This window comes from Hymenobacter roseosalivarius DSM 11622 (assembly GCF_900176135.1).
Classification (GTDB): domain Bacteria; phylum Bacteroidota; class Bacteroidia; order Cytophagales; family Hymenobacteraceae; genus Hymenobacter; species Hymenobacter roseosalivarius.
This window is the reverse complement of record NZ_FWWW01000122.1, coordinates 1-47,221: the sequence shown is the minus strand read 5'-3', so window position 1 is coordinate 47,221 and position 47,221 is coordinate 1. Positions and strand designations below refer to the sequence as shown.

The 47,221-nt window shown below is 57.8% G+C and carries 37 protein-coding genes and 2 pseudogenes; 17 read left to right on the top strand and 22 right to left on the bottom strand.

Annotated elements, in window-relative coordinates; all coding sequences use genetic code 11:
• On the top strand, positions 1-332 hold a 332-nt coding region (locus tag B9A24_RS21330; protein ID WP_234997608.1), incomplete at its 5' end, for a hypothetical protein.
• 323 nt (positions 333-655) lie between these two features.
• Here the strand turns inward: B9A24_RS21330 and B9A24_RS21325 are convergent.
• Positions 656-2,239 carry a DUF4394 domain-containing protein gene (locus tag B9A24_RS21325; RefSeq protein WP_084448176.1) on the bottom strand — a complete coding sequence of 528 codons (1,584 nt, stop codon included), beginning with the start codon at positions 2,237-2,239 and terminating at the stop codon, positions 656-658.
• A 233-nt stretch (positions 2,240-2,472) separates the two neighbouring features.
• Here B9A24_RS21325 and B9A24_RS21320 point away from each other — a divergent pair, with 233 nt between their 5' ends.
• Positions 2,473-2,781, top strand: coding sequence for a transposase (locus tag B9A24_RS21320; RefSeq protein ID WP_084448174.1), 309 nt, complete (start codon positions 2,473-2,475; stop codon positions 2,779-2,781).
• The gene (locus B9A24_RS21315; protein ID WP_084448172.1) at positions 2,778-3,677 is read left to right on the top strand and encodes an IS3 family transposase; all 900 of its coding nucleotides are present in this window, start codon (positions 2,778-2,780) and stop codon (positions 3,675-3,677) included. Before B9A24_RS21320 ends, B9A24_RS21315 begins: the two co-directional genes overlap by 4 nt.
• A gap of 161 nt (positions 3,678-3,838) precedes the next feature.
• Here the strand turns inward: B9A24_RS21315 and B9A24_RS21310 are convergent, their stop codons facing one another.
• Together B9A24_RS21310 and B9A24_RS22870 are read right to left on the bottom strand one after the other, a co-directional pair.
• On the bottom strand, positions 3,839-4,366 hold the full coding sequence (locus B9A24_RS21310) for a GrpB family protein (RefSeq protein WP_084448170.1): 528 nt from the start codon (positions 4,364-4,366) through the stop codon (positions 3,839-3,841).
• Between the two features lie 440 nt (positions 4,367-4,806).
• Positions 4,807-4,953, bottom strand: a complete 147-nt coding sequence (locus B9A24_RS22870) for a hypothetical protein (protein ID WP_234997606.1) — start codon at positions 4,951-4,953, stop codon at positions 4,807-4,809.
• A 42-nt stretch (positions 4,954-4,995) separates the two neighbouring features.
• On the opposite strand from B9A24_RS22870, the gene B9A24_RS22180 reads away from it, so the two are divergent.
• The 3 genes from B9A24_RS22180 (at position 4,996) to B9A24_RS21295 (ending at position 6,460) form a co-directional block, all read left to right on the top strand.
• Entirely contained in the window at positions 4,996-5,499 is a 504-nt protein-coding gene (locus tag B9A24_RS22180) for a LytR/AlgR family response regulator transcription factor (protein WP_159452139.1), read from the top strand.
• A gap of 78 nt (positions 5,500-5,577) precedes the next feature.
• A complete protein-coding gene (locus tag B9A24_RS21300) occupies positions 5,578-6,252 on the top strand; it encodes a dioxygenase family protein (protein WP_159452138.1) in 675 nt (224 codons plus the stop codon).
• Complete coding sequence (locus B9A24_RS21295; RefSeq protein ID WP_084448164.1) at positions 6,245-6,460, top strand: hypothetical protein; 216 nt, start codon at positions 6,245-6,247, stop codon at positions 6,458-6,460. Before B9A24_RS21300 ends, B9A24_RS21295 begins: the two co-directional genes overlap by 8 nt.
• 37 nt (positions 6,461-6,497) lie before the next feature.
• Here B9A24_RS21295 and B9A24_RS21290 read toward each other — a convergent pair whose 3' ends face one another.
• Positions 6,498-6,815, bottom strand: coding sequence for a hypothetical protein (locus tag B9A24_RS21290; protein WP_084448162.1), 318 nt, complete (start codon positions 6,813-6,815; stop codon positions 6,498-6,500).
• A gap of 487 nt (positions 6,816-7,302) precedes the next feature.
• Here B9A24_RS21290 and B9A24_RS21285 point away from each other — a divergent pair, with 487 nt between their 5' ends.
• From B9A24_RS21285 to B9A24_RS21275, 3 genes are read left to right on the top strand one after another with little or no spacing between them, the layout of a single operon-like run.
• Positions 7,303-8,406, top strand: coding sequence for a DUF4932 domain-containing protein (locus B9A24_RS21285; protein ID WP_159452137.1), 1,104 nt, complete (start codon positions 7,303-7,305; stop codon positions 8,404-8,406).
• A complete protein-coding gene (locus B9A24_RS21280; RefSeq protein ID WP_084448158.1) occupies positions 8,403-9,467 on the top strand; it encodes a sensor histidine kinase in 1,065 nt (354 codons plus the stop codon). The genes B9A24_RS21285 and B9A24_RS21280 overlap by 4 nt, the downstream gene beginning before the upstream one ends.
• Positions 9,464-10,165, top strand: a complete 702-nt coding sequence (locus B9A24_RS21275) for a LytR/AlgR family response regulator transcription factor (protein ID WP_084448156.1) — start codon at positions 9,464-9,466, stop codon at positions 10,163-10,165. Before B9A24_RS21280 ends, B9A24_RS21275 begins: the two co-directional genes overlap by 4 nt.
• Before the next feature lie 242 nt (positions 10,166-10,407).
• On the opposite strand, the gene B9A24_RS21270 is transcribed toward B9A24_RS21275, so the two are convergent.
• Together B9A24_RS21270 and B9A24_RS21265 are read right to left on the bottom strand one after the other, a co-directional pair.
• Positions 10,408-11,076, bottom strand: coding sequence for a hypothetical protein (locus B9A24_RS21270; protein WP_084448155.1), 669 nt, complete (start codon positions 11,074-11,076; stop codon positions 10,408-10,410).
• A gap of 263 nt (positions 11,077-11,339) precedes the next feature.
• On the bottom strand, positions 11,340-13,628 hold the full coding sequence (locus B9A24_RS21265) for a S41 family peptidase (RefSeq protein WP_159452136.1): 2,289 nt from the start codon (positions 13,626-13,628) through the stop codon (positions 11,340-11,342).
• A gap of 700 nt (positions 13,629-14,328) precedes the next feature.
• Here B9A24_RS21265 and B9A24_RS21260 point away from each other — a divergent pair.
• Positions 14,329-14,544: a hypothetical protein gene (locus tag B9A24_RS21260; protein ID WP_143435171.1), complete on the top strand. Its 216-nt coding sequence runs from the start codon at positions 14,329-14,331 to the stop codon at positions 14,542-14,544.
• Positions 14,545-14,559: 15 nt separating this feature from the next.
• Positions 14,560-14,829, top strand: a pseudogene (locus B9A24_RS21255) (ankyrin repeat domain-containing protein); the annotation flags it as partial.
• A gap of 613 nt (positions 14,830-15,442) precedes the next feature.
• Here the strand turns inward: B9A24_RS21255 and B9A24_RS21250 are convergent.
• From B9A24_RS21250 to B9A24_RS21225, 7 genes are all read right to left on the bottom strand, one after another.
• Positions 15,443-17,962 (bottom strand): TonB-dependent receptor plug domain-containing protein, encoded by a 2,520-nt coding sequence (locus B9A24_RS21250; protein ID WP_084448145.1) that lies wholly within the window; start codon positions 17,960-17,962, stop codon positions 15,443-15,445.
• 138 nt (positions 17,963-18,100) lie between these two features.
• Positions 18,101-18,301 (bottom strand): hypothetical protein, encoded by a 201-nt coding sequence (locus tag B9A24_RS21880; RefSeq protein WP_143435170.1) that lies wholly within the window; start codon positions 18,299-18,301, stop codon positions 18,101-18,103.
• Positions 18,302-18,693: 392 nt separating this feature from the next.
• Positions 18,694-19,365, bottom strand: a complete 672-nt coding sequence (locus tag B9A24_RS21245) for a hypothetical protein (RefSeq protein ID WP_084448143.1) — start codon at positions 19,363-19,365, stop codon at positions 18,694-18,696.
• A gap of 186 nt (positions 19,366-19,551) precedes the next feature.
• Positions 19,552-20,541: an IS110 family RNA-guided transposase gene (locus tag B9A24_RS21240; protein ID WP_084448141.1), complete on the bottom strand. Its 990-nt coding sequence runs from the start codon at positions 20,539-20,541 to the stop codon at positions 19,552-19,554.
• Positions 20,542-20,866: 325 nt separating this feature from the next.
• Positions 20,867-21,334: a DUF6756 family protein gene (locus B9A24_RS21235; RefSeq protein WP_084448139.1), complete on the bottom strand. Its 468-nt coding sequence runs from the start codon at positions 21,332-21,334 to the stop codon at positions 20,867-20,869.
• Positions 21,335-21,729: 395 nt separating this feature from the next.
• On the bottom strand, positions 21,730-22,521 hold the full coding sequence (locus tag B9A24_RS21230) for a Fic family protein (protein ID WP_084448137.1): 792 nt from the start codon (positions 22,519-22,521) through the stop codon (positions 21,730-21,732).
• Positions 22,518-22,820: a hypothetical protein gene (locus tag B9A24_RS21225; protein ID WP_084448135.1), complete on the bottom strand. Its 303-nt coding sequence runs from the start codon at positions 22,818-22,820 to the stop codon at positions 22,518-22,520. Before B9A24_RS21225 ends, B9A24_RS21230 begins: the two co-directional genes overlap by 4 nt.
• Before the next feature lie 163 nt (positions 22,821-22,983).
• Between B9A24_RS21225 and B9A24_RS21220 the strand changes: the two genes are divergently transcribed.
• Entirely contained in the window at positions 22,984-23,727 is a 744-nt protein-coding gene (locus B9A24_RS21220) for a ParA family protein (RefSeq protein WP_084448132.1), read from the top strand.
• Between the two features lie 17 nt (positions 23,728-23,744).
• Complete coding sequence (locus tag B9A24_RS21215; protein WP_084448130.1) at positions 23,745-24,236, top strand: hypothetical protein; 492 nt, start codon at positions 23,745-23,747, stop codon at positions 24,234-24,236.
• 85 nt (positions 24,237-24,321) lie between these two features.
• On the opposite strand, the gene B9A24_RS21210 is transcribed toward B9A24_RS21215, so the two are convergent.
• Positions 24,322-25,266, bottom strand: a complete 945-nt coding sequence (locus B9A24_RS21210; protein ID WP_084448128.1) for a replication initiation protein — start codon at positions 25,264-25,266, stop codon at positions 24,322-24,324.
• A 1,567-nt stretch (positions 25,267-26,833) separates the two neighbouring features.
• On the opposite strand from B9A24_RS21210, the gene B9A24_RS21205 reads away from it, so the two are divergent.
• Both B9A24_RS21205 and B9A24_RS21200 read left to right on the top strand, forming a co-directional pair.
• Positions 26,834-27,232: a MobC family plasmid mobilization relaxosome protein gene (locus tag B9A24_RS21205; RefSeq protein ID WP_084448126.1), complete on the top strand. Its 399-nt coding sequence runs from the start codon at positions 26,834-26,836 to the stop codon at positions 27,230-27,232.
• Entirely contained in the window at positions 27,229-28,989 is a 1,761-nt protein-coding gene (locus B9A24_RS21200; protein ID WP_084448125.1) for a relaxase/mobilization nuclease domain-containing protein, read from the top strand. The genes B9A24_RS21205 and B9A24_RS21200 overlap by 4 nt, the downstream gene beginning before the upstream one ends.
• 82 nt (positions 28,990-29,071) lie before the next feature.
• On the opposite strand, the gene B9A24_RS21195 is transcribed toward B9A24_RS21200, so the two are convergent.
• Positions 29,072-30,748, bottom strand: coding sequence for a MutS-related protein (locus B9A24_RS21195; protein ID WP_084448122.1), 1,677 nt, complete (start codon positions 30,746-30,748; stop codon positions 29,072-29,074).
• Between the two features lie 295 nt (positions 30,749-31,043).
• Here B9A24_RS21195 and B9A24_RS21190 point away from each other — a divergent pair, with 295 nt between their 5' ends.
• Complete coding sequence (locus B9A24_RS21190; RefSeq protein WP_084448120.1) at positions 31,044-31,700, top strand: recombinase family protein; 657 nt, start codon at positions 31,044-31,046, stop codon at positions 31,698-31,700.
• Positions 31,701-32,106: 406 nt separating this feature from the next.
• On the opposite strand, the gene B9A24_RS21185 is transcribed toward B9A24_RS21190, so the two are convergent.
• The 7 genes and pseudogenes from B9A24_RS21185 to B9A24_RS21165 all read right to left on the bottom strand — a co-directional run bounded on the left by B9A24_RS21185 (position 32,107) and on the right by B9A24_RS21165 (position 44,705).
• Complete coding sequence (locus B9A24_RS21185) at positions 32,107-32,739, bottom strand: hypothetical protein (protein ID WP_143435169.1); 633 nt, start codon at positions 32,737-32,739, stop codon at positions 32,107-32,109.
• Complete coding sequence (locus B9A24_RS21180; RefSeq protein ID WP_159452135.1) at positions 32,736-33,911, bottom strand: RHS repeat-associated core domain-containing protein; 1,176 nt, start codon at positions 33,909-33,911, stop codon at positions 32,736-32,738. The genes B9A24_RS21185 and B9A24_RS21180 overlap by 4 nt, the downstream gene beginning before the upstream one ends.
• A gap of 230 nt (positions 33,912-34,141) precedes the next feature.
• The gene (locus tag B9A24_RS21175) at positions 34,142-34,588 is read right to left on the bottom strand and encodes a hypothetical protein (protein WP_084448112.1); all 447 of its coding nucleotides are present in this window, start codon (positions 34,586-34,588) and stop codon (positions 34,142-34,144) included.
• Positions 34,589-34,590: 2 nt separating this feature from the next.
• Positions 34,591-40,257 (bottom strand): DUF6443 domain-containing protein, encoded by a 5,667-nt coding sequence (locus B9A24_RS21170; RefSeq protein ID WP_234997602.1) that lies wholly within the window; start codon positions 40,255-40,257, stop codon positions 34,591-34,593.
• Positions 40,258-40,395: 138 nt separating this feature from the next.
• Positions 40,396-40,518: pseudogene (locus tag B9A24_RS23335) on the bottom strand (hypothetical protein); the annotation flags it as partial.
• On the bottom strand, positions 40,508-41,119 hold the full coding sequence (locus B9A24_RS21875) for a hypothetical protein (protein WP_143435168.1): 612 nt from the start codon (positions 41,117-41,119) through the stop codon (positions 40,508-40,510). The gene B9A24_RS21875 and the pseudogene B9A24_RS23335, both read right to left, overlap by 11 nt.
• A gap of 58 nt (positions 41,120-41,177) precedes the next feature.
• Positions 41,178-44,705: an RHS repeat protein gene (locus B9A24_RS21165; RefSeq protein ID WP_084448107.1), complete on the bottom strand. Its 3,528-nt coding sequence runs from the start codon at positions 44,703-44,705 to the stop codon at positions 41,178-41,180.
• Between the two features lie 1,029 nt (positions 44,706-45,734).
• Between B9A24_RS21165 and B9A24_RS21160 the strand changes: the two genes are divergently transcribed.
• A complete protein-coding gene (locus B9A24_RS21160) occupies positions 45,735-46,157 on the top strand; it encodes a lipocalin family protein (RefSeq protein ID WP_084448105.1) in 423 nt (140 codons plus the stop codon).
• The last annotated feature ends 1,064 nt before the right edge of the window (positions 46,158-47,221 follow it).

Here is a 47,221-nt window from a genome sequence, read left to right as displayed (position 1 = left end):
ATGAGCGGGGGCAATACCTGCGCTCCGTGAATAAACACAACCACCTCATTCAAACTCTCCTGATTCGCCCCTATGGCGAGGTCCTTGCGCTCTACAATCTGGATTCGGTCCATGCTGTGCACATGCGCCTAATCATGCAGGATTTATACTACGATGACCGCTATAAGCTCGAGCACAACCACTTTCTTTTTATGGCAGATACGTTTGCCATCGACTACGCCGCGCGGGGGTATTTCTTGCTCACCAGCCGACGGCAATCAAAAGTGAAACATGTGTTGGTCCGCAGTCCTCGGCAACACCGCATTATTGGTACGAAAAGTCCCTTTCTGTAAGGCGGCAACAACTCGTCGAGCTACCCCTAAAATGGTCGTATAAGTCCAATTATGTCAAGCAACAGATGGCCGCAGGGGCTCCCGCGATGTTCCAGCGGGTGTTATGGACTGCGCTAAGCCTGTTGATATTTTCAAGCGTTACCAGGACAAATGACTCTTTTCGGGATCAAGTGCACCAGCCTCGTTGTAAGCTATCTCTGCCTACATGCTATTTCCGAGTTCCTTTGCCCGGGATGAGCCGCAGAGCCGGCATCAAAAAAGCCCTAGCTGATGAGCTAGGGCTTTTTGGTAGGACCGCATGAACTTAGGTTGCCAGCATAAACTTAGAAGCCTAAGCCAACCGTAAAGCCAAGACTGCTTGATTGGGGTAAAGACCCAATAGCTGTTAGTTTACCTGTTTGCAAATCGACAGAATATAAGGTGTTGACAGGATTAAATAGGAGACTCACCAAGGCATAGCCTATATTACTGGTGCCGCCAATGTCGAAACTGCCTGAACCTATATTATCTGGTGCTAACCGAGCAATCTCTACTAAATTCCCATCGTTGGGGGGAGTTTGTTGATACAGGGTACTAGCAGTCGTTTGCCTACCTATGAGTACCCGACCAAGGTTATATAAAGTTGTAGTAGTCGCGCCTGCGTAATTATTGGAGTATGCAGACCCAAAGATAATGCGTTCGCTGGGGTTGAGAGGGGTATCCTGGACGACTGAGCCATCCACAGGATTTACTCGCAGGTTCTGGTCACTACTCGTCACAATGCGTATGCGGTCAGCTACTGGGTTGAAGTCAAAGCCGACGCTGGCACCAATTACGGGGATGCTTAGGGGAGCGATAAGAGTAGCGGCCCCTGACGAGGCATTGATGGTATATAGACCATTATCGCTACTTAGGGCGTAGAGCTGGCCATTGGCAGGTCGAAAATCCAGGCCTTTTATAAACGCATCTGATGCCAACCCGGTAATAGGTTTAGATACCAGCGTAGAGGGATTGGTAAGGTCAAAAATTAGTAAGGTGCTATTGCTTAAGGCGTTGACGGCGTAGGCCACGGGTCGGGTCGGGATGGCGATACCAGTATAGCCGGCGTTGGCCGCATACTGGGCTAAGGGGCGAGCGGCGCCAGTGGCTAAGTCTAGGGTAAACAGCGTAGGATTGCCATTAACCGTGTACAGACCTAAGGCCGTGCCCGTCCGGGCATCAATATCGAAGCCCCCATCGCCACTAACATTTAAGTTTAGAGCACCCACGGCCACGAGCGTACCGTTGTTGGGCGGATCCTGGCGGTAGAGTTGATCGGTGGCCGGGTCCAGGTCATAGAGCACCGTGGTTTCTGCCCCGGCGACGTTGTTGGTATAAGCGGCCCCAGTGATCGTCGCCCCAGCGGCCCCAGTGATAGCGCCATCCGTGTTAGCGACGGTGCCCGTTTCGGGATTCAGGCGCAGGTTCTGGCCGGTGGAAGTAACGAGGCGGATGCGGTCGACCGTGGGGTTGAAATCAAAGCCCACCAAATTGCCCGCCACGGCGGGGGTGAAAGCCGCGCTGCCAATAGCTCGCGCCACGCCCGTGTTCTGGTTGATCACGTAGAGGCGACTGCCACTGCTCACCCCATAGAGCTGGCCTGTGGCGGGCCGGAAGTCAATGGCTAACAAGGTTTCGCCATTGCCAAGGCCCGTAATGCTGACCGAACTGGTGCGCGTACTGGGGTCCTTGGTAGAATAGGCATCCAGCTTGGTACCGCCCGATAAGGCGTAGAAGGGGATGTCTAACCCTAGATTGGGGAAGGTAGGAATAACAGGGGGCGGAGTGGGTTTGGGGAAGTACTGCTCCAGAATGTCTTCGCAGCTACTCAGCGAGGACACTAACAGCACGGCCACGCCCCATTTGGCGAGGGAAGAGGATTTTAGCATAGAAGCAAGATGATAGGACGAAAGGAAGAATGAATAGTACAGATCTAGTTCCCCCTACGACTACCGCCCCTATTTGGATTTAATAAGGCTGTTAAATTTATAAGTAAGTCCCTGCGGGCATCCCCACCCACTAGGTAAGTGGCCCATAGTCCTTGCCCCCGGCCTACAGCTAAGTCCTAGAATGAGGTGGTCGGGTGAAGCGGGACAGAATAGGGCCTTACCTTTCTTGTCTGATGGCTACTCCTCCCAAACCGACCAAGCGGCGCACCTATGATGCGGCCTTTCGCGCCGAAGCCCTGCGCTTGGCCAGCGAAAGCCGTTCTACCCAGGCGGCCGCTCGGGCCCTGAATATCAATGTCAAGCTGCTCTACAAGTGGCAGAAAGCCGTGCAAACGCCCGTAGCCGCCGCTCTTGGCGCCAGTCTAGACCCGACTACGGCGGCTGAACTGCGCCAGCTGCGGGCCACTAATCGGCGGCAGGCTCAGGAGTTAGAGATTTTAAAAAAAGCCATCGCTATCTTCTCCAAGACCGACGAGCAATGAGCCGCTACCGTTTCATCGACCAGCACCGCGGGAGCTATCCGGTCCGTCGCCTTTGTCAGGTGCTGGCGGTACCGCCTAGCCGCTATTATGCGTGGCAGCAGCGCGCGCAGCAAGGCCTCGGGCCACCAGAGCCGGCATGGGAAGTGGCGTTGGACCAGACGTTTGCCGCGCATAAGAAGCGCTATGGCACCCGTCGATTACGCGTGGCCTTGTGCCAGCAGGGCCACCACGTAGGCCGCCAAGCCCTACGCACGGCGATGCGCCGCCGGAGCTTACGCGCCTTGCAGCCCAAGGCCTACACCCCCCGCACGACGGATTCCACCCACGGGCTGCGCTGTGCCCCGAATCGCTTGCTCGACCAACCGCCGGTCGCACAAGCTAACCGCGTGTGGGTGAGCGACATCACCTACTTGCCGCTGGCCAGCGGCGACTGGGCCTATCTATGTGCGTTCCAGGATATGGCCAGAAAGCACGTCGTGGGCTGGCACGTGATGGCCACCATGCCGGAAGAGTTGATTACGACGGCCTTGCAGCGTGCCCTGTTGGCCCAGCAGCCAACAGCTGGCTTACTGGTGCACTCTGACCGAGGTGGCCAGTACTGTGGTAAGGCCTACCGCGCCCTGCTGCACCGGCACGAGTGCCTGCGCTCGCAGAGCCGCCGCGGCGAGTGCTACGATAATGCCCAGGCGGAAAGCCTATGGTCGCGGCTCAAAACGGAAGAACTCGAAGCCCGCGAATGGCCCGTATTTACCGACTTAGCTGATGCCCAGGCCAGTGTCGCCGACTATTTTGACTATTATAATTACCAGCGCCTGCACTCCAGCATTGGGTATCAATTGCCGTATCTCACTCACCAACAACTACTTTCATCAACGACCCTAAACTGTCCTGCCTAACCGGACCACCTCAGAAAACCCATTATGTTCACTAGTATTTTTTGGGCTGTAAGTGGCAAGCGGTCGCCAGCCCCCGTAACTCCCGGACAGCGATTAGCCCGGCGTTATCGGGCGCGGCCAACAGCGACATCTACAGGCACTCCCCTTCCTCGTCGTGCTAATTAGTGGCCCCGCTGGAGGCGATACCAACGAATAGCTTCCGGCAGGAGGGCAAAGATAAAGGGCTTTTTGCTCTCTTGGTAGGCTTGCCGCGTAAGCAGGTGATTGGCTAGCGCCAACGCTTTCATTTCTGCATACTGGGCGGCTTTGGTGGGGTGCGCCAGCAGGAAATCCCGAAACGCGAGATGGCCCTCGATGTGGTCTGCCCCCAAGCAGAAGACGTGGACATGATGGCTGCGCACGCCCCGGGAATCCTTCTTTTGAAAATACCGTCGACCCGCGATCCCGTGCTCGCCCTTGGCCGTGTAGCCGAGTACCTGCATCCGGGGGGCAGCCGCGTCCACCGCCGCGAGCGAGGTGACCACGCATAAAACATCGATGACCGGTTTGGCGAGAATCCCGGGAATGGCGGTGCTCCCAATATGATGGATGGCCACTATCGTGTCGCCGAGTGCCTTGCGTAAGGCACTAGCCTCCAGGGCGAATTCACTGCACCAGCGGGGAGTATAGGGAACCAGTTCCACGGCCATACCACTCCGAGTAAGGTTGTTGTTAAACGAATAAGCAAACTTCTGGCTGCAGCGTACCGTCGGGCCGTTAGAGGAAGCTGCGTAGGGTAACAGGTGGGGGGCAGAGAATAGTTGAGGAAGAAATGAACTAAAGGAAGGACTGCAGCAAGCGGACCCAGTGGAGCATGCGAAGCTACGGGATTGCGCAATCAATAACTTGCGGCTGCTTCGTACTCATTACCTGTTGCTTGTATATGACTCCCTACCGCGCAGCTCTTCCATCGATGACAGTATCCCGCCGGCTTGGCTGGGTAGGGACCGCTGGGCACAAAGCAGCCGTTCTACTTGGCTTTTTGGGGTTAATCATAGGAGCAAATGTACTCCAGGACTACTGGCACGCAGCAGCTCATCAGTACCCATTCTATTTCTCAGAATCTATCTTGTTTAAAGTTAACTGGGTTCTATTTGGCCCCATCGCTGGGGTCCAGCTTTTTTTTCTTAAAAGACAACACAGTCCCCTGAGCCCAGCTGGGGCAGTAGTCGCCACCCTGGGTATTGCCGGGTTGCTGTCCGCCCTGCACAGCCTGTTGTTTGCGCAAGCGGTGCATATGTTATCGGCCTTGTTTTTTGACCACACTTACTCGGTCGGCATGCTCCTGCGCTACTCCCTTTCCGACGAACTGGCCAAGTATGCGCTAGTCTACCTGCCCACGGGCCTGCTGTGTCTGCGCCGACCCGCCCCGCTAGTCGAGGCGCCCAGGCGTACGGAAACGCCCCCACCACCAAGCGAAGCCCGCCAAACCCTTGTGGTCGGGTCGGGGCGGCACACGACGGTCGTGCCGGCGGAAGCTATCGTGTCCATTAGCGCCGCCAACCCCTACGTTACGATTCACACCCACGACAAAAAATACCTCTATTCCGCTTCCCTCAAGTCCATTCACCAGCAGTTAGACCCCGCGCAATTTGTCCGCATACACAAGTCCGCCATTGTTAACCTAGCCCACGTGACGTCTTATACCTCCCGGTTAAACGGGGACTACGACGTGCGGTTAAAGAATGGGCAATTGATCCGACTCAGCCGCACTTACGCCGCTTCGTTCAACCAGCACCTGGCCCAGTTCTCTGCTAGTAGGGCGGCTAAATCCTCGGGTTAGGGTAGAAAGTCCTCGGGTGAGCGGATTGCGTTTTGATACGTAAGGTTTTGCGGCATGATTTGCCGCAAAACCTTACGTATGCACTACCTCCCTTATGCCCTCCTGTCGGGGCCCGCTTTGGCCTTGGCGATGCTGTTCGCTGCTTGCGGCGGGCCAGCTCCACCCCCTGCGCAAGAGCAGCCCCCGGTCCGTGCTGTCACCCAACAGCTGGTCGGCGGTCCGTGCGAAGGCTGCGAAGCGCTGTATGAGTATGGGACTAAACAGTTGGCGCCCACGGATACATTACCCGGCTATCACGCCAGCGAGCCCAAGCTCCTGCTCACGGGCGTGGTGCGGGCCCGCGACGGCCACACACCGGTGGAAAACGTAATCATCTATATTTATCATACCAGTCGCCGCGGCCTCTACGAAGCCCGCGCCGATGCCACCGGCTGGGCGAAACGGCACGGCCACGTGCGAGGCTGGGTAACAACCGGCAAAGACGGCCGCTTTACGTTTTACACGTTTCGGCCCGGCCCTTACCCCGATCGATTGGACCCGGAGCATATTCACGTAACCCTAAAAGAGCCTGGCAAGAACGCATGCTACCTGGATTCCTACGTCTTCGACGATGACCCCCGGTTGACGACGGCCGAAAGGAAGAAGGTAGAAAACCGAGGGGGCTCGGGCATCACCCATCCGCGATGGGAAAACGGCCTGCTGGTCGTGCAACGGGACCTGGTCGTAGGGCTAAATATTCCCAACTATGATTAAAGCCGAACTCCTGGCAAGCATCACCTACCTGACGACCGTTTGGATGGCAGGCACGATGGCTGATGCGCGGCAAGCGGCAGGTAACGAACTACCAGTTTCCTCCTTGGCGGCCCGCCGCGACACGGTTCGCATCCGTTTAGCCCGCTCTACGGTTCAGTGGAAGGGTACCAAAATGCGCGGCACGGGTAAGCTCGTGGATTTATCATAATGCGATTTCTCGGACAAAAGCCAGCGGCTGTCTTCCCCTAGGGGGCGGTCGCTTTGACGAAGAGTAGCGTGGTCGAGCCTTCGCCGTCCGCTAACCGCTGCTGCACCACATATCCTTCCTGTCCCAGCTTCTTGATGAGGCTATAATAGGCTTCATTTAAATGCACTGCCGTTTTTTCGGGGAAACCTCGGACATCAATCTTCATCAACTCACTTTGGTTCTCCCCCCGGGTAATGATTATACGCCGGAGCCCTAGATCAACGCGCACCACCACGATATCGGTTTCGGCCCACGCCCACGCGGGCGAGCTGCCCAGCACCAGCAGGCAACTCACTAAAAAGAATAGTTTTTTCATCGGCTTGTAAGGTACGCGCCCCGGCCTTGCTGCACAAGGGAGCGCGGGCGCCCCAGAAGGGCCAATCGGCGTACGGGGGCCCCTAGTGCCGCCTGTTCGTTACGCCCGCACGAAGGCCACAAAAAGTAGGCCTTGGGTAAAAGTTTGGTACAAAGGTTAAACAACAGGCTAGAAATCGGCTTCCACTTGACCATAAATTATGCTCTAGCATCCTTATAGTGGGCTTTTACATAGTTTTTCGGAGAAGTTCGAACTCGCCCTGAAGATTACGCGATAGAGGGTGGCGCAAGAGTAAGAACAGAAATTTCCGTTAGGGCAGCCTGGCCGGATGTCGGCGCGGATGCAGTGTTGCAGGAAACGGGCGTTGGTCAACGAAAAAAGGGGGTTGGTCAATTGGAATGTAGCGAAGGGAGAACGGCGGCTTCTTTTGAGCCATCAAATCATTGGAAGACCTACTGAAAACCACTCAACGACAAACGCCTCCTCGATGAAAACGCTACTCACTTTTTTGTTGCTATTTCTGACTATCAATGCCCTTGTTGCCCAATCCCGCGCCGCGACTGCCCTACCTCCGACGGACCGGATTACGGTAACCGTTCACCCCGGCATTGAGCTATTCACGATTGTGCAGTTACTGGCGGGCAAGTATCCGATGCCCAACAAGTCGGTGTACGCCAAAGAAACCGAGGCCTATTTTGTCCCCTTCGCCAACCACCCCGCCGTGCAGCAGGCCCGGCGACTGCAACAGGTATACAGCGACCTGCCCGAACTAGGCTACTGCCTCGATAACTTTCCCGACGTGCGCCTCCATTACCCGGCGCAGTCGAACTGGTACACGTTGAATGACAGAGACACGATACAGACCTACATGCGGCTCTGCAAGCAGTTTGCTGAGGACAGCCATTTCTGGGCTTTTTACCAGAAGCACCAAGCCGATTACGCTGCCTGGGCGAAACCCATGCAAGCCCGACTCGCCGGTGAAGGCCTCGTGGACAAGCTCGATTCGTTTTACCGGCTCCGCACCAAAGCGGCCCGCTGGACCGTTTTCCTGGACCCGCTCAACAGCTGGGGGGCTCACGCAATTACGGCCAAAACCCTCAACCCGCGCTACGCCGACCAGGTCGTCTATAACGTGGGCTTTCTCAACAACGAGTCGACCGACACCAGCGTACCCGCCTTCAACCTGGGCTCCGAATCGGTGATGATGGTCTGGCACGAAGGGAGTCATATTTACACGAATGCGCTTCAGCAGAAGTATAAGACCGATATTGCGAAGCTGGCGTACTTGTTTAATAAGGCTGACGCGGGCATGAAGCACAACAACATCCACGACTGGGCGCACTGTTTCGATGAGAACCTGGTGCGCGGCATTACCATTGCCTTGTTCCGGCAGCACCAGTCGCCGAAAGAAGCCCGCAAACAGGCCGCGCAGGACATAGTCGGTGATTTCCAGTACGCCGGCGATATTGCCGACGTGATTTCGGCGAAGTATACGGGCCGGCGGACCGACCAGAATTTCGAGCAGTTCTTCCCCGAAATTTTTGCGTACCTGGCCCAGAAATATCCCACCGCCGAATCGACGAACCAATGAGTGCTGCCCGACCGCGCTTCTTTCCCGAATGGCCCGTTCACCTGCTCATCTGGACGTTGCTGCTCGTCAAAGATGCGGCGGCGATGTACGGGGCGCCCACCTACCCGGTCCCCAAGACGGAGGTGGCAACGTACGGGCTCCTGGGGCTGGGCTACCTACTCATCAACGCGGCCGCGTTTTACTTGCCGGTGGGGCTGGTAGCCCGGCCGTTGCGGACGAGTGCGCTGGGGTGGCGGCCTTTTGGTCGGGCGGCCATGGGGTTGCTGCTGACCCTGCTCCTGCTCACGGGGATGCGTTACGGGCTGGAATTTCACGTATTCAAACCCCTGCTCGGCTTCGACAACTACCAACTGAACAACGCCTTTACGGCGCATTGGTTTGTCGAGAACAGCGTCCGGTATTATTTCGATTACGTGCTGTACGGACTGCTCTACGCCATTATCCGGCATAACTTGCTGGCGGAACGGCGGCGGCGCGAAACCCAGCAAGCCAACACCACGGCCGAACTCACCTTTCTGCGCTCGCAGCTGAATCCGCACTTTCTGTTCAACACCATCAACGACATCTACGCGCTGGTGTATCAGAAGTCGGACGCCGCGCCGGGAGCGTTGCTGAAACTCTCCGAGTTGCTGCGCTATATGCTGCACGAAGCCCACCACGACCGGGTGCTGCTGGCCCGCGAGCTGGACTACCTGGACGGGTTGATCGAGCTGCAACGTCTCGGCACAAAAGGCAACCTCCACCTCGACTACCAGCTTCGGGGTGTGCTGAATGGGCAGACCATCGCGCCACTGCTGCTGGTGTCGTTCGTGGAAAACGCGTTTAAACACGGGGTGCTGAACAACCCCGCGCAGCCGGTGACACTCCACCTCACCCTGACGGCGACGACCCTGGATTTTTGCCTGCACAACGCCAAGAACGAGCAGCAGAAGGACCAGCTAGGGGGCATTGGGCTGACCAACGTGCGGCGGCGGCTGGCGCTGCTTTACCCTACTCGGCACACGCTGACCGTGGCCGACACGGTCAGCGATTTCCAGGTTACGCTCCACCTTGACTTATGATGGGCCCCATTCATTGCTTAATTGTGGATGATAAACCGCTGGCCATCGACATCCTGACCGACTATGTGGCCAAGGTGCCTTGCCTGCAGCTGGCCGGCAGCAGCGAAAATCCAGTGGAGGCCCTGAATTGGGTGGGAGAGCGGCGCGTTGACCTGGTTTTTCTGGATATTCAGATGCCCCAGCTGACGGGGCTGCAGTTCATGCATGCCTTGGACCGGCGCGCGCAGGTGATTCTGACTACCGCCTACGCCGATTATGCGCTAACGGGGTTCGAGCACGATGTCATTGATTACCTCCTCAAACCCATCCCCTTCGAACGGTTCCATCAGGCCGTCCAGAAGGCGCAGCGGCGGCTGCGCCCGGCACCGGCCGAAACGTCCCGCCCCTACCTGTTTGTCAAAACTGAACACCGGATGCAGCGGGTCGATTTGGCCGATGTGCTCTACCTGGAGGGCTTACAGAACTACGTTATTATCCATACAACGACGGAGAAAATCATCACCCGGCAAACGCTCAACAGCCTGGAAGCAAGCCTGCCCGCGGCGGCGTTTGTGCGCGTGCATAAGTCGTTCATCGTTTCGCTGGCCCACATCCACACCGTGGAGCGCAGCCGGATTTTTATCCAGGTAGAAGCAGGCGTTCCTCAGATAATTCCCGTCGGTGATGCGTATCGGACCACCTTCTACAGTAAGCTGTAGCATGGTTCTGCCCTCCATGCACCCGCCTTTTTCTACCAGGTCTATTCACTCGATAAAGATACCGCTTTCCACTCCCCGGGTATGGTAAAAGTAAAGGTGAGGTAATTTAGCTAAGACGAATAGAAGCATTGATGCCAATAGTTTCTGCCAACTATCGTGCTACCCCCTTTAACCTTTGTACTAAACTTTTAACCAAAGCCAAAGTAGTAGCGGCAGCGAATAGAGCCGGTTCAGCGGGCCACTTAGCGCACCAGACTCAGCTTGAGCCCCAATTCGGGCGTGAATTGGGGAGGGAAGCGGTAGGTCGTATAGCGGCCGGTGGCGGGCTCATAGCGCCCGCGCCCCAGATTGGCTACGCCAGCCCCCACGTAGGCATCCACCAGGCCATGCCCGCCCAGCCGCCGCTGCAGACCCCAGACGGCTGTCAGGGTGGAGTGGTCATAGCCCAACTGGCCCCCCGCCGGGTTGCGGTAATAGTACCACGTGCTGGTGGATTGCAGGCCCACGTAGTTGCCCGTGAAGGGCCCGCTGGTCCGCCCCTTGGCTTGGCGCTTCTGCTGGTGATAATACCGTCGCAGGCCTACCTCCGCGCCTAGTTGCCGCAGGCGCAGGGCCAGCCCGTCGCGGTAGTAGCCTCCCCCGAGGTTGAAGCCGCTGAACCCATTCGCGTACAGGTTCCAGCCAGGCCGCAGTACCACCTCCGCCCCCAACACTACGGGCACGGTTAAGCCCGGATAGCCGCCCCACTCAAAGCCCCGCGTCAGCCCCGTGCCCAGCTTGAGCAGCCACGGGCGGGTGGTGGCCGTGGAAGATAGTGTGCTGGCCGAGTCGCGGGCAGGGACTTGGGCAGCGGCCGGCCCAGCCAGCAATACCACTACGAAGAGGGGGCAGAAGAGGAAGCGTAGGGTCATGAATCACGTCGGATATAGATAAAGAACTATACAACTACGATGGTGCTCAAATATTGCCCGGCGTGCGCGGCCTGTGGGTCCAGAGTGGCCACAGCTCCCCTTAACTTAAAGGTTATGCCAGTAGCTGCTGATATGATGGTAGTTAGCATAATGCGATTTCTAAGACAGGCTATGAAACGTAGCCCTCATCTGCGGTGGTCTAGGCGTGGCGGACAGCAGATATACTGGTCCTTCTTCCGGCCGTCATGCCTCGAGCACCTGACTTAGGGCGCGTTGGCCAGCTCAATTGCCTTCTCCAAAAATTCGTCCCGTCCCGCCCGAACGCCCTGAATCGTCTTCTCTAGGTAGATCGTGGGATGGATGCCCACGCCGTGGTGCTGCCGCCCATCGTGCTTGCGCACGTCCATGCCGGTCCAGGCAATGCGGTAGTTGCCGGGCAGCGTAAAGGGATTGACATTGCCGTTGGTGCCGGCCGTGGGCTGGCCGATGATGGTGGCCAGCTGATACCCCTCCACAAAGCCCATAAAGCTTTCGGCGTAGCTGATGGCGCTGCCATCGGTGATAAAGATCAGGCGCGCCGTCAGCTGCGGGGTCTTGGGTTGCAGCTTCCAGCTCAAGAACTTATAGCCGGCGATCTGCTTCTGATCGGGATAGATGTACTGGGGCACCCGCATCCAGTGGCCTGCCGTATCGGGGTGGGCCAGCAGGTGCCGCAGCAGCTCGTGGTTGCTCTTCGGGTAGCCGCGCAAATCGCAGATAATGGCTTTGGCCTGGGTGAGCTCGGGCAGCAGCCGAGTGATAGAATCCATCGGAATCTGGTCCAGGTTCAGGTAGTAGATGGACGGCGAGAGGCGCCGCGATGCTGACCCCTGCCGGGTGGTGGCGTACGAGCTGATAGGTTGCGTGAAGTGCAACGTCACGCGGCTAATGGCCGCACCCGGCCCCTGCACCTGTAGCTGCAGCGGTGCCCCCGCGGGCCCACTGGCCGTCTCGCGAGCGGCTACATAGCGCAGCCAGCCCGGAGTAGCCGCCGAGATATACTGCTCGGCTTCCCGGAAATAGGCTTCCGCGGGTTGCCCATTGATGCTCGTCACGATGTCGCCGCGGCGGATGCCTAACGAGTCGCCGGCGACCTGCGTAATCACTAGTTGCTGTTGGATCCATTCCCAGGCCAGCGGCAGATACTTGACCTGCGTGGCCCGCCCCACCGGCAGCACGCTGACGTGGCCGTCGTGCAGCCGGGCCGTGAGGCGACGCAGGGTGTTGAGGTACTCGGCCTCCGTTTGGTCGGGGTAGGCGGCGCGCAGGGCCGCGGGCAGCGCCGTCGGCCACTCGGAGTTGGTCACGGCGAAGTAGGGGTAGAAGTGTTGAAACACATTCCAGGTGATGGCCACATTCGCCAGGCGCACCGCGCGGTTTTGACTGGTCAGCTCGGCCGCCGACAGCTGCTGGAGGGCCGCTTGCAACGTAGCTAGTTCCTTTTTATCGGCGGCGGGGAACGTGGCGTCCTTCGTGCCATACAGGGCCAGGGGCAGCACACAGCGCAACCCACTGCCAATGTCTTCCTGCACCAGTTCGCCCAGCGCCACCTGGCGGGCAAACAGGGGCTGCTCCGACCCGCTCACTGCTTCTGGCTCCCGTTGGGTCGAGCGGATCACGACGCTCTGCCGGCCTTCCACCGCGCTGGTATTGCTCACGGCAAAGGCGTAATCCGGGGTGTAGCTTTTCGCGTCGGGCTTGCCCGAAATGCTCTGCGGGTACGTATCCACGGCGTCAGCCTCGAAACCGGTCGCGAAGATCGTTTGCCAGCCCTCCTTTTCCCGGACCGCTACCTGCATGTTATCGACCTGCACCTGCCCGCGGCCGCTAAGCATGGCGCCAAACACCAACCTGACCGCCTGCGGGTCAATCGTGCCCGTTATCTCGTACTCGCTCCAGTCGTCCCGCGTGATGGGCCGGTCGCTCATGTTGTCGAAGAACCCCGCTTTTTTGTTGGCTACGTCCACCCGGGCCCACAAGGCACCGGGTCCCTGGCCGGGCGCGACGTTCCGTACGGAGGCCGAATAGCGGAACTGCTTGCCCCGATGGGCCGCGACGTCCACGGATTTAGTAAGCGTGCCGAAGGTGGGTTCAGCCGCTTTCACGGCCTCGGGCCGGTGTAAGCGGCGACTATGGTAGGGGCTGCGCGCGCTGCCCTGGCCCATGCCTAAGTGCTGCCAACTAATCACCTGGTAACCCTGCCGGTCGGGGGGCGTGATGTCCTGGACGGAAAAGCGGGCCTTCTTCCCCACCCCGACCAGTTGCAGGGTCGGGGCGACGGGCCGGAACAGGGCGAGGAGCGTCGTACGCAGCTCCGCGTTGGTCCTGACCCCTTCCACGCGCGCCGCGCCCAGGACGGCCAGCTTGTCCCAATCCACGGTCGCGGCTTCGTCGGCGGGGTGAAAGTAGCGCACATAGCCGTAGAGCCGGGTAAAGGTTGCCAGGTTTTGGATGGTGCGGGGCGGGGGTGTTGGCGCAGCGGTGCTCAGCGTGCCCAGTAGTAGGGAAGCCATAACGAAGAAGTAGCGCATAGCGTAGCGATAAAGGCGAAAGAATAGGATAGATAGCCGCCAAGTTACAAGCTCAACGAGATAGAAGAGCAGATATTTTAAACCGCTACACGGTTCAAAAAAAGAGGGCGAACAGACCAACCGTTGGGGTTCCTATACCCCAACGGTTGGTCTGCCCCGTGAAGCAACGTCTCGCACTTATCAGACCCTATGGACCTCGGTTAAAAGATTGCTACCGAAGCCAAACGAGGCGTTTCCACAGGGGGCAGCGCGGGTGGAGGCGAAATCAAACGCTGGAAATGAAGAAATGGTCTTAGTGAACATAATGGCCGTAGCTGTTGCCAAACGCTGGTCGTAGGTTGAGAACAGGGTATTTGAGCCCCCTCCGCTACCAACGAGGGGCTCACTTCCAGCCTTTTTAGCCTCTGCTAGTTGCCCATACCACCCCCGGGATGCGCTGCCGGGAATGTTGCAACCGCCACATAGATTCTCGGACCGTTCCTGGCAAATCCCTATGCCGTTCGCCCACCATGAATAGAATAAATTCAAGATTCTTATAACCTACATTACGTTAAGCAACAATTTAAAGAAAGCAGCCACCTTGACAGACGCGACTTTTCTGCCTTTTGTCTAACTAGCGGCCTCTGTACAAAAGCAAGCTACCTTTCCTCTTTTACGCTTCTAAATGTGGTACTTTACGGCCATGACTAAAGTGCGAAAAGCGGCTACTCTCCGTTTATCCGAGGAAGTTCTTCGGGCCGTTCATCGAAAAGAGTATGACGTGCTGGAGCAGCTGGTGAATAGTAGCACCGTGCATCTAACCGACAGCATGGGCAGAAGCTTACTCTCGATGGTCATCAACCACGGGGACGTGCCCATGCTGCAGTGGTTGCTCACCCAGTCCCCGGCTCTAGACTAGCAAGACCGCAACGGCTGGAGCGCGCTGCACTATGCGGCGCAGACCTATGCGGTGGCGATGGCAGAGTTGCTGCTACAGGCCGGGGCAACGGTTGACCTGCCGGACGCCTATGGCAATACCCCACTATGGCGAGCAACGTTTGAGTCGCACGGTCGGGGCGCCATGCTAAAATTGTTGCTGGCCCATGGGGCGGATCCTGCGCAGCAAAACCACAGCGGTGTAAGTCCCTTACAGCTAGCCGAGAGCATTGCCAATTACAACGTGAAGCAGTTCTATGCACTCTAGGAATCCTGGTCAGTATTAAGTAGTTATGCCCCTGTAACACTGAAACTAGCAGGGAAATGAATGTTAGCTGCCGCCCGCTGGAACATAGCCGGAGCCCCTGCAGCCGTTTGTCAGTTATCATAATGGCGATTCTCGGACAACAGCACGCCCAACGGGACGAAAGCCAGCGGCTTTCTTAACGTCGGGCGTGGGCGCTTTGACGAAGAGCAGCGTGCAGAAGGTATCGCCCCCATCCAAGCGTTACTGCACCACATACCCTTCCTGTATTAACTTGCGGACGAGCCGATACTAGGCTTCATTCAGGTCCACCGCCCCTGTATCAATGCTAAAAGCATTATTACCAAAGCCGAAAAGGGAAAGTGCTGGTTAACTATAGTTAAGCTGGCGCAAGTCAGTTGAAATGCGTTGTTTAAGGTATAGTTCCAAGCTGTATTCTGCCCTCACCGATAGTAACGCCGCGCTCTAGGGGGCGTTTGGCCCACGAATAGTCCTTCTGCCAATAGTACTTCTGCCGCAAGTACCTGCCCGCCCCCACCGTAGCCTCACCCTTTCTCCCCGTCGCGGCGAGGTCATAGGTCCGTCACCCTTCGGGAAAGCACGCTGGAGACTTTTTTTACTTTGCTACGCTAAACTCGCCTACGCCCATGCCGGGCGTACCACCGTCAGATAAGCCCTCCACGGCCACCCGAAATGTGCTTACGTCGTCGGAGCAGTAGAACGACACCTGGGTTTGGCCCGTGGCGTCAGTGCGCAGGGCGGGCGCCCAGTAGAGCGTGGTGCTGCGGTAGTCGGGGCGGGGCGGGGCCGGTTTGGCGGCACCCTCGTAGCGCGGAGCATAAAACGCGCGGGCCCGGTAGTAAGCCGGCAGCACCGCCGTCACGATGCCGGGCGCGGGGGCTTTGGAGTAGTCATAGTTGCTGCTGCCGCGCTTGGTAAAAATAGCAATGACGCCCCCACCAGCACGGCTGCCGTAAATGGCTGCCGAAGGACCCTTTAATACTTCTATGGTCTCAACATCAAAAATCGGAATTGTATTGATGGCAGTTATATCAATCGGAATACCATCTAGAATAAATAACGGCCCATTGGAGTCCCTAACAATACCCACAGAGTTACCCCGAATCCCCACCCGATAATCGGGGCCAGGGCCCACCGTTACGCCGGCCACTCGCCCTTGCAAGAGCTGCAATACGCTTTGGAAGGAACTGCTGCCCGGAATATCATCCGGCTTGATCACCGCATCAGCCCGTGAGTACAGCCGCCGGGCATCAACGGGCGGCTTTGGTATTTTGCGGCCCTCCACCGTTACGCCTTTCAGCAAAATAGTTTTCGTGGTATCGGCCCGGTACTGGCGCTGGGCAGTTAGCTGCTTTTTGCTTTGCTCCAGATAGGCTGCCACAACCGGCTGGGGCTGCGACGGCAGCGGCCAGGTGAGAGCCGTAACGGTGGGCCAGCGCGGATGGAGCTTTATAAGCAGGTTGCTGCCGCCCTTTTCCTTGCGGGCCTGTACCACCACGCGGGCCGTGTCTTTGCCTTCGAAGCCGCCCACCACAAAACTGCCATCGGCGTCGGTATTGGCTACGGCCATTCCCTGGCTGGGTCCCGCCTGAAAGATAGTGAGCTGACTTACACCGGCCGGTTTTTCATTGGGGCGCACCACTTGCCCGCCCACGCTCAGGGTTTGCTCCAGGGCGAAGGGTCTGGGGGGCATTTTATCGTCGATCAGCTCTTGCCATACGAAGCGCCGCCAGCCTTGGGTGAGCAGCAGGTTGTCGAGGTGTTGGGCCGCTTCGAGGGTTTTATTCTGAAAGTAGTAGCCTGGATTCTCCACGTAGCCCCGTAGATCGGAGCTTAGCAGCAGATGGGTCAGAATGGTGGTTTCGGGGTTCTCAGCCGCGCCGGTCGCCTGGCTATTGGTGACCGCCAGGGAAAGCTGCGCGGCCACGGGCTGGCCGGCGCCATCGGTTACGGCCACTGTCAGATTAACTTTTTCGCGGGGCGCGTAGGAGGGTTTATCGGGCGTAATGCGCACTTGCAAACCTGGCTGGGAATCAACAAAAGCCAACCGCTCGCACTGCGGCGCCCCTTGCCCATCAAACAGGGTGAAGTGCGCAACACCAGCCGGAAACTTGCTTTTTGCAATCCGAGCGGCGTAGCCTTCATTGCCCGAGAGCTGACCCTTGGCAACATAAGCCACCGTGCCGCGCACGTGCACCATCAGCGTTACGTTTTCGGTGGCAGCCGGCGCGGCGCCCGCTTGGCGCTGCACCCCCACATATACAAAGTCCTTGGCCTGGGTTACTTTCATTACAAAGCCAGCGGGGGCCACGGCGGGCAGCGCGTACTCAGCGCGCGTGCCATCGGGCAGCACGGCGGCGGCCTTGTATTGGCGCCCCGGCTGGGGCGTCAGCAGCACGGTGCCCATGCCCGCGTGCGCGGTTTTGAAGGTGCTCACCGCCTGCCCCAGATCGTCGGTGAGTTGCCCACTTACATCTATGCCGCGGCCGTAGCCATCGGTCGCTTTGAAGGCAACCACGGCGGGCAGCCCAGCCACCAGATTGCCACCTTCCGGGAAAAACTGCACATCGGTTTTGGCCGAGATGGGCGCCGCTTTGCGAGTCACTGACCTGGCGCCGCGCTTATTGGCGGCCGTAGCGGAGGCGGCTTCGGGGCTGGCCTGCCACACGGGCAGGCGCTTGGAGAAAAAATAATCGGGGCTGAAGTTGCGCATCCAATTGGTATAGGCACGCACCGTGTAGGCTCCCTGAGCCAAGGTATCGGCCAGCTCGAAATCGGCGGCGGCCGTGCCTTGGTTTAGGCGCAGCACGCGCTGGGCTACCACGCGCTGGTCAGGCCCGACCAGGTCCACGTACAGCACCCGGCTCACTGTATCGGGGCGGTGCTGGGCGCCATCCACCACGTAGGCCTTCAGCCAGATCGTTTCACCGAGGGCGTAAAAGGCCTTATCGGTATGTAGGTAGCTCTTTTCCGGAAAGCTGCGCACGTAAAATCCCTGTAGCCGACTAACCACTTGGCGTAAAAAGTCGTCGGCGGGTGTTCGTTGAAAACTACCTAACAGGAGCAGTGTCAGTAGGCCGACTAATCGCAGCTGCAGGTAACGGGGATATCGCATGTAGGTAGTTTAAACAGGCTTATTAAGGAACAACTAGATACATCATCGTATTATAAATTTCCGGCTCCAACTGTTCCTGGACGGAGAGACAGCAACCAGCAGGGCCTCAACTGTACTGCTATGATTAACATAGTTACACTACAGAATTTTAATACTTATAAACTCAGTACGCGGACTTACCCAACGGGTATCCATCTTCACAAGCTCGCGTCGGCCCTCTGCGCAGGTAAGGAGCAGGCGCCGCAGCCCCAGATCAATGCGCACCACCACCAGATCCATCGCGGCCTGCGCCCACGCTCGTGAGCTACCCAGCACCAGCGGCCGGAGTCGGCCCAGCAACTACGGGCCACGATGGTGGACCAGGTGTTTTTGCCGCCATTTCCCGCACGCTGGCTAGGGTTGGGCTGTCCTTGGTCCGTTACAGTCGTGCCAGGGGGAGGAAAGCGAGCGACTTTTCCACTTTGCTCCTGTAGGGAAAGCCAGGTAACGTAATAGCCGTGCCGGTGGCAAAACTACCAGCCGTGAATCGCTTGGGTCACCTCGGTGCCTAGGAAGATCTAAACCGGCAGGAGGAGCGCTCCCCGTTGGCAGCTGGTTGGGCTCGCATAGGTTGTTGTCAACCTACTGCCTGACTTTTGCCACCGCCACAGACCTTCTCGGACAGAGCGTTAGCCTGCTCGTGGGCCTACGACCTCTCCTGCGCTGTATGGCCCGACCCGAGCCCCTTTCGGTCACGGGCGCGACCCAAAGGAGTAGCGCACCCCCGCGCTCACGCTCGGATTCGCCGCGTGCAGGCGCCGGGGACTCTGCACTTGCCGGTTCAGTACCGCCTCGGCCGTGACCTGTAGGCCGGCCCCCACCTGGTAGCGCACACTCGGGCCCAGCGTCAGGCAGACGCCCGTCGCCCGGCTCGTGCCCAGCTCGTAGGGCTCGCCCGATCCCGCCGTCATCGACTGGCGCGCCACCGCGTGCACCAAGCTCAGGCCCCCGAGCACATCCACCTGGAAGCGCTGGGCGGGGCGGTTGAGCAGGGCGTAGCGGGCCAGCACCGGCACGAGCAGGGCGCGGATGCGGCTCGTCCGGGTCCCGTAGTCGACCACCCACTGGCCCGTGCTCGGATCCAGGGTCTCGTAGCTCGCGCGGGTATGGCGGTAGTCCGTATCATAGGCCGCGCTCACTTCCACGCCCCAGCGGGGGCGCAGCTGCACGCCCAGCGTGGGCACGAAGGACTTCAGGTTGACCGCCCCACCTTTGGGCAGGGGGCAGCCGGCGAATAAGCCCCCCACGCCCACAAATACTTGGGGCGAGTGGGCCCGAGCAGGAGCATCCGGGGTTTGCGCCTGCCCTACCCAGGGAGCCAGGACGAGGAGCAAGCTACCGAACAGGGTACGAGGAAAGAGCATCGAGGGCGACTGAAAGACGGAGGAAGGCCCAGCTGCTCCCGGCTAGGGGAAGAAGCTGAAGCAGCAAAAGCGGTCAAATATAGCCGTACTGGGACCGAAGTCAATAGAACTTTAGCGATAAAATGGGTAAGCAGAGTATGGAGGCCCTATCTTACCATTGGTCATTAACAAGAACTGTGTTAGAAGTCAAGCGGTGGGAGCGAGTTTTGAGCTAAAATCAGCTTGGTAGGGCACGCCCGATTTGATGATGGCAAAGGCCTGCTTGAGCAGCTTGTTGCAGACCGCAATCAGGGCTAGTTTCTTGTTCTTGCCCTTGGCCACGAGCCGGTCAAAGAGGGCCGCACAGGCCGCGTTCGTTTTCTTCGCCGAGAAGCTACACATAAAGAGCTTACCGCGAATCAGCCCCCCGCCCATTTTGGTGATGCGCACCTTGCCCCGGATGCTGGTGCCGGAGGTGTGTTCGCGCGGCGACAAGCCGGCCATGGCAATGAGCTGCCGGTAGTTATCGAGGTGGGTGAAGCCCCCAGCAAAGAGCAGCAGCATACCCGCCGTCTTGCGCCCGATACCGGGAATGGAGCATAGCAGCGTCATCTGGGCCGCAAAGCGCAGTTCTAACAGGGCCAGCAGTTCGGCCTCGACTGCATCCACTTGCTGCGTCAAGCTTTTAAGCGTCTGCTGAAGACGTTTCAACGCGAGCTTGCTGATAATAGGTTGGCGTTGCAAGGCCTCCAAGGCATTACTAACCATGGTTTTTTGCTTGAGCAGCTGCTCGCTCACCTGTTCGAGCTGCCGGCACTCGACCAGTACCGTTTCGTCGGGTTGCCAGACTTTGACCGGTTGCTGCTGGCCATAGCGCAGCAGCCACTGGGCATCTTTGCGGTCGCTTTTGCCTTTGCTTAAGTGCATCTGGATAAAGCGCTTGATGACGAGTGGATTCAGCACCGCTACTTGCCCACCCTGCTCGTGCAGGTAATAGGCCAGGGCCAAATTATAGGTGCCGGTGGCTTCCATCACAAACCGGCATTGTGCCCCACAGGCCTGCACTAGCTGCTGAAAGCCAGCTTTACTATTGCTGACTTCCAGGTGCTTGACGTGGTCATTCACGTGGTAACAGATGGCCAGCGTGGCTTTGCTCACGTCAATGCCAACGATGGGAAAGGGCGATGGGGAATCCATAGTGGGGCAGGTTGAAGGGAAGGGAAGAGCTAAAAAGGAATTCTAGGGAGTCTTTTATTATCCTGATACAGGCTCTGTGGCCTCACGGAACTGTCCAAAGTAGCCCTAGAAAAGAGAGGGGATTGTCATGTTAAACGAGCTCATAATGGCCCCATAATCGATGAATCTTACTCCTCCCTTTTCCTTCTCAGCAGCCCTCATTACGAGGCACATGCGAACATAGGATAACAAGAGTTATAAGCGGGGTCTTGAGAAAATCGTAGATTCTATCCACCTTTTCAGCTGAAGTAATACATAACTTTACTGCGATAGCCTCTGCATTTACCTAGTTAGTTGTAGGCGATAGCAGCGTGCGCATCTTCGTTATCATGTTTCCTGCACCAAGCAGGACGTCATGGTCTGTTTCGCATAAGAGCCACGCATACTTTTTGGATACGAGATAATACTCAAAGGCATAATGTTCGTCAAGAAGGCGTTCGATGGCTTGGACAGTGCCTTCAAAGAGCCAGAACTTCGTGTCACATGCCACAAACCATACCTTCTCCGATTCCTCCACCAGGCTGGGTAAAACCTTATATGCTTGACCATTCGCAAAAGGCAGCTGACAGTAAGGTTTCTTTAGGTTATCCCAGGACCAGGAATAGGGACTAGTAGAATTGTATTGGATAAAAAACGTGGTTTCTATCCGGCGCATAATAGAAGGCCAGGTATGAATACCAACGGCAGCAAACTCCGCCTCGTCTAGACCCAACTGTCGTGCGAGCTGAAGCAAATTGTTTTTGAATTCGGTCATGACAGATACCCCCTAGAAGGGGCGGGAAAGATACCGTCCTTGGGTGAATTATGAGCATAAACTGAAATCCTGCACTATTATAAGGTCCGATAAAGCGGGCGGCGTTATCGGACCTAAACTTAAAGAGTGTCCATTGGCGATTATAAGGTCTGCTAGCTCGGGGGCTGTCTGGCCCCTGCTGCGTGCTTCCCGCTATGGCACTAGTTGACTATACGTCGTAGAAACAGCAAATCTATAGTGCCCGTGCTTTTTACTCGACCGAGAAGGTCTAATCCAAACCTCCTTATTGACCTATAATAACATAGGTAATACTAGTAACATGAATAATATCAGTAACACAGGTAACATAAGTAACACTGTGAGTTGTGTGCTCTAATGTTGGTTACATTATTGAATCACAGGCTATACCCTTCCGGCGGGGTGACTGCCGTGAGTTGATAGGTCAATGATTTTGCGTGCTGGCCACGCATAAAATCAAGGAATACGGTCAAGTCCTCTGCGACGCGGCTTTGTTCCAAAGCAGAGAAATAGGCCTGCCGGTCTTCGCGGAACACGATAGTCAGCGGCTGACGGTAGTACCGCTGCACGTAGTTCATTAGTAACCGAGAGGTGCGCCCATTGCCGTCGTTAAAGGGATGAATACTCACCAGGCGCTGATGCGCCTCAAACGCCAACTCCAACTGCTCGCGCAGGGTGGTGGCTACCGGCATTCGAGCCCGCAGGTCGTCAGTTAGGGTTGCCACCATGGCCGGCACCTTTTGGGCGTTGGGGAAGGAACTGGCTCCGACAATAAAGACGCTGCCCCGGCGCAAGTCCCCTTTCGACGGGTCCACCGTACCCAAGGCTGTATTGGTCAGTCGGCCGGTAGACTGCATCACGGCCGCCGCTAGCTCCCGCAGCAAGGTTGGGTCGGGAAGCTGCCGCGCATCCGCCCGCTGTAAGGCCAGGTCTAGGGCACGGGCGTGGTCGCCCAGCATGTCGTAGCCGGCCAGCGGCTTGCCCGGTCCCAGGGTAGGGGTTGCCCCGAGCAGAAAATCAAACGCTTCCAGTACCGTTACGCGGGAGCCCTCAATCATGGTCGAGTGCGCCGACACCATGACCTGGCTTAGCTGCTGGCTGGTCCGCTGCCGGCCAGGCGGCAGCTGCTGCACCTGATCGGTCAGTTGCTCAATCTCCGCCCACGTCATGCCGCTTGGCGGAGCGTGGCCGCCCGTAGCGCCGCCACGTCCACCGTGGCCAGCGGCAGCGGCGCGGGCAGGCCCGCGCCGTAAATTAGGTCTGCGGCCCACGCCGCTAAGTCGGCCGCGTAAATCATGCGCCGTCCAGCCTCGTCCTGGTACTCAGTTTTGCCCGCCATGAACGCCTCCAGACTGGGACGCAGCGCCGCCGGCACGTCCACCAGGGCCTGGTCGGCCAAGGACGGATGGAGGAGCCCGTTTAGGTACTCCCGAAGAGCCTGATACGCATCTTGGGTGGAGGAAGTCATGGGAAGCGAGTAAGGCGGGCCGCACGCGCAGCCACCAAAAGTAGCGATTCTAGCCTGATTTCACCCTATCCCCGGTTCCGTATCGGACAAGTAACATAAGTAATATAGATAACACAGGTACGATAAGTAACACGGGTAACACATTATTAACTACTTTCGGGCCATGAGCAAGATTCTCGCGTTTACAAACCAAAAGGGAGGGGTAGGCAAAACTACGTCCACGGCGAACGTCGGGGCGGGCCTGGCCCGCGTTGGCCAGCGGGTGCTGCTGGTGGACCTGGACCCGCAGGCCAATCTGACCAAAGGCTTGGGCCTGCTCGAGGCCGAGCAGAACGTGTACGGGGCCCTGCTGGGCGAGTATCGCCTCAAAGCCTACTCGCTGCGCGAGAACCTGGCGCTGGTGGCGGGCTCCCCCGCGCTATCGGGGTTTGAGAAAGTGAAGGGCGACGAGCTGGACCGCGAATTTTTGCTCAAGGAACTGCTCGAACCCGTGCGGGAGCGGTGCGACTACATTCTGCTGGACTGCCCGCCGGCGCTCGGCTTGGTCACGCTCAATGCCTATGCCTGCGCGCAGGCCCTCTATATTCCGCTGGAAGCCCAGCTGTATGCCGCCGACGGCTTGGCAAAAGTATTGGAGTTGGTGGGCCGGGTGCAGCGGCGGCTAAATCCGGAGTTAGCCGTGGGGGGCGTCTTCTTCACCCGGCACGATAAGCGCAAGGTGCTGCGTCGGGATACGGCCGAGCAGTTGCGGGCGCAGCATCCGGGCTTAGTGCTCGATACTGTCATCCGCGAGAGCATTGCCTTGGGCGAAGCGCCGCACCTGGGCCAAGACATTTTCACCTACGCCCCGCAGAGTGCCGGGGCCACCGACTACCAGGCGCTGGTCGCCGAAATCCTTACCCGCTAATCCGCTACCTGCTTCCCATGCCCAAAACCTTCAAAAACCTGCCCCGCCCCGGTGAGCACCCTGCTCCCAAGCCCACGTCGGAACGCGACTTTTTTGATCTTAGTGACGACCGCGAGCCAGTAAAAAAGGCGGCTGAATCACCAAAAACGGTAAGTAGTATCGGTAACACCAGTAATACGAGTAATACCAGTAATACTGGTAATATAGCGAAACCAGATAGCGTTGTTTCTCCCGCCGCCGTGCCCGCTGCTGCCAGTGCCGCACCCGATGGCGTACGGCAGACGTTCGTGCTGAGCCGGGGACACTTGGAGCAGCTGCGGGATTACGTGCACGCCCGCCGGGTCCAGGGTGAGTATACCTACTCGCAGAAGCAGGCCCTCCAAGAAGCCTTGGACTTGCTCTTCGCCGGGGCTGCCCCCGCCCCGCCCCGCCCCGCGCAGGCCCGCGAACAGGAGCAGCAGCGCCGGCAGCGCATCCAACAGGGACGACAGGCCAGCACGGGAAAGTAACCCAGCACCGGGGCCTGCTACTCGCCGCGCGCGGTAAGCTTCTGGGTCGGGGTGGGTCTTGGCAGGGGAGGAGGGAGCAGCAGCCCTACTTCCCTTGTTTGGCGGATGGTGTTTTCAGGCCCAGGACCGTGAGTAATAGCCCGGCCGGGTTCTTACTGGCCTTGATCTTGTCGGTCTTAAGGCGGTACATGAATTTGAAGAGTTCATTGATGAGCTGCTCGTCGCCCGTGATTTGGCTGACCAGCTTGGGGTCTTTGATGCCCAGCCCTTCCAGGTGGCGCCGGGCCATGAGCAGCTTGGCTTCCTCCGGGGTTTCCTCAAAGGGAATCGGGAGCTGCTTGGGTTGCTGCTTGGTCACGTAGAAGCGCACGGCGTGGAAAGAGCGGCCCTGTTTCAGGAGGGTATAGCCAATCTTGAGCTCCGTGTTCTCGTTTATCTGCCGCACGGCAATGTCCAGCACCTTGGCCTTCAAATCGCTGATGCGCTGAAACTGATCGGGCTCCTTGCCCTTGGGGTCCTTGAGCTTGAGCATGAGTTTAAACTCATCCAAGTCGTAAGTTTTGGTTTCCCCAATATCCTTCCACTGCGAGGCCAGCTGATAAATCCGCTTGGCGTACTTGCTGGAGATCTTCAGGGCCGAGAACAGCTGGTAGGACGTGAAGTTGTTCTTGAGCTCGAACAGGTAAGGCCGGATATCCTCCGAGAGGCGAATGCGCAGGTGGCCCTGGCCCTTGACGTACTCCACTTTTTGAAACATCCAGAGCTGCACATAGCTCTGCTCGTTCTCCACCTCGAACATGCGCGAGCCCATGGACTCGGTGGCTTCCTTCAGTTGCTTGTAGTGCCACTCCCGACCCGTCATGGCCACCACTTCGCTCATGTGGATCTGATACTCCTGGTTGGGTTTATCCTCCCGGCGCAGCTTGGAGAGCAGAAAGAACAGCAAGTCCAACTGGCAGGCCGTGTAGTCGTAGCGCGCCGTGGTGATGGCATTGTGTTGGCGGACTTCCAGAGCTTCTGAGGGTTCCATAGCAGCGAGGGGTGGCGGACAAAGATAACAAAGCACCTAAAAACTACAACTGTTTTTACAAGGCGTTTTTAGCTGATAAAAAGTCGTCGCTCGCCCCCAGATTGACTGATAAAAAGTCGTTTTAAACTGATAAAAAGTAGTAGTTCACTGATAAAAAGTCGTTTTAAACTGATAAAAAGTCGTTTTAAACGCCTGTAACCACTACAAAATCAGATAGTTGTGCGTTCTGCAAATAGACAAATACTTAAAAATACACAAGTTGTTGTTTCGCGCGAGGGGAAAGGAATAGCTTTTAGGACTCGTGCCAGAGCGAGCAAATGGCACCCGAAAAACAGCAAAACAAGCGGCACAAAATAGCCTTAAATGGGCGCGCGGCGATTGTACTATTTTAATACTTGTTTATACTTTATTTGATGGATAAAGTAAAGGCACCTGTCTTCCCCTAGCACCTGAACGTAGGGTGGTCTTCGCCAATTTGCCGGTAGTTCTCCGTAGCGCGAGGCCTCGCCTGGGGGGCACAAATGAATTACGACTTTTTATCAGTCGGATTAGACCGAAGGTACGGTATCCCGTTTCTACTACCTTCTCAGGGCCTGATTCTGAGCTGAAGAAGATAAATGACTGATAAAAAGTCGTTTTTAGTAGTCATTTATCTTTCGCGACCAGCGAAGAGGGTACCGTCACTACACAGGGAGGGGTAAACAACTAGGGAAAGCCTCCGACTTTGCCTTACCCAGGTTTGGCAGGCGGCGGCTAGGCCGCAACCAAGTCCCTACCAAAGGGGGCTTCAGCCGGCAGGGGCTGGTCAGAGAAGCTGTCCTCGCCGTGCCGGTTCAGGAGGCGGTAGGTGAGCCGTCTTCTCCGCGTTCTGTGGCCAGGTCGTGCTCCCGGGTTTTGGCCTTGGTTAAAAGGTTGGTTTTGCGCAGGAAGTCCTAAGCAGCAACCTACGGTGGAAGATCACGGCCTACCAAGCCAAGCACCGGTTGGGGGCACACGATGACGCGTTGCCGCTCCTGGTGGTGCCCTCACCGGGGCAGGCTATAGCAGCCCCGCACGGGACCGGGCCTATTTGTACTTTCCCTCCCGCTAGTTTCTTTTTACTTATGGCCAGATGGCCAGACAGTCCGACTGCAACGCCGAGCTCCTAGGCGTCCGAATAGCTAGGGGACTGAGCTTTAACATAGCCTAGCCTCATCGCTTTCCAGGATCACGGAAGCGCGGGCCACCGTCCTGCTGTCCCGCCGTACCAATGGCCCCCTACTATGAAGGAACAAGTTCACCCTGGGAGGAAGTAACAAGGTCACCGGGTTACTGCCTTACAACAGGACAACCTTATAGGAGCACCGCCATGGGATACTACCGCCCCCTAGTACCATAGCTGTTGGGCGACTAGTCACCCAGTGAGCCTTCCCTTCCAACCTAAAATACTTCACCCACGATTAGCCCCATCCGACTCGTTCTGCGTATCTTGTGCTGGCGGTAGGGAGCAAGATAGGTTTTGCTCGCGCAAAACATCTTGCTTTTGGCTCCTATCGTCGCCAAAAGATCCCCCTGACTAGTCACTGCCATGCCGGAACTACCTGCTGACTCTGCTACTACCCCGAAGCCCAAGCGCCTAGGTGGCCGGCCCAAAAAGGATCCCGCTGATAAGCTGAAGAGTATCACCACGCACGTATCCGTGGCGCGCTACGAGGAGCTGGAGGCGGGCGCAGCGGAGGTGCGGCAGCCCATCTCGCAGTATGTGCGGCCCCTGGTGGAGGGGGGAATCAAGCCCCGGAAACGGCCGGTGCTCCAGCTGTCGGGGGAGCAGGAGGGCTACCTGCGGCAGCTGGCGGGCCTGGCAAACAACCTGAACCAGCTAGCCAAGAAAGCCCACCAAAGCGGGTTTGGGGCGGTGGGGGAAGAGGTAGTACAGCAGGCCAGGAGAGTTAGTCAGTTATTAGACTATTTCGGGGACGTCGCATGATCAGCCGTACGACCATCGGGCGCAGCTTCGGGGGGCTGGTACGCTACCAGTTCGAGGGGCGTAAGGAGTTGCCCAGCGACAAGCAGGCCGAGGTGCTGGCGGCCGTGGGCGTGCGGGCGGACAGCGCGGCCCACATGAGTACGGACTTCAACCGGGGGCGGCAGCTGAACCCCAACCTGGGCCAGGCAGTCTGGCACACTAGCCTGAGCTTTAACCCGGACGACGCGGCCAAGCTCGACAGTGCGAAGATGCGGGCCATTGCCGAGGGCTACGTGCAGAAGATGGGGCTCGACAAGACGCAGTATGCCATCATCCGCCACCACGACCAGCCGGACAATCAGCACCTGCACATCATCGCCAATCGGGTGGACAACGACGGGCAAACTATCAAAGACGGGCAGAATTTCTACCGCTCGAAGCAGGCGCTGACCGAACTGATTCAGGAGCACGGGCTGACCGCGCCGAAGGGTTTAAGGGTCGAGAAGCAGCACCCGGGGCAGCTGCACGGGGTGGACCACACCCGGCATGAGCTGCGGGAGGCGCTGCGCACGGCGCTGACCACCACTACCGATGGCAAGCAGCTACGGGAGACGCTAAAGGAGCAGGCCATTACCTTCAAGGTATTCCAAACCAAGGAGGGGAAGCCGACCGGGATCAGCTTTGCCAAGGACGGGCAGACGGTGAAAGGGTCGGCGATTGGCCGGGAATACAGCCTGGCCGGGATCGTCCGGCAGCTCGAAGCGAACCAGGCCACGCGCCAGGCCGAGGTGAGCCGCCAAGCGGCGGCGCAGCAGGCGCGAGAAGCCGCCGCCCAGGCGGAAGTACAGCGCCAAGAAGCGCAGCGGCAAGCGGCGGCGCAGGCGGCCAAAGGGCCCGAGCTGCCCGCCATTGAACGCAAGTGGCAAGCGGCTTATCATACGTACACGGTCGGGATAGCGGCCCAAAACGCACGGATTCAAGCCCATAACCAGGTGGTCGATTCGTACAGCGCGCACTTGAAAGCGCATCCCAACACCGAAGGAATACAGGCCGTCGTGCAAGCCATGGGCGCCGCTACGGGTCTGGGCGGATTGAAAATGGAGTTGGAGCGCCAAGCGAAGAGTCTAGCCAGCCACGCGTGGAACGTCGCGCAGACGTACGGTCAACAGAAAGACCTACAAAAGCAGGCAGCAGGAATACTGGGTCTCGGGCTCGGAGCCAAGGCCAAAAAGGCGCAGGAACAGCTGGCGATTCTCGAAGCCAAGGGCCGCTATATCCCCGAGGATAAGCACCGCATGTTTGCCATTTACACGGCGGAGGCCGCGAAACCGGCCCCGGTGCCGGGCTTTGTGGCCTCCGCCTATCACCAGCCCGCGGTTGTGGCCCTGAGCCTGGCCGCCTACGCGGTCCAGCGCGAGGCCGAGCGCCAGTTGGTGGTGCGCGTGATTGAGCCAGTGAACGAAATCAAGACGACGGGCCGCGCCGAAGCCCTGCACCGCACGCTCCTGAGCAAAGGGGCGACGCTGTCCATGAGCCACACGGTCGATACCCAAGGCAACCGGGTGAGTGAATTGGTGGTGCAGTACAACGTGCAGCAGCCTAGCCGCGAAGTGAAGGAGATCAGCCTGGTGCTGGATTGGGCCGCTAAGCAGCCCGGATACGAACTAAAGGAGAGCGCCGCGGACCGGGCGCAGCGCCAAGCTCCCGGCCAGCAGGACAAGCAGCAGGAGCAGGCTCGGACCCCCGGTAAGAGCCGGGGGCTGGGGTATGGTCGATAGGCCAGCTGGGACGGTTAAAGAAGAACCTCTTAAACAGATAAATATATACTCGATGCAGGATAATGGTGCTACGCTGAGCCCTTTAGCCGACCAATTCCTTCTCGCAACTGGTCGAATCAGCCACCGAACTAAGTGCTCCCGGCGTAGGTAGTTGCGGGCTGCTAGGTTGCGCCCGGGTAGCCAGCGTGGCACTGAGCGCCTGCGCGGTGGCGACCACTTGCGCCGGGTAGTGCAGGCGCGCCAACAACCGAATGGCATTGCGCGTGGTCAGCGGACCCGCTTTGAGGCGGTAGTCGAAATACCAGTCTTCCGCCGTGACCGTCTCGCAAAAGTGGTATTCGACATAGCACGACTGCAGTAGCGCGCCCAGCTCCCCATCGTGGGTGGCCGCCACGACCCAGCTGCGCGGCTGCAAGTAGGCCAGCACGGCCGTATTGGCGGCGATGCGCTCCTGCGTATTCGTGCCTTTGAACAGCTCATCCAGCAGCAGCAGGTAGCTGCCGGGGGCCGCCTCGCAGGCCAGCAGCAACTGGCGCATGGTTTCGGCTTCAACCAAGTAATAGCTTTTGCCCGTGGGCAGGCTGTCGGCCAGGCTCAGGCTGGTGAGTACCCGGCAAAACGGGGCGCGGTAGGCGGTGGCCGGGCACGTCGCGATCGTCTGGGCCAGCAGGGCATTCACGCCCAGCGTGCGCATAAAGGTGGTTTTGCCCGCCATATTCGAGCCGGTAAGCAATACCCCCTGCCCGGCCAGGGTCAGGTCATTGGGCACGCACCCGGGCACCAGCGGGTGGTAGCCGGCCTGCAGCTGGATGCCCGCGGCCGCCGGCCCAAAGTGCGGCACGCAGGTGGCGTGGCGCTGGCGGAAGCTGGCCACCGCCAGGGCACAATCGACGTAGCCGACCGCTTCAAAAACCGTCCGAATCGCGGGCGCGTGCTGTTGCACGGCCACCCGGCAACGGGCATACAGCAGTACGTCGAGCAGCAGCAGCATCTTGAGCAGGTCGAACAGATACAAGGCGGCGGCGGCTATATCACTTTGCAAATCGGCTTCCACCTGAAAGAACGCGACTTGCCGCACGAGGGCCCCCAGCCGGGCCAGGGGCGCGGCCAGGCGCTGCAGCGGCCGTAGGGGCAGGGCCGCCCGCTGCAGCGCCTGGCCCGCCCGGTGCAAGCGGCCCAGGTGTAGCAGGGGGCGAACATTGCGCTTAATCCGCGCGTGCTGCCAGAAGTGAAACACCCCATTGGTGAGGGCAAACGCCATCGTACCGAACCAGAGGACGGGGAGCCAAAAGCCCCCGAGCACCGTGGCCACCAGCCCCAGCGCGAGCAGCGGCGCGAAGCGCGCGCCGGGCAAAACGGGCAGGGGCTGGCCGCTAATCAAATCGGTCAGGTAGTACGCCTCTTGGGCCGTCAGCTGGTCGAGGGCGAGCAAGGCGTGCCCGCGGGCCCCGGGTTGCTGGGCCAGCAGGGTGGCGGCCGCCTCAAACTCGTGCAAGGGGGTCTCGTCGGCGAGTGGGCTGCGCAGGCGGTGGTACAGGCACTGCTGGCCGACCCGGCTCACCGTGGCATCGAGCAGGCCAAAGAGCAAGTCGCCGTTCAGGTCCGCCCAGGTTTGGTCCGGCAGGCGGTGGTAGGCGGGCTCGTGCTGCACCGCGTCGTAGTAGCGGCGGGCCAGTAGGGGGAAGTGGGGGGAGGGCGCAGCTGGCTGGTGCCAGGCCGCCTCGAGGCGGCGTAAGCGCGTGCGGGAAGAAGTCCACATAAGAAGTAAGGAGAGCTACCAGGGCGGGGCGGGGAGGTGGGGCCCCTAGTACTTATAAGTAGCACGAAAGGTAGCGAAGCCTTGCTTACCCGGAAAGGAGCACGCCGGACAGCGCGGCGCGGCGGGCCGAAAACCGTACCGATCTCAAGACGAGTCCGAGAACGATCATTATGTATAGCATAGGTTTCTACAGTTAGGTTTTGGGCAGCGGCTTGGACATTATGTAAACGGTCGTTTAATAAATGTCCAAGCCCACTATATTTGTCTTGGATTCCTCTCCCAACCGCCCTCATGCATGCCGTACGTCGCCTACTACCGTGTCAGTACCCTGCAGCAAGGCAAGAGCGGGCTCGGGCTGGCCGCCCAGCAGCAGATGGTGCGCAGCTTTGTCAAAGAAGAAGCGGTGCTGGGGGAGTTCGTGGAAGTGGAGAGCGGCAAAACGGCGGCCCGGCCCCAGCTACGCGCCGCCGTGCAGCTGGCCCAGCGCCGGGGGGCGGTGCTCGTCATTGCCAAGCTCGACCGGCTCTCGCGCAACGTGGCCTTCATTGCCTCGCTGATGGAGTCGGGGGTGGAGTTCGTGGCCTGTGATCAGCCCCAGGCCAACAAGTTTACCGTGCACATCTTCGCGGCCCTGGCCGAGCAGGAGCGCGACATGATCAGCGAGCGCACGCGCCGGGCTTTGCAGGTGCTGAAGGCCCAAGGCCGGCAGCTGGGGACCCCCGCGAACCTAACGCCCGCGGCGCAGGCCCAGGGGCTAGTTATTCGGCAGCAGAATGCGCGCACCCACGAGGCGAATCGGCAGGCCACGGCCTTGATCCTGGCCCGCCTCGCGCAGGGACACGGGTACAATCAGATTGCCCAGGAACTGGAGAGTTTGGGCTTTCGCACCCGCCGCGGCTGCCGCTTCACCCACAAACAAGTCCAGCGGCTAGCCCAACGCGCTACAGAGTAGAATAAGGAGAGCATCAAAAAGTGTGGGGCAATTCAAATCTAGGTTCAGCAGCTATCCGCCCCCTGAGTGCATGGACCGGCCAAGCAACAGGAGTGCCCCACACTTTCTAATGCTCTCCAAGAACACGTCCGTGTCGCTCTCGTTCGCGACGTAGGCCTGCACATAGCCCGCCTGGGGCACGAACACGCGCTTATATAAGCGCTCGTGAGCTGCTGGGCTATATAGGCGCAGTCGGCGTCGAAAAGCAAAAGGCGCGAGTACGCCTTGGGCATGACACGAGGCTGCTGTTGCAGGGCCGGGACCAAGTCTCCCCCACGGTCAGCAGCAAATGCTTAAAAAGAGATCGAAATGTTGCGCTAGTGAGTCACACCCTTACCCGAAAACCAAACTATGAGGACGCGTTAGTCTATGTGATTTTTAATGCTTTTAACGTTTTATACTCCCACTGGCTTAAAAGTGCTTTGGGGTTGTCGCTATACAACAGTTCAATAGTGTTATTGTACACTTGGCTTACCCACTCATTATGCAAATCTTCTTTATTTTTAATAAATGATAACAGCTCCTTCAACTCATTAGTAGCTGTCTGTAATTCTGCATATACAGCTGAGTATGCCACCATCTCGAAATGACGATAAGAACTTTTCCTGTTCTGATAAAAGCTTTTGTATACGTTCACCGGTTTTTGGTGAGAAGTTAAAAAAGCCTTTGCGTTAGCGTTTATCTGCAATGCTATTTCGTTCGCTGTAACTTCTAAAGAATCCTCATTGAATTCCCACCATTGCTTTTTGTTTTGGGTCTTTAAATTTAAGCTAAATGATAAATCTATGGTATCCGACGGCACATATAAAGGTTGAATAAAAGCAACTATTTCGAATCTATTTGAGGAGAATCCTGAACTGTTGAAATAGATACCTTGAAGAATTCCATTATCAACAGGACCATAAAATAAGTGATTCTTGAGCTTCCATGTTGATAATGATGTATCTAGATATTTGGAAAGGCCTTTGACTACCAATGTTTTTACGTCTTTGCTTTTCATCTTATTTCACTTATCTGGTTTGCTTTATTTACTCCAGGTACATTTTTAATGTACTTACCTACTTGACTATCACTCAGCTTAGCACCGCCTGTTTTCAAGTCGAACACTTGCCTAACCTGCCCATTGGAGCGAGTCAGGACTACATCTGCACGAGAGGAGCCTTTGGTTCCGTATGGAACAACTCTTCCACCTAGATATGATCTTTCTGTAGCAACATTCTTCAAGCCTTTTGCATCAATTAAAGTCTGAAATTCTTTATGAGCTGCAGTGCCAAATCCTTTTTGACCAGCAACCTTTCCTGTTGCACTAGTAACATTCTCTTGCGCTTCGCCTGCAAGTTTAGTCAAGGTTTTTCCAAGCTTTGAAACTTGAGCGGCTTCAACAGCTTTTCCTGCAAGTGCACCACCCAGCGCTGAGCCTACGCCAATTGCAGCGTCTTTTGCTACAGATTCAACTGTTATAGCTTTACCCTGTATAGCATTACTGGCAGCTCCCCCTACAGCATTTGCCAAGCCTGAACCTGCAGCAGTAGTTGCTAAACTTGTTCCTGCTGTTAAGCCTGCTAAGCCACCAGTAATTCCCCCCTGTAGAGCTGCTCCTCCGACAGCATTCCAATTTGTGACAGAACCATTATTATATAATTGCATACCAGCTTCGATGCCGCCGCCTAGCAAAGCACCAGCTAGAGCGCCTGCCGCCGCAACTGGACAGGTTGGGCAACGTCCATCCAAGTCATTAAAGCGGACGGCATTGTCCATTCCAAACTGATAAGTAGTCCAGCTTTCCTGCTCGGCTTCCTCGGCATCGGGGTCTGTGACGACCCACCGGCCCAGGGCCGGGTCATAGAAGCGCCAGCCGTGGTCGTGCCAGTTCAGGCCAAACTCGTCCTGTTTCTCCTTGCCATTCCAGCTGTACTGGTTCAGCTCTTTCAGGCCCGGACTGCGCGACAATCCGACTAAGTCGAGGCCAAAGGGATCGTAGTGGTTTTCCTGCACCTGCAGGCCCTGGCGGTGCTCAACCGTGACGTTGTCGAAGAACACCTCCTGCTCGCTCTCGTTGGCCACGTAGGCCTGCACGTAACCCGCCTTCGGCACGAACACGCGCTGATACAGGCGCTCGTAGCCCCCCTGCGCGGCCGTGCTTAGGAGTTCATTTTTCTCCTCGATCAGCACCGAGTCCTGGTTGTAGACCAGTATTCGCAGGTAAGCGCTAAGCACCTTCTGCACGATTTTAACCCAATTAACAGCTAAATCTCCACTAGCCTTATGCTATAACACTTATTCAACCTACCTGGTTGATTTAGTAAAACCTCTATACTTGTGATTATCCACTTATGCAAAGCTGACCATATCGCCATCTTGGGGTACGCATGTAACTTATTACAAGCTAAATAGTGGTGCTGTTAATTATTAGTTTCCTCTAAGTATGTACAAATACTCTTCAAATAGGAAATTTTATTATCTAGGGACACACTTTTAGCAGTGTCTGCATAATATGAATATTCCTTTAATAAATCATTAAAATAAATAGAATTAAATATAATGATATTTTCTTTATCCTTTATGAAGAACCTTTCATGAGTATGGGAAGCATCGATTCTAAATATGTAAATACCGTTGTGTGAGTCACTTGTGTTAAAGAGTTTTTCGACAAAAACATGACCAATATTACCGGTTAATCCATCTTTTTCCTTAGCATAATTAAATAAAAATGTTTTCTCTTTATCCAAAATATGCACACTTAAAGGATGATTTTTTTTATCTACTAAATCGATCCTTTTTTCATTGCATTCATGAAATATAAATAAGCATAATAGAGATGTAGCTGCGTTTTTTAATTTATTTATCATGGTTATTTTTTCTTATATTGTTCAACAATTTTTGCCCCTATTTGATCAGGTATTTTTTCTCTATCTGATTCAGGACGCCTCCGATTATTAAAATCCTTATTAATTTCTACCTTATTAGTAGCATGAACAATTTCATGCCCTACAGTTGCACCTATTGCTTGCTTTTCACTTAGGCCCGCATACTTGCCACCCGGCTTGGTACTTGCCTTTACACTTCCCCTATAAACAGTTATTGAAGCCACTTGTGGCATTACAGTACCGTCCTTTTGTTTTATATAAGAATCTCTTTGAGTTCCCGCAGTTCTAAGAGATTTTGAACCATTTTTACTAGTTATCACTCTAGTTTCATTTACAGTAAATAAAGCAACTCTTACACTTGATGACTTCAGTGTACTCAGTTGTTCTCTTCCTTGAGGAGTCAAAACTAATGTGCTTGCTATCAATTTAATATCATTCGTTGCATTGGGAGAAAAAGTAAGTTGATTATTTTTGCCCACATTTACATCTACGTGGTTTCCTTTAGGATCAACAATTTCTCTACCATCAGGATCATAAAAGCGCAGGGCGTTGTCCATTCCAAACTGATAGGTGGTCCAGCTTTCCTGGTCGGCCTCCTCCGCATCGGGGTCGGTGACCACCCATCGTCCCAGGGCCGGGTCATAGAAGCGCCAGCCGTGGTCGTGCCAGCCCAGGCCAAACTCACTTTGCTGCTCCTTGCCATTCCAGCTGTACTGGTTCAGGTCCTTCAGGCCCGGGCTGCGGGACAAACCGACTAAATCGAGGCCAAAGGGATCGTAGTGGTTTTCCTGCACCTGCAGGCCCTGGCGATGCTCGACCGTGACGTTGTCGAAGAACACATCCGAGTCGCTCTCGTTGGCCACGTAGGCCTGCACGTAACCCGCCTTCGGCACGAACACGCGCTGATACAGGCGCTCGTAGCCCCCTTTGGCCGCCAGACTCAGCGGCACCTCCTTGTGATCGATCAGCACGGAATCCTGGTTATAGACCAGTACCCGCAGGTAGGCCCTAGGCACCTCCTGCACCAGTTGCTGCACGGCCGGCACCATCGCCAGGCCCAGGCGCAGCAAGGGCAGCACCCGCACCTTTGGGGTGCCCCCATCGCCCGTGGACATCGTGGCCGGCTGCTGCTGGAGCACGGAGGCCACGAAGGAGGCCAGCAGGAAGTTCCACTGACTGTTCGTGACCGGCTGCTGGTACATGGCAAAGGCCGTCACCTCCACCGTGTCCCCGCGGCTGACCACCAGCTGCTTCACCGGGCCCAGCGGCCGGGGCTGGGTGCCCCCGGCATTCAGCAAAGCCACCCCGTCCCCGCCGTAGGCGAACTGCATGCCCACCGTCTGCCGAATGGGATAGGAAACGCTCACCGAGTCGAACTGCTGCTGCTCGCGCGCCAGTTGGTCGGGGTTGGAGTCGAGCATGGCTATATAGGTGGTGCGCTCCCCGGGCCGGAAAGCCACGCGCAGGTTACCCAGATGATCTTTCAGGGTGTACTCGTAAGCGATCCGGGGGTATACCTGTCCCGCGGCATCCTTCCGGTACTGCACCAGGGCCCGGCCTTCGCTGTGGGTGAGCCAGCGCAGGGAGTCGCGCTCGTACTGCCAGCCACCCGCGTAGTCGGTCTGCACCTTCTCCTTCGTGCCTTCGAAGGCGAGCTTGGCCACTTTCTGCCCCGAGGCCGCGTAGCGGTACTCCAGGGCGTTGCCATTGCTCCACTCGATGCGCTCGGGCAGGTGCAGAAAGTTATAGCGAATGCTGGTAATGCCCTTGTTCTTATCACTGGTCAACGAGCCGGCCGCGTCGTAGCCGTAGTCGGGCGTGGTGCTGCCGCTGGTGGCCCCATCCGTGAAGTCGGGACGCTGAGGCACCTTCGTGCCAAAGGCCGTGGCCGCGGGCGCCAGATCATCCACCCGCCGCAGGCGGTTGCTGGCGGGCTCGGCGCTGCCACTGGCCGCCTCGTAGCGGTAGCGCAGGTTGTCTGTCTCGGCGTACTGGGCCGCCGCGAGACGCGAGGCCGGCTGCACCAGCCCGCGGCGGCGCAGCGTCAGCAGGTTACCCCCCGCATCGTAGCTGGCGGCCCAGAAGCGGTAGTTCTGCTTTTCCGCGGACCAGCTACTGGTGGGGCTTACGCTGGTGCGGGCCACGAAGTTGCCCTGCAGCAGGCGGCTCAGCTCGTCATAGCGGTAGCCGTAGGCCCGCTCGATGCCGTCCTCAGCCGAGCGCCAGCGCTGCCCGGCGATGTTGCCGTTAAACTGGGGCAGGGTAAAGCCGCAGTCGTAGCTGAGGGCAAAGCTCCACAAGTCCTGGGGGTCAGGCTGGGCCAAATCGTTGATGCCGGTCAGCCAGCCGCGGATGTTGTAGCGGTAGTCGACCCGCTGCAGGGGCGCGGGGCTGGCGTCCGTAGGCAAGGGCACGGCAACGGCCGTGCCGGCCGCGGCCAGCGGCAAGGTGCCGCCCAGCTGCTTTTCTTCCAGCTGGCCCAGCTCGTTGTAGGTGTAGCGGGCCAGCACCTGGGGTGAGGCCCCCTGCAGCTCCTGGGTCAGGGTCAGCAGGCGCCCGGCATGGTCATAGCGGCGCTGCTCGCGCACGGGCAACTCGCCCTGCTGGTCAGGATCCGTGTGCACGGTGTAGGAGGTGAGGGCCTGGCCCGTGAAGTCAAAGCGGGTGGAGACCACATCCTGACCGCCGCGGGCGTTGGTACTGCTGACCTGGATGGGCCGCAACTTCTCATCAAAGAAAGTCGTGGTGGTCAGCCACGCGCCCACCGCCCCGTCGGCCTGGCCCAGCACCCGCACCAGGGAGCGGGTGAGCTGGCCCGTGACCCGCGCGTCGGCTTGGGGAACCTCACTAGCGGCGCAGGCCAGCGCCGCGGCCGTCGGGACCTGGTAGGTGACGTCGGCCTGCCCATTCTGATCGAAGTCGTAAGTGTCGTAGTAGCTCACGCTCAGCAGCTGCGCGTCCACCTGGGCCGGCACGTCGGGGAAGGAATTGTGCGTGTAGTAGGCGCGGCTGAGTACGGGGCTGGCACTGGGCGTCTCGAACAGGGGTTGCTCTTGTTCGCTGGCCTCGTCGGCCCGGCCCTGCAGCGTTTGGCGCAGCTGGTCCGCCGAACCCGTCAGATCGGGAAAGCGCACCAGAGCCGTGTAGATCACCCGGCCCAGGGCGTCGTACTTGGTCACGACCCATTCTTTGGTAGCCTGCTGGGTCACGTCCTGGGTGAGGATGGGCCGGTCCAGCGCGTCATAGACCGTGTACTGGTAGCCGGCTTGATCCGGAATCTGCTTTTCCGTGAGGCGGCCCTGCGCGTCGTAGTGGTAGCGGAACAACAGGCGCTCCACGCCCGCGCCCGTCACCTGCCCGTTGTTTTTCCGGATCAGTTGCTGCGCCTTAGGGGGCACGACCGCCCGCAGGCGGCCGAAGTCATCGGTGACGTAGTAGGTGCTCAGCCACTGAGCCGGGGCGTTGCCCCCTACTTGGGCCACTTGCTTGAGCACGACCCGGCCTTCCTTGTCCGAGAACTCCCGGGCCGTCTGCTGCTGCTCGTCCTGGCTTTGCTTGACCCAGAGCTCCCCGGGGGCGTAGAAACCCTGATAGACGAGGTCCTCACGCTCGCTGCCGTAGCCGGGCTGCCAGCGCCGTACGGAGTCCACTTCCGTATTGGGCCGCTCCTGGGATGTAATGGGTCGTTGGCTCATGCTCCAGCTCTCACCGGGGCTGCTCTGCGCTAAGACCCGGTTGAGGGGCGAAGGCTCGAAGCCCGTCTCGGCGTAGGCCACTCCCGTCCGGGGCAAGGTGGCCGTTAGACCCGTAACCGCGGGGTCGGAACTGCCCCCGGCGTAGAAGGTGTGCTGCTCGCGGCGCGCATCGGGCCGGTAGGCCCCGTCCGCCGTGGCGGGCGCCGAGTAAGGCAGAAATTGTTTGGGTTCCCGCCCGAGGGCGTCATATTCCTGCACCTGGACTAGGTCCCGGCCCGTGGGCGAGGCCTGGCGCTGCACGGTCTGCACCGGCCGCCCTAGTCCGTCTAGGTACTGGGTCGTGACCTGCACCTGCTTATGCGTGCCGGCCGTTAGCCGGCTGGGCTCCGTAAACGCTTCGCGGGCCGCGTAGGTGCGCACGTAATTGACGGGGTCTTGCGCATCGCCCCGACTCGTCGGGGGCACCGCCGTGATCAGCGGCGAGCAGGATCCCTCCACGGGGGAATTGGTAGCCAGCGGCGCGTAGGGCAGCTGGCTCAGATACACGCTTTTGGTGTAGAGCGTCAGGCCCGCCACCCACCCGTTGGTCACCCGCAGCCGGTACTCGCCTTCCGTGGCCTCGTCCCCGGGTCCGACGGTCACGGTGGGGGCCTGCTGGCCGGGCAGCGCCGTCCAGAACTGGCCCACCCGGCGCTCCCACTGGTAGACGTTCTGCTGCCCGCCCATCGAGCGGGTGATCGTCACCGGCTCGCCGTGCTGGAAGTACACCGTATCGGCCGGGCCCGGCGTGCGCTGAGGCGCGTAGTAGAAGGCGGGCTGCACGGGCTGACTGGGCCCGGTGAAGTTGCTTTCCAGGGACGCGAAGTCCAGAAAGTTGCTATTCACGTAAAAGTCACCGGGCACGCGGGCCGCCCCCACCCAGCTGGGAAGGTCCGTGAATCGGTTCTCGCTCAGGTAGAGCGCGGCCAGGGGCAGTTGCGTTAGGCTCCTAGGCACGGCCCCCGTGAAGCGGTTGCCATTCAGGCCCAGCTCCTGCAGGGCCGCGAGTTGACTAAGGCCGGCGGGCACGGGCCCCGTCAAGCGGTTATTGCTTAGGTACAGGGCCCGCAGGTTGCCACCCGCCAGCAGCGCCGCGGGAAAGCCGCCCGTGAGCTGGTTGTTGCTCAGATACAAGTACTCCAGGCGCGTCAGCTGGCTCCAGTCCGCGGGCAGCGACCCGGTGAGCTGGTTGTTGTTCAGGCCCAGGCCCCGCAGGGGCAGCTGCCCCCAGCCTTCGGGAACAAAGCCCGACAACTGATTGTGGTTGAGATAGAGTTGAGTCAGCCGGGACAGCTGGCCCAGGCTGGCGGGCAGCAGGCCCCGCAGCTGGTTATGCATCAGGTAGAGGTAGTCCAGGTCTTGGAGCTCTCCGATGCTCGCGGGCAGGGGACCGCGCAGGTTATTATACGCGAGCTGGATACCGCGCAGCTGGCCTTGCTGCACGTCCAGCCCGTACCAGTTCTGACACTGGCTGATGGAGCGCACGGCCCGCCAGGCCGCGTCCCCGCTGGGCCAGTTCTCGTGACGGGTCCAGCTGTCCCCCTGCGTGGCCTCGTAGAGCTCGCGCAGGGCCCGCAGCTGGGCAATATCCCCCGGTTGGGCGTACACGCTCTTGCTGTACAGCGTCAGGCTCGTCACCCAGTCGTTGGTGCCGCGCACCCGGTACAGGCCCGCGGCGGTCGTATCGGCCGCGGCCAGCACCAGCACCGAGTCGGTGGCCCCACTGACGGGTTGCCACTGGCCGCTGACTTCCCGCTCCCACTGGTAGTGGGTGCGGCGCCCGCCCAGCGAGCGCGTCAGCCGTAGCGTGTCGCCCACAGTAAACTGGACCGTGTCGGCGCCGGGCGGCGTGCGCTGGGGCGCATAGCTGAAACCCGCTTTTATTGGTTGACCTGGACCCGCAAAATTAGGTTCCAAGGAGCCAAACGGGAGAAAGTTAGAGGAAGTACTCAGTGTTGTCAGGGGGCTTGATGCCACCCAAGCGGGGAGGCGAGTCAACTGGTTACCAGCCAAACTCAGCGAGGTGAGCGCCGGTAACTGGGCCAAGGCAACCGGGACCTCTCCAGTAAACGAATTGTTATGCAGTTGCAGCCTGGTCAACGCTCGCAACTGCCCCAGGGCAGCGGGTAACGGTCCGCTTAGGCGGTTGCTGTGCAGCGATAAGTGGTCAAGCAGCACTAAATTCCCCAGCTCCGGGGGCAAGGCTCCCGTTAGTTGATTGACGGAGATAATCAGCAAAGTTAATTGCGTCAGCTGACCCAGGGTGATGGGAATCGGCCCCGAGAGCTGATTGCGCCCCAAATCTAAAAAACGTCAACTGGCGCAGATGGCCAATCTCGGGGGGAATCGCGCCCGAGAGTTGGTTGAGGCCGATCCACAAAAACTGCAGCTTACTGAGTTGCCCCAGCGAGGGGGGCAGGGATCCGCGAATACTATTATAGGGTAGCTCCAGATGTTGCAGGCCCTGCAGCTGCGCGATCGAGGCAGGTAATACGCCTTGCAAGCCGTTCGTGGGCAGGGAGAGACGCGTTACATCGTTATTGCTGATGGTGACTCCATGCCACGTAGCCGCGTCGGCTAGAGTGGTGCCACTTAGCCAGTTTGTACGATTCGTCCACGTAGGGCCACCCGTGGCGGCGTAAAACTCCCGCAAGACGCGCAATTCGGTCGAGTCAGGCACGAGGCCCTCCGCAGAAGGCGTCTGGGCCCACGCGCCGGGCCCAGCCAAGAGGAGAAGAACGAAAAATAAAAGTAGGCGACGCAGATAGCAGGGCAGCATATACCAGGTAAATCAGACAGGGAAGGCAAGCGAAAGGGGCAGCAGGAACGCGAAGGCGCTAGGGCTGGGTGGCGTACTGGTATTCCTGCTGGGAGAGGATGCGGCCCTGCTCGTCGCGCACGCGCAGCAGGCGCCCCAGCGCGTCGTACTCGTAGTAGCTGGTGCGCCCATCCGGGCCGGTTTGGGAGGTCAGGCCCACCAGCGGCTCATGCGTGTAAGTCGTCATCTGCGCGCCCACCGGGTGCAGGCGCAGCTCATCCACTAGCAGAGACGGGCCGGTTCCTGTCGCCCCTAGACTTACTTGTCCGACCGACGTAAAATGCAGACGCGTCCGATACTGCTGCCAGTCACCTGGGGCGGTGGCTATTCGGTTAGGCCCGCCGGCGAGCTGCGTGCCCCCCGTGACTTGAAGTTGGGGAATGCCGCTACCCTGCACCCAAAAGGATAGCTCGTAGTCATCGGCCGGAAGCTGCTCACTGGAGATGACACTTGACGTGGTGAGTAAGTAAGCCCAGCGCCCGGTGCGCCCGCCCGGCCGTCGCGACCCTCCCGCGCTTTGGTCGTAGCGCCATCGGCCGGAGTTGGTTGATTCAAAGCTGGTGGCCGCGACTTGACTGAACTGGGCATTGCGGGCCACCATGAGCAAGTGCTCCTCTATTTCATCCCATAGATAGGCATTGCTGCGGTCGGCACTAGCCGTAATCTGCAGTGGGTTGCCGAGCCTATCGTGTAAATCATAGGAGAAATCCGGCTGATAGCTGGGATCGGCGGTAAAAAGCCCATTGCTAATCCGGGCCGGCCTGAAGTTGCTCGACGGAGCCGCTAGACGCGCTGCATACTCTTTCTGGCGTACGGGCACTGCAGCGGCCGAATAGTCAAAGCGAGCCGCCTTCACAACCTTATTCTGACGGTACTGAATTTCTTCTACAGGGGCCGTGAGAATACCTTTGCTGCGTAATTTGAGCAACGCGGCCATTTGCCCATCCGGAGACGAGGAGGATAAATCCAAGTCCGAGGGATAGGTGATGTGGGTCGAGGCCGAGTCCTGCGGCGAAAAGACCTGGGTCGTGATAGACGGTTGCAGGTGCTCGAAATTGGTGACGTAAAAGCGCTTGGTCGTTTGAAAAGTATCCGTGGACGCGTACCGCGTTTCAATTTCTTTGCTCAGGTAACGGACGACCGACGGCAATTTATAGAAGCCATAATCATACTCATTGCACCCTCCCAGTGACTTCAGATTTTTTACAGTCCGGATGTATACGCCTACGATATTGAGGTCGTGCCGGGCTTTGGGGGCCAGTTGAAAGTCCCAGAAATCTTCGGGATCGTGCAGCAGGGCGTACACGTACTGGGTCTTTTTGACGGGACTGTACACCCCCCCTTGCTGGACGTAGTGATCTACATCCGTGAGCTGTCCCCGCAACCACGCATAGCTGGTAGGAACCAAGCCCGGCATGGGCTTGTACACATCATCCCGCCCGTTTTCATAGGTGTAGACAGTTTTCCCTTGGGTTTGCGCCGTGTCTTGGTACTGCTCGATTTGCTGGTAATACACGGGAGCTTCCGGAAACCCCAGTGTATACACCTGAGAGCCCATATACACGCTCCAGTCGCACGAGACGTCGCCATAGGGGCTTGATTTGGTGGTATACATTTGCCGGCGATACGGCTGCACCTGATTCGCCTGCGTGCCCTTGAAGCGGAAGGAAACCGTTTTTACCAGCCGATTATTCGAATCATAAAAGCCCAGTTTTTTGCAGCGAACGCCGTATAGGGGAAGGCGGACTTGGCTGGTGATCAAGGTATCGTAACGGACCGAAATGAAGGCCCCATCTTGCTGGCAGGCGCGGTTGTTAACCGTGACCCGGTATGTCCCCTTAGGCATGACGAGGGAGGTGGTATCCGAGGTGCCGGAGGCGTGGAATTGAAAGCTGGTGGAGGTTAACGGCAGTTGTACGATAGCCACGGTGCTACGGCAACCCGTAGACGTGTTAGGTAGAATCCACGAGATACTGCGTTTCCGAGTATGGCCGAGCACCATGGTAGTTTGGGTGGTGGTATCCATACCCGCATTGAGGGTTGCATCCGCGTACGTCGTTCGCTTAATGCTCGTGGTGAGCTGATGGGGTGCTTCGTAGGTGATGCGTTGCTGGCCGCCCGTGGGGTAACGAATGGAACGAAGCAGCGCAAAGCGGCAAGCCAGGGAATCGGGCTCGCGGTCCGCATGTAAGTCATAGGATAGGTCACCAATTAGGTTTTGGTTACCATCTCGTCCGTTATAATAGCCAAAATGATCTTGGGCGAACGAAAGGCGAGAGGGAACGGCTAAGAGGGTGTCGTAGGAAAAAACGTGTGGAGGCAGGGTATTTTCCTGCACGCTAAGCAACTTCAGGCGGGCGTATAAATGTTGCGTGGCCGTATCCGTAACAGCATAGCGGGCGGTCTTGAAATAGGAATGAGCAAAAACAAAGTTTTTGACCGCCTGGCCTGCTGCGGTGGTAACGGTAAGGCCGGCTATCCGGTTAGTGCCGGGATTATCTAACCGCTGCTGGGCGTCATAAATAACATCGAGCCGACCCGTCTTCGCTTGGATGGACGTGAGGCGCGGGGCCGTAAAGCTCTGCTGGCGCACGGTATAAGCATCCGTAATCGACTTGGTGGAGCCGTTGTCGAGGCAGCTGTTGAAGTGAAATACTTCCAAGTCCGTCCCTAATTCCTGGCGGTAAAAAACACTTTCATAGGTCAGTAGAATTTCCTCGCCATAGGGGTTAATGATTTTACTGAGGTAAAACCCGGATATGTAGGGTCCGCCATTCGTTGGCCGGACTGTCGACCCATTGAGGCGTGAAATAGTGGAGGTGCGCTCGCGTTGATCAAAAATAAAGTGATTGCCCGAGGCGTCGACTGCCTCAAAGTATGGATCATCGGCAGCCGTGCGTTTGAGGAAGATGCGTATATTACTATGGGGTATGGCGTAACAGGCCCCGGTGGAGTCCAGAGCAAAAGCGGTTTGCGCTCCCGGCATTTTTAAGTTAAACTCGTCGGGTTGCGAATCTAGCAAGCCCTCATTCACCATTTCGGCGTAGTTGTGCTCCGCGTTTACGGGCGAGGAAGGGTTAGCTCCATCGCACCATAAATAGCCTGAGGAGCTGGCGGGATACTTACTCAGCGCGGGATGAAAGGAGCGGTGCCCTCGGTAGCTGTCGTTATATAAATCCGGCTTGCCATGCACCGTCACGGAAATGACCCCTCCCGCGTCCAGTACCCAGCCTAAGCCAACGTTGGAAGCGGTTTCATTGACGCGAATACCATTCCCGCCGGTATACACTAATTGCACCGGTACTTGAATTCCCCCTGCCGCCAACGTATACAGGGGAATAGAAAATGGGGCCTTGCCTGTCGCACTGACCGTAGGATTTAAATCTACCTTGCTCAACGCACCGGCCTCCGGAGAAGGAGGAATCAGCTTATTCTCCCAGATATAGGGGGCGGGCGAAACAGCCTGTTGCGCGGACGCTATGGGAAGGAGACTACAGTAACCAAGAATAACGCCCAGCAGGGCTCGTACGGAGTACAGTCGTACCATATGGCTTCGTAAAATACGGATGCAGATAATCAGGTAATCGGGGCTAGCTGAGATTTGCTTACTTACCGAGACGCGGAAAGAGCAACAGGGTTAAGCAGGCTTAAAAGGCAGTCCATTTCTGGAAAAAATATAATATAAGGGAGCGATTGAACGAGTTGCCTAAATCAGCATGATGGCTCCAGCTAAGTATCAAAGCGAGAAATATAGAAGAGGTTTGCTACCTAGAAGCGAGCTGGTTTCTGAGGGTAGCATCATATTCAATCAAGGCAACAAGGTTAAAATATATTTATGTATAATACAAATATTGTTGCTAAAAATATAACTAATCTTCTTAATAGCTGGAATTAATGATTTCTTCAGCTTTCGGGTAGTGCGAGTAAGTCAGATTTAACTATTGCATGGTTTGGCATAGCGCGTAGATGTAAATAGTATTTTTGAAGAGCCAACTTCATCTTATCTAATCATTGTACATAAAGGTCATGATCTCCTTAACTACTTAGAAAAGATATAATTAGAAAAGCGTTATATATATACCTGCGACCGGTGTGACTATTGGAATAGTGAAGAGAGGTTTTGGAATTGCTTCGTCTGCATCCTTGGTGTACCCGAAAGCAAGGCGGTCGTTGATCCAATTGGACGATGCCCAACCCCTGATAGGGACACTGGTTTGTCCTCAATTTAAGGAGCGGTGACACGGCCTGGTTAGTTCTCGCCTTTAGCTATATTCCTCTCCTTGACCGGCTAATACTCTTCCTCTCTGGCACCCTCTAGGCCTTCGGGAGCTCGACGAGGGCTGCCAGAATGCCCGGCGTCCCGTTCCGCTGGGTCATGGTCCACCGGCCCCTAGGGTGGGGCTGCGGACTTTCCTGCTTCCTGAGCGCCCTCCCCACTCGTCCTTCGCCCTCACGTCGTCAGGGGCTCTCTGCTCTTGCCTAGTAATGGAGTGCACACAAGGAAAGGCTAAGAAGCCGGAGGTAACAAAGAATCGAAGCGCCTAGCACCAGCCGCATTCCGGTGTAACTTGCCCGCATGAAAAAAATGCTCCTCGTTCTTTGCTTGGGGGGCTGCCTAAGCAGCTGCGCTAAACAAGAAGAAACGCCCTCGCCGGCCCCTCCCACCCCGGCCGTCACCCTCGTGGGAACGTGGACGGGCATCACGGTCCGGGATCAGGAGGACTATCATGACAGCACCCCAGATCGGGATGTCACCAATAATATGCCGGCCGGCTTATTCACGCTTAAATTTACGGCCGAGGGGACGCTGAGCGCCACCACGCCCAACGGCACGCAAATCGGCACCTACCGCCTGGATCAGCAGGTGCTGACGACTACGTATAATGGGCGGGCGCATACCTCCACCGTGGAGGAGTTAACCCTCCGCCGGTTGGTCCTCAAGCAAGTCACAACGGATGCGCAAAGCACCTTCACGACGACGTACACGTATGCCCGCTAACTTTACCCCACGGGCCCGCGCCGGGCGCCTTTAGGGGGCGGATAAACGGCACGATCCTCTGGAACACCTCGGCGGTATCACTGGTCGCAGACCACTGGCGGAGAGAAAGTAAACACGGGCTCAAGCAAGGGTGGGGACGCGTAGCGGTTGCGCCCGGCGATAGGCCAGCTCGTTCTGCCGCAAGGCCACGAGCGCCGGCACAGCGAGGCCCAGCAGTTCGCCCACGCGGGTGAAATGTTGCAGCGTGGTGTTCTTTTTCCTATTGGCGGATTTACACGCTAAGCAATTAACTAGCTGATTTATTGCTTATTGCCAACGGCATACACCCACCTTATCACAAAGGATTTCCTTTCTGATAAGCTCAGGCTAGCCTTCTAATTGCTTGGAATCGACCTTTTCTTACCTGTCTTTGAGCCACACTTTTTGATAAGAGGTCATTTTCGGGCTTAGCGTGTAAATCCGCCAATAGGAAAAAGAGCCCCACTTAGCGCCTGACCCAGTAGGGCAGCAAGTAGTAGTTTCTTCATGGGTAAAATCTACTAGAAATACGGCCTAGTGCCAGGGCGAAGGGCTGAGCAGTAAAAGAAGCGCTATCCTCACCCCCTAATTCCTGCCGGCTAGACGCCCGCGCAGCCAAGTGGCCACGAGAGCATCAACTAGCAGGAGTAGGAGTAAACTAGCCGAGGAAATACCATCCAAACACGTTCTACGTAGCACGTACTTCAGCGCTACCTATCGTGGAGGAATACCACGTTTGTAAGCTATGACAACCAAGGGGTATTTTGTTACTTATTCCAAGACGCGGTTTATAACTCTTCTTATGTTTAGCGACTTTTTCGGGAAGTAAAACAGGGCGTGTTATTTTGATATTCGTAGAAACCTCCAACTTGCTGTGTCTTTTCTCTCGCTGGCCAACAAGCCATAACCCGAACACCGGATGAAGCGACTAGCCCTGTTCTTAAGCCTGCTGACCGGGTGTAACGCGGCCGATTCGCCGATGCAACTGGAGGCGTATTTGACGGACCATGGCAAGGGCGTGTATTGGGATATCGTCAGCTCCACTG

Coding starts and splice junctions, on each gene's coding strand:
- B9A24_RS21325 (WP_084448176.1), bottom strand. CDS start 2,239: ATGCTAAAATCCTCTTCCCTCGCCAAATGGGGCGTGGCCGTGCTGTTA.
- B9A24_RS21320 (WP_084448174.1), top strand. CDS start 2,473: ATGGCTACTCCTCCCAAACCGACCAAGCGGCGCACCTATGATGCGGCC.
- B9A24_RS21315 (WP_084448172.1), top strand. CDS start 2,778: ATGAGCCGCTACCGTTTCATCGACCAGCACCGCGGGAGCTATCCGGTC.
- B9A24_RS21310 (WP_084448170.1), bottom strand. CDS start 4,366: ATGGCCGTGGAACTGGTTCCCTATACTCCCCGCTGGTGCAGTGAATTC.
- B9A24_RS22870 (WP_234997606.1), bottom strand. CDS start 4,953: ATGCACCGCTTGCGCAAACAACAGGCTGTGCAGGGCGGACAGCAACCC.
- B9A24_RS22180 (WP_159452139.1), top strand. CDS start 4,996: ATGCTCCTGCGCTACTCCCTTTCCGACGAACTGGCCAAGTATGCGCTA.
- B9A24_RS21300 (WP_159452138.1), top strand. CDS start 5,578: ATGCACTACCTCCCTTATGCCCTCCTGTCGGGGCCCGCTTTGGCCTTG.
- B9A24_RS21295 (WP_084448164.1), top strand. CDS start 6,245: ATGATTAAAGCCGAACTCCTGGCAAGCATCACCTACCTGACGACCGTT.
- B9A24_RS21290 (WP_084448162.1), bottom strand. CDS start 6,815: ATGAAAAAACTATTCTTTTTAGTGAGTTGCCTGCTGGTGCTGGGCAGC.
- B9A24_RS21285 (WP_159452137.1), top strand. CDS start 7,303: ATGAAAACGCTACTCACTTTTTTGTTGCTATTTCTGACTATCAATGCC.
- B9A24_RS21280 (WP_084448158.1), top strand. CDS start 8,403: ATGAGTGCTGCCCGACCGCGCTTCTTTCCCGAATGGCCCGTTCACCTG.
- B9A24_RS21275 (WP_084448156.1), top strand. CDS start 9,464: ATGATGGGCCCCATTCATTGCTTAATTGTGGATGATAAACCGCTGGCC.
- B9A24_RS21270 (WP_084448155.1), bottom strand. CDS start 11,076: ATGACCCTACGCTTCCTCTTCTGCCCCCTCTTCGTAGTGGTATTGCTG.
- B9A24_RS21265 (WP_159452136.1), bottom strand. CDS start 13,628: ATGGCTTCCCTACTACTGGGCACGCTGAGCACCGCTGCGCCAACACCC.
- B9A24_RS21260 (WP_143435171.1), top strand. CDS start 14,329: ATGACTAAAGTGCGAAAAGCGGCTACTCTCCGTTTATCCGAGGAAGTT.
- B9A24_RS21250 (WP_084448145.1), bottom strand. CDS start 17,962: ATGCGATATCCCCGTTACCTGCAGCTGCGATTAGTCGGCCTACTGACA.
- B9A24_RS21245 (WP_084448143.1), bottom strand. CDS start 19,365: ATGCTCTTTCCTCGTACCCTGTTCGGTAGCTTGCTCCTCGTCCTGGCT.
- B9A24_RS21240 (WP_084448141.1), bottom strand. CDS start 20,541: ATGGATTCCCCATCGCCCTTTCCCATCGTTGGCATTGACGTGAGCAAA.
- B9A24_RS21235 (WP_084448139.1), bottom strand. CDS start 21,334: ATGACCGAATTCAAAAACAATTTGCTTCAGCTCGCACGACAGTTGGGT.
- B9A24_RS21230 (WP_084448137.1), bottom strand. CDS start 22,521: ATGACGTGGGCGGAGATTGAGCAACTGACCGATCAGGTGCAGCAGCTG.
- B9A24_RS21225 (WP_084448135.1), bottom strand. CDS start 22,820: ATGACTTCCTCCACCCAAGATGCGTATCAGGCTCTTCGGGAGTACCTA.
- B9A24_RS21220 (WP_084448132.1), top strand. CDS start 22,984: ATGAGCAAGATTCTCGCGTTTACAAACCAAAAGGGAGGGGTAGGCAAA.
- B9A24_RS21215 (WP_084448130.1), top strand. CDS start 23,745: ATGCCCAAAACCTTCAAAAACCTGCCCCGCCCCGGTGAGCACCCTGCT.
- B9A24_RS21210 (WP_084448128.1), bottom strand. CDS start 25,266: ATGGAACCCTCAGAAGCTCTGGAAGTCCGCCAACACAATGCCATCACC.
- B9A24_RS21205 (WP_084448126.1), top strand. CDS start 26,834: ATGCCGGAACTACCTGCTGACTCTGCTACTACCCCGAAGCCCAAGCGC.
- B9A24_RS21200 (WP_084448125.1), top strand. CDS start 27,229: ATGATCAGCCGTACGACCATCGGGCGCAGCTTCGGGGGGCTGGTACGC.
- B9A24_RS21195 (WP_084448122.1), bottom strand. CDS start 30,748: ATGTGGACTTCTTCCCGCACGCGCTTACGCCGCCTCGAGGCGGCCTGG.
- B9A24_RS21190 (WP_084448120.1), top strand. CDS start 31,044: ATGCCGTACGTCGCCTACTACCGTGTCAGTACCCTGCAGCAAGGCAAG.
- B9A24_RS21185 (WP_143435169.1), bottom strand. CDS start 32,739: ATGAAAAGCAAAGACGTAAAAACATTGGTAGTCAAAGGCCTTTCCAAA.
- B9A24_RS21175 (WP_084448112.1), bottom strand. CDS start 34,588: ATGATAAATAAATTAAAAAACGCAGCTACATCTCTATTATGCTTATTT.
- B9A24_RS21875 (WP_143435168.1), bottom strand. CDS start 41,119: ATGCTGCCCTGCTATCTGCGTCGCCTACTTTTATTTTTCGTTCTTCTC.
- B9A24_RS21165 (WP_084448107.1), bottom strand. CDS start 44,705: ATGGTACGACTGTACTCCGTACGAGCCCTGCTGGGCGTTATTCTTGGT.
- B9A24_RS21160 (WP_084448105.1), top strand. CDS start 45,735: ATGAAAAAAATGCTCCTCGTTCTTTGCTTGGGGGGCTGCCTAAGCAGC.